Here is a 57,671-nt window from a genome sequence, read left to right as displayed (position 1 = left end):
GCCTATAGAATAACACGTTATAATTTAGGATATTCTAAAATCTATTGGGTATTGTTTATGCTCCTTATTGAAGTGATTACTGGCTTAGCCATGTATTTTTTAGACTTTCCTTTTTCCACACAAGCTTTACACCTAGTAGTAGCCTCCCTCCTTTTCGGATTTCAATCCTATTTAGCTTTGGAGGTTATAAATGCTTTTAAAACGAGGAAAACTTCGTAACTTTGCCTCCACAAAATTAAGGACGAGATGATATATAAAATAAGGGTAATTTTAGATGCAGAGGAGGATATCTTTAGAGATATTGAAATAGAAGGAGCTACTACCTTAGAAGAGTTTCATAATGCCCTTACCCAAGCCTTTGGTTTCTTGGGTAATGAAATGGCATCATTCTACACTTGTAATGATGAATGGCAACAAGATGAGGAGATTGCCTTGTTTGATATGAGCGAAAGTGGTACTGATGTACGATTAATGAGTGAGGTACTTTTGAGTGATGTAGTAACGGAAGCTTCCCCGAAACTTATCTATGTCTACGATTTCTTAAGTATGTGGACCTTTTTTGTGGAATTAGCCGATATTACGGAAAGAACAGACGGACAAATTTATCCAAATATTCTATTTAGTTTTGGTGAAATTCCAGACTCTCCACCAGAAAAGAAATTTGAAGCCGACGAAAGTGAATTCGATTTTGACAATACTTTGGACAACTACGAAGACCTAGATTTTGATGAAAATTGGAATTAATTTTCCGGTTAATCCTTTTAATTAAACATGCTATTTGCCCTAGAAATGGATACGGGATTTAATTCCGGTCATTACTAGAGTACGCTAATACTTAACCCTCAACAATAGTTATATGATCAATTTATATACTACCCAGATTGAAACCATTTCCATACACCGTGTGGGAAACAAGAATAAAAGTGAAGGCATTTTTTTATCCGAAGAGCCCTTCGCCCTTAACGATGAAACTACCGGGCTTTTAAAAGAATACTTCTTTAAACCATTCAGGGAAAAAGAAGAAAACTACTTTCATTTTTACAACGAGGTAGATTTTGAATTCAACGAAATCTACAAGATTGTAGACAATATTTTTAAGGATCCAAATTCCCTACACGAAAATTCTAAGAAGGTAGCAACCCACTTGTTCGATCAATCAAATCACCCACACATAAAAAGCGGTGAGCTATATGTTACTTACCTTACCGATGTAATGTTAGACAACCAGAAGGTAAATGCTGTTGGGATATTTAAAAGTGAGTTAAAGCACGATTTCCTTCAATTCCAAGAAAATGGCGCTAACTTAGATATTTTGGTTCAACAAGGGATTAACATCAATAAATTAGATAAAGGATGCTTGGTTTTTAACACTGAAAAAGAATCGGGTTACAAAGTACTATCTGTAGATAGCAACCGTTACGATGCCAAGTATTGGCTAGAGAACTTCTTGGATGTAGAGCCATTATCTGATGATAACTTTAAAACTAAAAACTATTTAAAACTTTGTCAGAGTTTTGCTAAAGACGTGGTTCTACCAGCAGAAGACAAGCAGCAAGAAGTCCTTTTTATGAATAGAGCTGTGAACCATTTTGCTAAAAATGATTCGTTTGAAGAGACCAATTTCTTGAACGAAGTGATGGAAAATCCAGAACTTATTCCAGAATTTAAGCACTATAAAGAAGAAAAAGGCCCTAAATATAGTATTGAGGATGTTGCTTCTTTTGATATTGCCAATAAAGCAGTGTCCGATGCACGTAAAAAGATAAAAAACGTAATAAACCTAGACACTAATATTCAAATAAAATTGGATTTCATTAATCCGGAATCTGCTGAAAAGTTTGTAGAAAAAGGTTGGGACGAAGAGCGACAGATGTATTACTATCTTGTTTATTTCAATAAGGAACAAAAGAGCTAATATTGGCAATAAAAAAGGGAGGTTTTAAAACTTCCCTTTTTTATTTAACCAGTCCAAAGAAATCTCCTGATAAGACTCTTAAATTTTTATCTTATTTTCTAAAATTTGTTTCATACTAACGTCCTCATAATTACGTTTCACAAAATCTAATGCTAAGGATAGCACCTCTCCCATTGATTTACAGTCCTTAAATGCAATATCTCCCGTTAGATCGTGTATATGCTGAGACAGCGCTTCTATGTTTTCAGGGATAGAAATCTTATCTGACTTACTAATTGAAATCAATCTTTTAATCCTATTCCCAGAACTCAATATCCGTTTTGCTACTATAGAACGTTCCTCAATCTTATATTGATCTACAGAATTGCGTTGTAGTTTTTCCTTTACCAACATCACCATTAAATAGTTCTCCTTAAAGAACTGCGGTCGGTAAACTTTAAGTTTCCCCTCATAGCATTGTTGATCAAAATCTATTGCCCGAATTCGATACACCACATGATCAAAATCGTGAGTAGGTACAATCACGTAATTATAGGAACGCATATCTCCCAAGAGTCGGATCATACAACGCTCGTTAAATTTTACAAATTCCTTTGCCAACTGTGATTTTTCTGATTCCGTACACTTTGGCAAAAACTCCTTAATAAAAACATCTCCTGGAATTCCGGAAATATGTTCTTCTATTAAGGTATCCTTATATACCAAAAAGTTTAGGTTATATGGAGACAACATATGTTCTAGCTCTAGCCCGTAAATTCTAGAGGCATCTGTCTTTTTTACATAAAAATAAGTGAAGTTGTCATTCAGGACATTTCTAACCCTAATCCTAAACGGTTTAGAGTTACCAAAGGTGCAAAAATCTACCGCATCCACATTTAAAAAGGGAAAAATACTATCACTCCCATCGGAATGTAAAATGGAGTATACTTTCTTTAGACTACTATCAATTTCCATCCTATCATACTCACTGTAATAGACCCTCACCCAAAGGGTATCATTATCATCAGCATCGTACACCGCTACAGAGCCAGAGAACCTAAGAAGGTCATCATAAAAAATCGGAATTTCTGTTTTCCGACTATAGTGGGCTAAGTAGGCGTCCAACCTTTTGCTGACTGGGAATGCCGGCTTTTTCTTGGACATTAGTTTTTCTGACATGGTGTTATTTTAATTTATCGTATTTTAAAGTTGCCGCTGTTGTGCATATTAGCATGATAACATCCAATATACATAACCTATCCTTCATTTAAAATTTAAAAATGATAAAAACGGGATATCCAACAGCGAATTTTATGATTTTTCCTGCATTATAAAATAGCATTTTTAACGCTAATCTCAAATCAACCCATGCATTGGTAGAGCCTGACCTCACTTAGGGCGCTAATTCAATCTCTACTAGGTACTGCAAAGAACCATAAACCTATATACTACATAAACCGTGCCCTTCACAACATTTCTTATTATACCACCTATTTTTAATCTTTATTTGATTAGGAATAACTGATGTCCAAAGGCTTTAAAAATTTGTAAAATGTTGTTTAAAAAACACTTTTTTCTGTTTCTTGACTTTTCCTTTAGCTATCCAATTTTTGACAAACCTTCATTATCTGTCATCTTTAAACTAAGTGGGAATGTTATGGCTATTTATTAAGCAATTGACTGGGCTGACAAGAACCACATGCGGATCATCCGCAACCATATTGAATTTCTGACTGAACATGAGGCTAAAAAATTCTACGCCAACTATAGGGAGAAACCTTAATTGGAAATCACATTATTTTCTTTACATTGTAACAAAACCAATAGTTGTTCGTCAAGTAACTACAAACCACAGAAAACCTACCTAATTTGGAATCGATATTAACTGTTACCAACCTCACTAAAAAATTTGGTTTCCTCACCGCTGTAAATGACCTCTCCTTTACAATAGAAAAAGGAAATGTGTACGGCATACTAGGCCCCAATGGTAGTGGGAAGTCTACCACCCTCGGCATTGTATTAAATGTAGTAAACCCTAGCAACGGAAGCTTCTCTTGGTTTAATGGAAACCTTACTACTCATCAGGCTTTAAAAAAGGTGGGAGCAATTATTGAGCGCCCCAACTTCTATCCCTATATGACTGCCGTTCAAAATTTAAAATTAGTTTGTAAAATCAAGGAGGTACCCCATGATAAGATAGAAGAGAAGTTGGAATTAGTAGGACTGTTAGATCGTAAAAACAGTAAGTTCAGCACTTATTCCCTAGGGATGAAACAACGATTAGCGATCGCCTCTGCCCTTCTTAACGATCCTGTAATCTTAATCCTAGACGAACCCACCAACGGGTTAGATCCTCAAGGCATTCATCAGATTAGGGAAATTATAAAAACAATCGCTTCACAAGGCACTACCATTTTACTTGCCTCCCATTTATTAGACGAAGTTGAAAAAGTATGCAGTCACGTAATTATTCTTAGGAAAGGGGAAAAATTATACTCAGGACGCGTAGACGATATGCTTGCTAGTTATGGGTTTTTCGAGTTAAAATCGGAGCAAACCGATGCCTTGATCGACTTTCTAGAAAAACACGCCAGTTTTGGCACAATAAAGCAAGAAAATGGAGTGATAAAGGTTATTCTAAAAGAAGAAATGGACGCAAAGACCTTAAATCAGCATTTGTTTGAAAAAGGGATCGTTCTTTCTCATCTGGTAAAACGTAAAGAAAGCTTGGAAGAACAATTCCTTACCCTTACTAGTAACACCCAAAAACATGCTTAAACCGACTAACCACTAGACTATGTTGCGATTATTACAAATAGAGTTTATAAAATTATGGAACAATAGGGCTAGTAAAATCCTAATTATCTCCTATTTCACCTTACTAGTCTGCATGGCGTTATTAGCAGCTATAAAGTTTGATATAGGCCCTGTTAAGTTTCATATTGCCGATCAGGGCGTGTTTAACTTTCCCTATATATGGCATCTGAACACTTGGATTGCTGGCGGATTAAAACTATTCTTTGCCATTGTAATCGTATCTATGATGGCCAACGAATATAGTAACAAGACTATAAAACAAAATTTAATCGATGGCTTAAGCAAGAAGGAGTTTATTGCCTCGAAATTCCTTACCGTTTTTACATTCTCTCTAATTTCTACCTTATTTGTATTTCTGGTCTCCTTAGTTTTAGGGCTGTTCTATTCTGATTATACGGAGCTTTCCATAATTTTTTCAGATTTAGAATACCTATTAGCCTATTTTGTAAAACTATTGGGATTCTTTTCCTTCTGTCTTTTCTTGGGCATTTTGGTAAAACGATCGGCCTTTGCTTTAGGGTTCTTAATTGTTTGGTATGCTATAGAGAATTTAGCCCTTCGATTTTTGGTATGGTGGTTTGCAGGAAGCGAGGCCTCCTCCACTTTTATGAAGTACCTTCCTCTAGAATCCATGTCTAACCTCATCAAAGAACCTGTATCCCGATTTAATGCGGTGCAAAGTGTGGTAGCACAAATGGGAGAAACATTTAACAAGGACTACAACATCCATTTTTATGAAATTCTAATCGTGCTATGCTGGACGGCAATTTTTATTTACCTGTCTTATGCGTTATTGAAGCGTCGGGATTTATAAGAGAAATCAACTTGTAATTAGACTCTTGATCCATCCTGTTAAAATTTGGGTCTATTAAAATCATTCTTTATACTTCGGCAAATAACGTCTTAATCAATACAGTCTTAAATTCTAGCTAAAGCGCAAAGGCTATTGGGTAGGTTTTAGTATTTTTAAAAAATGAAATTTAAAGTTGTTTCGGATTTTAAACCCACTGGCGATCAGCCATCGGCGATTAAACAATTACGGGAAGGCATAGCGTCCGATGTCCGCTACCAAACCCTATTGGGTGTTACCGGATCTGGGAAGACCTTTACCGTAGCCAATGTTGTAGAAGAGGTGCAACGCCCCACTTTAGTACTCGCTCATAATAAAACGCTAGCGGCCCAGCTATATTCGGAGTTTAAGCAGTTTTTTCCAGAGAATGCCGTGGAGTATTTTGTCTCCTACTACGATTATTATCAGCCAGAAGCTTATATCCCTACTAGCGGAACTTATATAGAAAAAGACCTCTCTATAAACGAGGATATTGAAAAGTTACGCCTGAGTACCACCTCCTCCCTACTCTCTGGAAGAAGAGATGTGTTAGTGGTAGCTTCCGTATCTTGTTTATATGGGATTGGGAATCCGGTGGAATTTAAAAAGAATGTAATCAGCATACATCAAGATCAGGTAATTTCTAGGACAAAACTCCTACATCAACTTGTGCAAAGTCTTTATTCTAGGACTACTGCCGAGTTTAAAAACGGTAATTTTAGGGTTAAGGGCGATGTTGTAGATGTATTCCCCAGTTATGCCGACCATGCTTTTAGAATTCATTTTTTTGGGGATGAGATTGAAGAAATAGAGGCGTTTGACCCGTTGAATAATAAGGTCCTTGAAAAGTATGATCAGCTTACACTGTATCCTGCTAATATGTTTGTGACCTCTCCAGATGTGCTACAAAACGCCATTCACCAGATTCAGGAAGATATGGTGAAGCAGGTAGCCTACTTCAAGGAAATAGGCAAGCATTTGGAAGCAAAGCGCTTGGAAGAGCGCACCAATTTTGACTTGGAAATGATTCGGGAATTAGGCTACTGTTCTGGGATAGAAAACTATTCTAGATACTTGGATGGTAGGTTACCTGGTACCCGTCCATTCTGTCTGTTAGATTATTTCCCTGATGATTATTTAATGGTGGTAGATGAGAGTCACGTTACCATTCCACAAGTCCATGCCATGTACGGTGGTGATAGGTCTAGAAAAGAAAATTTAGTGGATTATGGTTTTAGACTACCGGCAGCTATGGATAACCGACCCTTGAAATTTGAAGAGTTTGAATCCCTCCAAAATCAGGTAATCTATGTAAGTGCTACCCCAGCAGATTATGAATTAGAACTGAGTCAGGGAGTATATGTAGAGCAAGTAATACGCCCCACAGGATTGTTAGACCCTATAATTGAAGTCCGCCCTAGTCAAAATCAAATTGACGATCTTATTGAAGAGATTCAGGTGCGAGTAGAAAAGGACCAGCGGACCTTAGTCACCACTCTAACCAAGCGTATGGCAGAAGAACTGGCAAAATACCTCACTAGAATAAATGTTAGGTGTAGGTATATCCATAGTGATGTGGATACCTTGGAGCGAGTAGAAATAATGCAAGACCTTCGTAAAGGTATCTTTGATGTCCTTATTGGGGTAAACCTTTTAAGAGAAGGTTTGGATCTGCCGGAGGTATCTCTGGTAGCTATTTTGGATGCGGATAAGGAAGGCTTTTTAAGAAGCGCTAGATCGCTTACACAAACGGTAGGAAGGGCGGCAAGACACTTAGAGGGTAAAGCTATAATGTATGCAGATAAGATTACCAAAAGCATGCAACAGACTATAGACGAGACCAACTACCGCAGGGAAAAGCAGACCAATTACAATAAGAAGCATAACATTACTCCTACTGCTTTAAATAAAAGTTTAGATAGTGTACTTGCAAAAAATTCGGTTTCCACCTATCATTTTGAGAAGGCGGAAATAAGAGCCGCTGAACCCGATATGCTATATCTAACCCAAGAACAAAAGGAAAAGATAATCAAAGAAAAGCGGAAGGCTATGGAAAAAGCGGCTAAAGAGCTGGATTTTATGGAAGCAGCCAAATTACGGGACGAGATCAAAGCTTTACAAGAACAGGAGTAAACAGGCAGCTAGCGTAATCCGTTATTGTTTGCTGCAGGTAGTTTAAATATAAACCACCAAATAACAACCCAAGGCAGTTCTAGACCTAACTACAGGCGTTTAGCGCTGTTTGTATAATAGAATAGTTCTAAGAGAATAAACTGTTTAGACTGATTTTTATAAGGTTAAATGCTGCCTAACGACCTCAATCTTAAAAATAAAGCATATTATAAATTATCAAACCCCCAAACAGGAATGCAAAAAAGGAAATAACTTGGAGATAAATTGGCTTAAGAATATCTGCACTTTTCATTGCAAACTGATGATGGTTTTTTCTTGGAACTACATAAAGTATCAGTGAGGTAATAACCATAATCCAACCCAAAAGTTTAAATGCAATTGGATATTTAGAGAAGTCAGAGGTTACTGTAAGGGCTATTGCAGGAATCAGCCGAAGGGTAATTTCCGTATAGTTAATAAAATTGTTACTGCCGGCTTTTCTTAAAAACACTCTCGCTTTTCGTGGATTAAAGAGCATTATGAAACCAACTAATATTATAAAAGCCCCGAACAATACAACCACCCATTTTGCAATTTCCATAAGCATGATTGGGTCGGTTTTAATATTTGAGTTGTTAATGAATGCTATTTAGCGACTTGCATTTTTTGATTCTTTAAATATCGATCAAATTTCATTTCAGTAGTTTCTTCTCGACTCAAAAGATTAATTGCTGCCCATATTCTGTTCTTAGGAACATTGAAATCAAAACGCGAATGATTCCTGGCAAGCCAATTAGCATCGCAAGTTGAAAACCCTCCTGCATTTTCAAAATTCCTACGGATTCCATCGTAGTAAGGATCCACTTTTCCAATTTCACTAAGGTATACCATGTATTTACTAAATGGTTTGATGTACAATTGTGGGAAATTTTTAAGATTCCGGTGAACGGTGTCCTTAATTCTTATCATGACAATATCTTTTTCAAATCGCCATACAGTGGAGAATTGAAGGGAGTCTAGACTTTTTAAAAATTCATATTTTGCCTCTTCTCTAAATGGAATCTTATTTGGCGTTTGTTTAATTTCTTCAAAATAATAATGATAGGCTTTATTGATATCGGTTGAGTGTCCATAGTCCAAAACCATCTGATCCACATACTTAACCATCGCTTTTAGACCTTTTATTTCAATTTCTTTAAAAACTTTAGTAAACGCCTTATCGCTTCTTAAGTCAATTTTATTTTGACTAACCAACTGCTTATTACTCAACAAAAATAACATAAGCACAATTATACTCTTCATGGTTCTAAATTTTGGTTTGGTTGTAATCATAGGTCTTCTTACAAGTCCATTTTACTAGTAAGAAAATACCACAGTATTAAAAATAGTGATTTTATTCTTAAATAGTGATATTTACAACAATATTGCTTAACCAACGTTTATTATTGATAATATTTGACACAACCAATACAAGGTATATTGATTTTTTAATAAGAATTTATTGTCGTACACAGAGCTAATCATTTAAACATTAGCCATACCGTATAGTGCTGATTTTGTAATTTAGAGTAGGCTTTTATTATGTGCCAAATCAAAAGTCACGTTCACCCTCCTTATATACCATATGAGTATCAATATAAGCAAAGATGTACTTTACTTTCGTTATAGACTTACAAGAATGTAAATCCGCTTTATTTTTTCAATTTAAATCCGACTCTATCTGGCTTAGCTCAGCCAACAATTGTCTTCTAGTCTCTATATCACTAACGTTCTTTAGCTTTTTAGATGTCATGATAAAATTATGCTTCCTTCTAAGAAAGGGTTCTGAACTTTCGAATGTTTTAAGCCAATCAGTGAAATCTGAGAGTTCCTTTTGGTCTGAACTATAATTTAAATGCGCTGCAAATTCTGGAATAGCCCAATTAGAAAACTCCCATTTTTCAATGGGAACTATCTTTCTACCAAAATATTTATCAAACAAATAGGTATTGGAAAAATATACTTGATAAGCTTTCTCTTCTGCTTGTTTTAAGTTATTTGTCTTAAAAAGAATTATAAGCCATTCAAATAAAAAATGAGGCATTCCTACATCGTCATTGAAATTCTTTTCAAACCATTTCAAATATGTCAACCCTCCTTTATAATCCTGAATTCTTATAAAGAGTTCAGGGGGCATATACCTTAAACCACGGCTATCGTCAAACCCACCATATTTTCTTTTCTCGGCAACTAGAGTAGCCCTAATACTTCTTATTTTAGATTTAATCCTTTCAATTTGTCTTGGTGTCATATTCTTTTATGTATATCAGATTTAGTTTTCTAGAGTCTCTATTTCCTACACCAAGATAAATCCTATGATTAAACCATCCTTTAAATTCTAGCAACCTCTTTTGAGTAGCATGATTGAGATATGTTTCACAGCATAATAAACGTTAAGCTTACAAGGTGGCGAAGGATACTTAGAAACTGTAATATGCTTGTCTAAATTACTGTAATGAAGAAACTTTACTACTGCTTATTGTGCTCCACCCATAGCAAGTCCGAAGTATTATATCCAATACCCTCAGCAATCTTTAGATAGTTATTTTTTACATCCTCTGGTAATTCGGTTTTCCGAGATAAAATCCATAGGTATTTAAGGCTTTTCCCAGCGACTAGTGCATATTTATACTCCTTATCAAGTGCAATTACATTGTATCCAGAATAAAATGGTCCAAAAAAGGATACTTTAAGTTTGGCAATAGTATCTTCTCCAATAAATTTGGCTTTCCCAATTGCTTGAGTCCATTCTTTCTTCTTGGTATTATACCCTTGGTTATCCACCTTAATGGTACCATCGTCATTTAAAGTATAGGTTGCGGTGGTATTGTTCAGATTCCTTTCATACTTAAAATCCAGCCTAGCAATCTCATACCATTGGCCTAAATATCTTTCTTTATCAAAAGGTTTCACCGCTACTGCCCCTTTGGGTATAGTAGCACAAGAGAAAAGTCCCATCATCATAATGCCTATTAGAGGTATGTAAATAAGTTTAGTAATTTTCATTGTTGTGAAGATAGCGATAAGTGCTCTTACACCGATTTAGAGTATGCTTCTTTAATCCAACTTTTTAGTTCTGCATCAACATCTTCCAAGCCAAATAGCTGCACTCTATGGGTGCACATAGTACCAAAAGGACCAGAATTCTCTAGCCTTTCCGTAGTAGGCTTATCTTTGAGCTTAAACCCTAGATCGATCCTCGTTTTCGTTGCTGGCTTAATCAACACAAATTGCCGCTTCCTTATAATGCTAACACTTCCCTTTTTGGGTGTAATCGTTACATCAGTGCCCAATGTTTTTATATAGGCTAGGAGCTTTTCATAAATGGGAAATAAGTGCTCCTTGCCTTTGTATTGACTTTCCACAAGGTCTTCCGAAGTACTATTTTCTTCTTTGGAAAGTGTTACAATTGTATTGGCAAAACCGTGGGTAACCTGATGCTCCGTTTTTAAATACTTAACCCCTTCTGAATGTTTTGTAAATGATTTTTCTTTTAAGATCTTTTTCCATTCCCCTAAAGATTTACCTGTTTTCTCAGGCATATTATCAATCATGGTTTGTAGCGCTTTATCCATAGTATTATATTTTAATTTTTAGAAGCGATATACTCAACCACAAAGTCTTCCAGCACATTTAGTGGGATAGCACCTTGGGAAAGTACTACTTCATGGAATTCTCTAATATCAAATTTATCCCCTAGAGCTTCTTTTGCTTTTTCGCGCAGCTCCACAATCTTTAGCATCCCAATCTTATATGCTGTTGCTTGTCCTGGCATTACTATATGCCTTTCTACCATTTTAATGGCATCTAACTCTGCATTTGGTGTGTTCTCCGTATAATATTTAATCCCTTCTTCCCGCGTCCATTTTTTACTGTGAATTCCTGTATCTACTACCAATCTACATGCTCTCCATAATTCCATAGCTAAACGCCCAAAATCTGAATAAGGATCGGCATAGAAGCCCATTTCTTTAGGGATTAATTCCGAATACAGTCCCCAGCCTTCCGTATATGCGATATAACCACCAAATTTCCTAAACATGGGTACCTCTTCTAATTCTTGCTGAATTGCCAATTGCATATGATGCCCTGGAATACCCTCATGGTAAGCCAAGGCCTCCATTTGATAAGACGGCATAGACTCCATATCATATAAGTTAGCATAATAAATTCCCGGTCTGGATCCATCTGCTGCAGGGCGACTATAGAATGCTTTACCAGCCGATTTTTCTCTAAATGGTTCTACTGCTTTAACCATAATATCTGCTTTTGGCTTGGTAATAAATATTTCATCTAATCGCGTTTTCATACTGTCTATTAATCGAACAGCTTCTTTTATATACGCTTCCTTCCCTGCCTTATCCTCACTATAATAGAACTGCTCATCTGTTCTCATAAACTGAAAAAAGTCTTGCAACGATCCTTCAAAACCAACCTTATTTTTTATAACCTCTATTTCTCCGTGAATTCTAGCCACCTCACTCAATCCTATTTCGTGAATTTCGTCCGCCGTTAAATCGGTCGTTGTAGTTCTTTTAAGTGCATTGTTATAAAATGCCTCTCCATCGGGAAATTTCCAAGCTCCATGATCGGAATTAGCTCTTTCCTTTTGTTCTTGCATAAAAGTAATCAAAGAAGTATAAGCTGGTTCTACCGAATTTAATAGGGTTTGTTTTGCTTCAGTTTCTAATTTGGATCTAGTCTCAGCATCTATATCTAATTGGTCTATTTTTTTTAAGAAATCTTTTAGCAAAGCACTTGGTTCAATTGCATCATCAAATGGCTGACCTACCAAAATATTTTCTGAATCCAGAATCACCTTATCGAACACAAATTTTGGCGGAACTACCCCAATGGCTTCACGTTCTTTTAAATTCGCTACCAATTGAAAGAAAAACTTTTTAAAACCATTTAACCTAGATATATAGGCTTCTGCATCTTTAACATCATCTATGCGATGCATATTTATCAAAAATGCCGGCTTATCTGCTTGCGCTCCAAACATCTGATTTACTGGGTAGTTATGCCATCTGTACTTATAATCCGCAATATGGTTTTCTACATTTTGCTTATAAAGATTATAACTTAACAATACGTCCTTTGAAAGTGCCTCTACATTAACCGAGTCTGTTAACCAATTTAGATGCTGCTTATTAATTTTTAGAATTTCTTCTTCTAAAGCAGGAGAATTATCATTCAATTTTCCGTAGTCCTTTTTAATGCCAAGTCTTGTTTGAAACTCTGGATACCTATCTACCCTATCATCAAAACTTTTCTGTAGGAAGTCGTTCACTTTCTTAGATTCTTCAGCAATTTCCTTTTCCGTAACTATTTTTGCTCTTTCCTCCTTACAAGAAATAAATAAAGCAATAGCACAAAAAGCGATTAGTGATTTAGAGATTTTTTGATTCATAAGTTATCTATATTAAGGTTCTGGCTTTTATAAATGGTTGAAAAGGATAGCTCTAAGAAAATACCATCTATACAACCGCCCACTAAGATAGGAAATTCTAAACATCACCTTTGATAGGCTTCTTTCCCCTAGTAGACAGGAGTTTAGTGATTTTTCTTGCTTAAGTAGGATTGCGCAATGGTCTACGGAGTAGTATCCCTTTTTATGAGCTTTCGTTTATAACTAGGTAATTATTTTTTCCGAAAGTAATAAAGTACAAAGGGTATAAAAATCCGATAGAAGTTAATATGAGAAGAAAGTTCAATTCCACATTAAAGGCATATTTAGAAATAAGATAGGCAAGTATAATGCCCAAAAGTACAGGCATAATAATAGCACCATACTTAAATCCAGAAAGCGCAATGACTTTCGATGTATTTTCGTTCAATTCAATCTCGAGGACATTACTTCTACACCAATCTATTTTCGCTATCAATTGGTGTCTTCCTGGCTCAACCTCAATTTCCAAAGTATTACCATCTCTAATTGACCCAACTTTTTCACCATCAAGATAAATTTCGAAGTCTCTTGCTTTATTATTCCATTCCGACTTACGCTCTATTATAATTTTGGCCATTTAATCTGTTTTTAAATTGACGTGTATGAATTTTGGTTGTGGAAGTTTCCATATTTAACTGTTGAAGGGAAATCCAGAGAACGCTAACAACGAATTCAGGCATCACTGTTTAAAGTAAAATTTCCGCTCGAAATAATCAATCCCCTATTATTCTATAAAATTTTTGATTTTATAAATTGTAGCGTTATACCCGCCAAGTAAGTCTTCTGGATGACCCATTGCATCATTAATCATGAGCGCCAGCATCACTAAATAAAAAAGATTAATTGTGTTGCCCAATTCTTTTTCTCTGTTTTAACACCCATAACTTCTATATTAATGATTTAAAAAATCGAAGAATATTTCCTCTGCTTTCCATTTATTACTAACTAAAATAGGTCTTTTTTTTAGGACAACTAGCATCAAAAAAAAGGAAGGCGCTTTAATTGCTTAAAGCGCCTTCCCCAACTAACCAACCAAACTATGAAAATCTTCCCTTAAAACAGGGAAATTCAATCTAAACTTATGCTACTGTAATTGCTCTTTTAGGTTTAGGCAAAGCCTCTTCCTTCTTAGGCATTACAAATTTTAAGATTCCATCTACATAAGAAGCATCGATTTTATCTAAATCTACTGTTTCGGGTAAAGTAAATACTCGTTTAAAGGAACTGAAAGAGAACTCTCTTCTTGTATAATTATCTTCATTCTTAGTATCCTCACTTTCTACTTCAGAAGAAACAGTAAGCACATCATTATCGATTTCTACTTTTAAATCTTCTTTTTTTCTTCCCGGAATAGCCATTTCTAGCTCAAACTCAGTTTCGTTTTCCTTTACGTTTACAGCAGGTATATTATGATTAAAGCTATCCATACCTCCAAACCAATCTGGCCTTAGAATTTCATTCATTAATGATGGAAAAACAACGTTATTTCTTTTTACTATACTCATGATCTTTATTTTTTAATTAAACCTATTATTTCGTTTGTTCATGAGGATAATTGCAAAACCTATACCAGTGCAAGAATCATGACTATATGTCGGCTTTAAAGTAAGGTTTCGCGACACAATGTCACCTTGAAGTGTAAGAATTGAAGTAGTAATAACTAAGCTTTAGTTGTAATGCGCTTTAAAAATATCTATCAATACATGGGGTGGGACCACCTTATTAGGATAATCGTGCATTACTTTTAGAACTTGATCAATAGCGGTTTGCGGCAATCCAAATCGGAGCCCTATATTGTGGAGTCTTTCAATTTCTGATACAGTTTGTTCTTGATCTATATTCATCAATAACACCAGGCGGTGAAACTGCAGTATACGCCCACTTTCCGAGCGAGGCACCACTTGTTCCACCTTTTTATGAAATAACGCATCAAAGGTTTCTTTATCTACCCCTAGGTGATTTGCTACCTGCACTAAAAACGAGTATTCAGAATCTTTAATAGCTCGATCTGCTTTGGCAAATGAAATCATTTCCGTTAAGAGGCTTAATTTCTCTTTATGCGTATTCATAGAGGAATGTTTTATTCTAAATTACATTAAATATTTTAGTATAAACGGCTAACACCGTTGTAAAATAAGAATCAGATGCCTGTTGAGTTTAATTTTTGTAATATCTTGCCAAAAAAATACAGTATGACCAATAACGATATTCTAAAAAAATTACGAGTAGCTCTAAAGCTTCGAAATGATGAGATAGTGGATATTTTAGCTCTAGTAGACTTTAAAATAACCAAGAGCGAATTAGGTGCCTTTTTTAGAAAGGAAGACCACCCCAACTACATGGAGTGTGGAGATCAGATTTTAAGGAATTTCCTAAATGGATTGGTCATTCACTACAGAGGCACCAAAGAAAATCCAAAGGATACAACGACTAGCCTACCAAAACCAGCAAAATCGGCAAAACCACAAGTAGATAAAGCTGCCACAAAACCTTCCTTTAAAAACAAACCAAAGAAAAAGCAAGATCAAGATATTACCCCAGTTAAATATAAGAACAAAAAAAAGTCCTGAATTACTTCAGGACTTTCTTTAACAACAGTCTTTGCTTAACTCTTAATCCTAACGGGAATCTTATAAGTAATTCCCACCTCGTAATCGGAGCAGTCTACCTTAATGTAATTAAGTTTACTCTTTACATAGGATTTTAAAACCTCTTCATTAGTCAGCACAGAAAGCACCACTATTTCCTTTTCAACATTTAGAGTAAAATACACTACGGCACTCATGTCTTCGCCTAATGGCACTTGCAGTGCATTATTAGATAACAGCTCGTTAATTTGCTGAGACAAGGTTTTAGCAGGATCATTATCTAAACCACTATTTGCAGAAAGACTACCGAAAGAAAGCAACATTACAGCTACTAGAATTACATTAAATTTTCTCATGATGATTGTTTTTAAATTGATGAATTATTCACTTAACGTATTGATTAGATACACATAAGAGACGATGACTCTAAAAAATTGTTACGCCCATTCTTTTCTTTAACATCAATTTAACATATCACAAGCGTGCACAAAAAAAGCAGCTCCCAAGGGAAGCTGCTTTAATATATGATGAATTAAAAATTCTTATGCTAAAACCTCCTTTACCTTATCAGCAGCTTCTTGGAAAAGAACAGCTGAATGAACAGCTAATCCAGAGTTATCCAAGATTTCCTTTGCTAACTCAGCATTAGTTCCTTGCAATCTAACAATGATAGGCACCTTAATAGCATCACCCATATTCTTATAGGCATCTACTACTCCTTGCGCTACTCTATCACAACGTACAATTCCACCAAAAATATTGATAAGGATACATTTTACATTAGAATCTTTTAAAATAATTCTAAAAGCTTCTTCTACTCTCTTGGCATCTGCAGTACCCCCTACATCTAAGAAGTTTGCAGGTTCTCCACCAGCCATTTTAATTAAATCCATGGTAGCCATTGCCAATCCGGCTCCGTTTACCATACATCCAACATTTCCATCTAAGTCTACATAGTTAAGACCTACAGCCCTTGCTTCTACTTCAATAGGATTCTCTTCTCTAAGATCTCTCATTTCCGCATATTGCTTTCTTCTGTATAAGGCATTATCATCAATAGATACTTTAGCATCTACTGCCATAATCTTATCATCTGAAGTCTTAAGCACAGGGTTTATTTCGAACATACTTGCATCACTTTCCATATACGCTTTGTATAGGCTAGACACAAACTTGGTCATTTCTTTAAATGCAGTACCAGAAAGCCCTAAGTTAAAGGCAATCTTTCTAGCTTGAAAAGGAAGAATTCCTGTTGCAGGATCTATTTCCTCTGTAAAAATAAGGTGTGGAGTATTTTCTGCCACTTCCTCTATATCCATTCCACCTTCTGTAGAATACATAATCATATTCCGTCCAGTAGCTCTATTTAATAATACGGACATGTAAAATTCACTAGTCTCGCTATCTCCAGGATAATAAACATCTTCTGCTATTAAAACCTTATGCACCTTTTTTCCTTCCGCTGAAGTTTGTGGGGTCACTAGGTTCATTCCAATAATGTTTCCTGCGATCTCCTCAACCTCCCGAAGGTTCTTGGCTAGTTTTACCCCGCCACCTTTACCACGCCCTCCAGCATGGACCTGAGCCTTTATTACATGCCAGCCGGTACCGGTCTCCTGCGTTAATTGTTTGGCAGCTTCTACAGCTTCCTTTGCATTATGTGCAACAACTCCGCGTTGAATACGCACTCCAAAACTTGCTAAAATCTCTTTTCCCTGATATTCGTGAAGGTTCATAAATTATAGGTATCTATTTGTTACTTTGCAAAAATAGCAAACACAACGGATTTACCCTAATTAAATAATTTAGAAAACAATAACGTTATAGTTTATTTAAAATAAGGTGCAGAAATACAATTAAACCAACTCATTTTAAGCAAGTTAACACCCTATATAATTACTCACTTATTTCATTAAAATTTAAAATTCTTAAAATCTAGCGGATCAAAACGCTTAAAATGACCATTCATTCCGATCATTTCCTTTGCACTATCAACTTGCATTAGGACCATGATCATATTCCGTAAATGCTTCCGAAGAAACCGAAGACGATCACTCTCATAGGTCATTTGTAACAAGCGGTATTCCTGATTTAAAGACAAGCCAATTTTGTGCACCCATATATGTAAATCGAGATTTTCAGTTTCATTTACCAAAACATCAGCCCCCATTAACTGATACAACCTACTCACTAATTGCACCACTTCTCTCCTATCTTCAGCGGAACCATCCTCATAAAAAGGCAAATGTGATACTTCTCCTCCAGCATACTTCTTAGATCCCCATTTATTTTGAAAAGAATTAATTATAAACACTCTTAAAGCGCTACAAATCACATCTAGCTTTCCGTCCTCATAGGTAGCAACTATGTCTTCTAACTTCATTTCAGTGCCAAGCGCAATGGCTCCTGATATATAAACAGGAATACCAAACACCCCATCCTCTTCCTTCACATCCCTGATCAATTCTTTATAACGATCTTCAAAAATATGTAAGTGAACTAGTTCACCAGGAAAAAAAATCGACTCTAAAGGAAACATAGGTAACCACATGATTAATCTATTTAATTACCTGGTTTAAACTATAGAGCTACAGAAACATATAATCAAAATTGTTTTAAATATAACATTTTGTTACATTGTTCTAAAATACTATAATAATTTTGTAATCTATCTTTAAGTAGTCTAGATTTGTTTAAAATTCAGATAAAATGGAACGAACTGACCTATTAAAGATAGCAAAAACTTACGGTGATCCGGTATATGTTTATAATTCGGAAAAAATTATTTCTCAATTCCACCGATTGACCAATGCATTTAAAGGTGTTAAAAAATTACAATTAAACTATGCTGCCAAAGCACTTTCTAATATTAGTGTTTTAAGGTTAATGAATAGCTTAGGAAGTGGCTTAGACACCGTTTCTATTCAGGAGGTCCGACTAGGATTATTGGCTGGGTTTAAACCTAACGATATCATTTATACACCTAATGGGGTATCTTTAGAAGAGATAGAAGAGGCCTCTGCATTAGGAGTTCGTATCAATATTGACAACCTATCCATTTTAGAACAGTTTGGAAGTAAGCACCCCAATGTTCCTGTTTGTATCAGGATTAATCCACATGTTATGGCAGGTGGCAACTCCAACATATCCGTGGGACATATAGATTCTAAATTTGGAATCAGCATCCATCAAATTCCACATTTGCTCCGTATTGTAAAGTTGACCAATATGAACGTTAACGGGATACATATGCATACTGGAAGTGATATTTTAGATATAGATGTATTCTTATACGCTTCAGAAATATTGTTTGAAACCGCTAAGAATTTTGAAGATTTAGAATTTATTGATTTTGGTAGTGGTTTTAAAGTGCCATATAAAGAGGGGGATATTGAAACCAATGTAGAAGAATTAGGCAGCAAATTAACTCAACGGTTCAATGATTTCTGTAAGGAATACGGAAGAGAACTTACTTTAGCTTTTGAACCAGGAAAGTTTTTGGTGAGTGAAGCCGGATTCTTCTTAGCCAAAGTAAATGTAGTTAAGCAAACTACTTCTACGGTGTTCGCAAGTGTAGATACTGGATTTAACCATTTAATCCGCCCCATGTTATATGGAGCTACACATTCTATAGAAAACATCTCCAATCCAAAAGGACGTGAACGTTATTACTCCGTAGTAGGTTATATATGTGAGACCGATACTTTTGCCAGCAATAAGAGAATTAAAGAGATTAAAGAAGGTGATATTCTTTGCTTTAGAAATGCTGGCGCCTATTGCTTTACCATGGCTAGTAATTACAACTCTAGGTATAGACCTGCAGAGGTGTTATGGCATAATGGTGAAGCCATATTGATAAGGGAACGTGAAACTTTTGAAGACCTAATAAAGAACCAGGTAGACGTTAAAGATCTGTTTGCCCCTGTAGGAGAAAAAGCAGTAACAGAAAAAGCAACTGCAAAATAATTCTCGGTTTTTCACGTTAGGAAGTCAGCACTAACGCGACGAAGCACATAAAATAAGTTTGACCATGATAAAAAAATCTGTTTACACCCTTATCACTTTATTCGCTCTTGCCTTAATCCCATTTAGCGGTACGGCACAAACTGTAGAATGGATGAGTTGGGAAGAGGCCGTGAAACGATCAGAGACTGATAAAAATCCTAAGAAAATTTTTGTGGACGTTTACACTGATTGGTGTGGATGGTGCAAAAAAATGGACAAGGACACTTTTCAGAATGCTGAAGTTGCAGCTTATATGTCCCAGAAATTCTATATGGTAAAACTAGATGGGGAACAAAAAGATCCCATAGAATATAAAGGTCAAACTTTTAAATTTGTCCCTTCCGGAAAGAATGGCTACCATGAGTTTGCTGCTGCGCTACTGCAAGGCAATCTAAGCTACCCCACTACGGTATTTTTAGATGAGAACATAAATATGCTGTCTCCCGTTCCTGGCTACCAAAAACCAGAACCGTTTTTAAAAATTGCCAAGTATTTTGGGGAGGATATCCATAAAGAAAAAGATTGGCAAGCGTATAGTAGCGAAAGCAAATAACCACGTTACTTACAAACACAAACTAAAAAAGACCCTAAAAATAGGGTCTTTTTTAATTATATACTTTATTCATTTACGCGATTACTTATCTACTGTAGTTTGGAGATTCCTTAGTAATGGTTACATCATGCGGGTGACTCTCATTAATACCACTAGAGGTAATCTTAACAAACCTTCCAGTCTCTTGTAAGGTAGCCACATCCTTTGCTCCACAATACCCCATTCCGGCACGCAAGCCTCCAATAAATTGATGGATACTTTCGTATAAATCACCTTTATAAGGAACACGTCCTACGATACCTTCTGGCACCAATTTCTTAATATCATCTTCTACATCTTGGAAATAACGATCTTTACTTCCTTTTTTCATCGCCTCAACTGAGCCCATTCCTCTATAGGTCTTATACTTACGACCCTCATAAATAACGGTTTCACCGGGAGATTCTTTTGTTCCTGCTAATAAGGATCCTAACATAACCGAATCAGCACCTGCTGCAATTGCTTTAGGGATATCTCCAGTATATCGAATTCCACCATCAGCTATAACAGGAACTCCACTACCTTTAATAGCAGCTGCAACTTCCATTACCGCAGAAAACTGTGGAAAACCAACACCTGCAACTACTCTAGTAGTACAAATAGATCCTGGACCTATACCTACTTTAACGGCATCTGCCCCAGCATCTACTAAATATTTAGCCGCTTCAGCAGTAGCAATATTCCCTACAATAACTTCTAGATCTGGAAACTTACTCTTAACCAAATTTAATACTTGCACCACCCCTTTAGTATGTCCGTGAGCAGTATCAATAATTACAGCATCTACCCCTGCATTTACTAAGGCTTCTGCTCTCTCTAGAGCATCAGAAGTAACTCCCAAGGCGGCAGCTACGCGTAATCTTCCGTACTGGTCTTTATTAGCAATGGGCTTTTGGGTTAATTTGGTAATATCTCTGAACGTAATAAGTCCTACCAACACATCGTCTTTATTGACAACGGGAAGCTTCTCAATCTTATGTCTCTGTAAAATATCCTCAGCCTGCTCTAAAGAAGTCCCTTCAGCAACAGTAACTAAGTTTTTATGCGTCATGACCTCCGAGATGGGACGACTATTATCTTTTTCGAAACGTAGATCCCTATTGGTAACAATTCCAATCAATTTTCCTTCTCCATCTACAATAGGTATACCCCCAATGCTATAGTCTTTCATATAGGCCTTGGCATCGCGTACCGTAGAACTTAAAGGAAGTGTTATAGGATCTAAGATCATACCGCTTTCTGCACGCTTAACACGACGCACCTTTTCAGCCTGATCTTTAATAGACATATTCTTATGCAACACTCCTATTCCGCCTTCACGCGCCATAGCAATTGCCATACGAGATTCCGTTACTGTATCCATAGCTGCGGATACAATTGGAACATTAATAGTAATGTTTTTTGTAAATTTTGTTTGAATGTTGACTTCTCGAGGAAGAACCTCTGAAAACGCTGGTACTAGTAGTACATCATCGTAAGTTAGACCTTCGCCAACAATTTTATCTAGGTGAGCTTTCATAGCAATTAGGGATTAATTGCGTGCAAATATACTACATTATGAAATAAAATTAATGACTTATTTCATTTAATGACAGTAGAAGGTTTTAAAAACAATTGATAAACCACTAAAATTGCCGATGCGCTATAGGTAAGAGTCATTAAAAAACCCGAAAACATGACCACATATTTCATCCATAACCATCCGGACCACATAAGATATATACCTCCAAAAGTTAGCAATACGGAAATTAAAGGTTCAATAGTAAGGAACATCTTTAATTTATAAGGCAGTTTAGCAATCCATACCAATCCGCCAAGAAGAAAAAATATAAACGACATGGATAGTACATGAGTATGAATGATTGTCAACATCTCCCTATCCCCTTTTTTAAATTTCATGATTTCTGCCTCCTCATTCTCCTCATTTCCTAAATAATTCTCAACTAATCCACTACTTGAAGTAGAGGTGGTATTGGAAACAAACAGCAATCCGGTATAAAAACCGATACTGAGTACTAGTACAAAAGAACCTACAAACCACTTTATGCCAGGTGGCAAATTTATTAGCAAGCCGTTATAATTCATTAAAGCAGTTTTTTATTTTGAAGGATTCCTATTGTTTGTAACAAACTATCAATAGCGTTTGTCATGGAGCGTACAGAAATAGTAGCTCCAGAAATACCATCTATATTAGTAGTATGATCTACCCTATCCTTCCCAGATTTCCCTACAAACTGCTTCAACCACCTTTTACTACCAATTTCCCCTCCATATTCTTCCCTATACACCAATACTTTAGAATGAACCACCTTTACATTAGCATCAAATACTACTAGATAATCAAAGATTGCTGTTTTACTAGGTGCATTTCCCACATAAAAATAACCGATAAGCCTTGAGCCTTTCTCTAGTTTAAAGAAATTGTCAGCCGTAATTTTTGTAGGTAGGGATGCATTGATTTCACTAGATACAGGATAAGACTTTATCTCTATGTTTTCAACTTCAAAAACTTTCTCTATCTCCTTCTCTACCCTTTTCTGTAACTGCTTGGGAAGACCACTTCCCATTAAGAGTATTCCCATAAGTAGGAATAGACCCGTTATTTTAATTCGGTTTATCATGAGGCAAAAGTACTAATTTAGAATCATTTTTAATAATAAACTGACCTCTGAGCATAAGAAAATATTCTATTCTAATTGAAATCGAATTACGACAAAGCTTATATAAGTTTATAATCGATATCTTTCTTTAATTACTCTCCAGCCTAATCTGAGGTAATTTACTAACACCCAGTGCTGACAATCACTTTCTTTTTAAACGAACATAAAAAATTCCGATAACAGCCTAAATAAAGAGACCCTATCGGAATTTTTATTCTATTGATGCAGATAGTAAACATCACTGCATACTTCTTGATTTAGAACCAAACTCCTATCCCAAAGTTTAATCTGTTTTTTACCTCATCCCCCGAAAGTGCATTATCTCTAATTTGATAGTCTCCTTTTAAAACTACCCCTGGTGCAATATGATAACTTAGTCCGGCAGTAACATCCGTTCTATCATAGGCTTTATTTTTAACTAATCCACCTGCAGTATCCGCATGGGTGTTATAATTTTCATATCTAGTGAAGACGTATAATTTCTGCTCCTTGTTAGCAGGTAATAAATTATAGGCTCCTTCTATATAATATCCTTGCAAGGCACTTCCTAAATCCCTATTTGTTAATGTATTGTACTTATCTGTATCGGAAAGAGAAGCATGGATAAACTGTCCCCTTGCCGTAAAACGATCATAAGTATAGCGAGCATCTAAGCCGTACATAGCTATCCCGATGTTAGCACCATCCAAATTTTCAACATTGTCTGCAGCTTGAGTCTTTCCGAAATAGGTAGAGAACCCAAGTTTTAACCCAAGTATGCCATAGTAATCTATCTTAGTAGAAAATGTAGGGCTATCCACAGTAGACTTTATTCCTTTTTGTCTTCCACCGCGCAAACCATTAGACCCTTTTAAAAACCCAGAAACACCACCTTCCCCATCTAAGGCAGTAGATTTAAATCCGTTAAAAACATAAGCTTGGTATCCTAATGATAGGTTATTTAGCTTACCACTAACACCTATACCGATTTCCCTCCAAGTAGTAGGAACAATAACATTATCTAGTGCAGGACGCTCTACCCCATTAAAAGTAGTAGGCTCATGGTACTCATTAATAATTCCCATAGGAACCAACATTAAACCTCCTCTTAAGTTAACATTACTCCCCACGTTATAGTTTACAAAAGCTTGCTCTACATACACTTCTTCCACATGCTCAAATTCAATTTCTGTAAAAAACTGGGTTTTATCATTAAAACGATACCCTAACATAAGGACCAATCGCTGAATATCTAATTCACCATTATCACCCTCTGGTTGGTTATATAAAATTTCACCATAACCTCCGATTGTTAATGGCGAGTCCCCTGTATTGGATTGTATACGAGGTTCTCCAGCTTTATTGTTAGTTGGAGTTTGAGCATTTGATTTACTCTCTGTTTGCCCCATCATAGTAAGGCTAAACATCAATGCTAGAAAATAAATGGACGATTTCATAAAAGCTTATGCTTATTTAGACTGATTATAATTAGTAAATTAAAAACAGGTGCAAAAATAATCTCAGATTAAATTCCCACAAGCATTATTTAAAATAAATCTAAATAAATTTTAAAAATTTAACATTTACAGCGTCTATGAAGGGGTACACTAATGATATTCACCGAAAAGATCGGATGCTTTATTAAAAGCTGCTTCAAAAGCCATCCAATTTACATTGGTGTCCATCTTAGCGCCGGTAAAATAGGAAAGTAGTTTTTCTGTTGGCATATTGCCGGTAAGCTCATCCTTGGCCATGGGGCAACCCCCAAATCCCTGCACAGCACCGTCAAACCTTCTGCAACCAGCCTTAAATGCGGCATCAACCTTTTCATGCCATTTAGTAGGAGTAGTATGCAAATGTGCCCCGAATTCAATTTCCGGGAATTGAGGAATTAGATGCGAAAACAGGTATTCAATAGCATCGGGAGTAGAATTACCTACGGTATCGGAAAGTGATAGTATCTTAACCCCCATTCCAGACAATTTCTCCGTCCACTCGCCAACAACCTCTACACTCCAAGGATCTCCATAAGGATTACCAAAACCCATAGAGATATAGGTAACCACCTCTTTTCCATTGCGATCCGCGATATTTAATATCTCTTGTAAAGTCACAACCGATTCGGCAATAGTCTTATGGGTATTCCGCATTTGAAAATTCTCAGAGATAGAAAATGGATACCCCAAATAGGTAATATTTTCATGTAAGGCAGCATCTTCTGCTCCTCTTACGTTTGCTACAATTGCCAAAAGCTTAGATTGGGTACGAGAGAGGTCTAATTGCTGCAACACCTCAGCGGTATCTTGCATTTGTGGAATAGCTTTAGGAGACACAAAACTTCCAAAATCGATGGTATCAAAACCGCAATTCAACAAGACTTGTATATACTTAACCTTTCTCTGTGTAGGTATAAATGGTTTGATGCCTTGCATGGCATCCCTTGGACATTCAATTATTTTAATGGCGGTGTTTGACATTCTAAATAAGATAGCTACTTCAAATTTACTATTAATTATCCGATATCAATAGATATATACCAATGCCTACAAAAACGATTATTTGTAGCCATTTTAAAATCTTACCTAAATTCTTATTTTGTGTAATATAATCTGAAATAGAGCCTGATAGTATGGCAATAGCACTAAATATTACAAAGGAAACCCCCATAAAGATAAATGCAAGTACATAAAACTGCACCACCGTATCTATGGTGTCACTAAATAAAAATCCAGGAAAAAAAGCCAAGAAAAATATACCAACTTTTGGATTCAGCACATTCATAATAAAGCCCTGCCTAAACAAAGCTCCCAGCGACTTCTTATTTTTTTCTGATTCCCCTGATACCACCAATTCATCCGGACCTCTAAAAACCATATATGCAAGATAAAACATATAGGAAGCCCCAAATAGTTTTATTGCAAAGAATAGATACTCGTGCTGTTTAATTATAGCAGAAACTCCAAAAGCCAATAAGGTAGCATGTACTAAACACCCTGTCATTAATCCAGCTACGGTAGCAATACCGTATTTCTTCCCATTGGTAAGGCTCTGCACCAATACAAAAATATTATCGGGACCTGGAGAAATTGCCAATGCCGCAGTAGAAAACATAAATGCTACTAGTATTTCGTAGTTCAAGTCACTTCCGGTTTAATCATTTTAAAACTGAATGGTTTTTGTATATTAGTAGGATAAAACTTCCTAAGTTTAACACTCCAAAAATAACACAGATCCTTTAAAACTGAAATTAAATGAAAACAATTATAACCCTTAGTAGTTTCCTAATCTCAATATTATTGATGAGTTTTTCCCATCCCACAACATCAAACAACGCAGAAGCAAAAGAAATAATGAGCATAGAAAAACAAGACAGCCTATTAAGACATGTAGTATTGTTTAAATTTAAGGAAGAAACTTCCCCAGAAGACATTGCAAAGGTAGAAGTCGCTTTTTCAGAATTACCTAATAAAATCCCTCAGATTAAGGGTTACGAATGGGGACTTAACAACAGTCCAGAAGGACTCAACAAAGGCCTTACGCATTGCTTCTTCCTTACTTTCAGCAGCGAGGAAGATCGGGACATATATTTACCACACCCAGACCATAAAGCCTTTGGCGCCATTATAACCCCTCACCTAGACGATGTGGTAGTAGTTGATTATTGGGCAAAATAATATGATATACTCATTAGAAAAAGGGAACCAGTTAAAGTTTTCCCTATTGATTGTACTTTTTAAGTATAGCCTTATTTATTCGTTTTATTAAACTAGGTCCTTCATAAACAAAACCTGTCCATAATTGAATTAGGTCTGCACCGGCTTCTAACTTTTCCAAGGCATCTTCCGGAGAATGAATTCCCCCAACCCCTATAATAGGGAATGCCTTGTTACTTTTTTCTGATAAAAACCGAATTACTTCCGTACTCCGCTTTGTTAAAGGTTTTCCACTAACCCCACCATTTTCTTTAACAACGCTTGGTGCCGATTTTAGATTATCCCTAGAAATAGTAGTATTTGTAGCTATTACCCCATCAATAGCAGTTACTTCAACTATATCAATAATGTCTAATAACTGAGCATCGGTTAAGTCTGGAGCAATTTTTAATAAGATAGGTCGCTCTTTGGTTTTCCTGTTCTTGGCTAACGTTTCATTCTCCGTTTTTAGTGCCTTTAGAAGGGCCGTTAAAGGCTCTTTATCCTGCAATTCCCGTAATCCAGGAGTATTTGGAGAACTTACATTCACCACAAAATAATCCACATCATTAAACAATGCCTCTAAACAGATTAGGTAATCCTTTACAGCCAGATTATTAGGAGTCAATTTATTTTTACCGATATTCCCACCAATCAAAACACGATGTGATTTTCGCAAATTCTTAACCGCTTCTTCTACCCCTAAATTATTAAACCCCATTCTATTGATGATCGCCTGATCATCTTTTAAACGGAATAGTCTTTTTTTAGGGTTGCCTTCCTGTGGTTTTGGAGTGAGGGTACCTATTTCTACAAACCCAAATCCAAAATCGGACAATTCGTTATATAGTTGGGCATTCTTATCAAAACCAGCAGCTAGACCAATTGGGTTTTTAAAGGTTAACCCAAATAAGTTACGCTCTAGCCTAGAATCGTTAATAGTATAGATACCTCTAAATAAACCGGAGAGACCAATTTTGGAACAAAAACGAACCATATTAAAGGTAAGATGGTGTACTTTTTCTGGATCTAATTGAAATAAAAGAGGCCTAATGATATTTTTATACATACAAACGAATTTGCGCAAAAATACAAACTACCTCAAGTAAAAACCCGTATTTACCCTTAAATTATTAACAGGCCCATTGGATAATTAATTTATAGGTTTCTCTATTGGCTGCCTAGCTACTTCTCTGCAAAGAGAAAGGTATCTTTCATATTGTTTTTCATTAAATAAAGCGAGTAACTTACGGTCGTATTTATTAAAAAGTGCTTTTATTTTCTCCTCTATAAGTTGGTGCTTAACCCCCAAGACCTTTAACTCTTCTGGTGTATTTTGTGGGTGACTTTCAAATAACTTCTCTCTTTCTTCATCCAAGAGTTTCATCTCTACATTCACTGCCGACTGAAATTCTTCCAATTTAGTCTTCTGCTCCGCATTTAACTGAAACACTTGAATTACGGTATCTGTATTGGTAATCCCAATACCCAAACTACAATTTTGTTGCGCATTTACAGAACACAAAAACCCAAGTCCTGCTAGGAACGAAAAAAATATATTTCTAAACATTATTAATAACTTTTAAGTACTGTGAATATACAACAGAAATTATGCCTTAAAATTATACCCTGGCTTGCATTTTTAAATTTTTAAACCAAAAGACCAATTTTCTTACCGCTCAATGAATAAAGTATAATCATTCTATATGAGCATACCATCCCAACGTATTGGCCCATTTAAACTATAACACCTAAAAAATGGTATTCCCATAAATCCAAATAAACCGTACTTTTGAAAAAAAATATCATTATGCAACATATTATTGACCGATTTATAAGCTATATCACTATCGATACTCAAAGTGACCCTAACTCCGATTCCACTCCAAGTACTGAGAAACAATGGGATTTAGCGCATAAGTTAGTAGAGGAATTGAAAGAAATTGGGATGAAAGATGTGGTCATAGATGAGAATGCCTACATCATGGCTACCCTTCCTAGTAATATGGACAAAGAAGTACCTACTATAGGGTTTATTGCCCATTTTGATACCTCTCCAGATTTTTCTGGTAACAATGTGAATCCCCAAATCATTAAAAATTATGATGGTGGCGATATTACTTTAAACAAAGAAGAAAACATAGTGCTTTCCCCAAGTTATTTTGAAGACTTATTACAGTACAAAGGCAACACTTTAATCACTACGGATGGCACCACCTTATTAGGAGCTGACGATAAGGCCGGAATAACGGAGATTGTAACCGCTATGGAGCATTTAATAAAGCATCCAGAGATTAAGCACGGAAAAATTAGAGTTGGTTTCACCCCTGATGAAGAAATAGGAAGAGGTGCTCATAAATTTGATGTTGCTGCTTTTGGAGCTGATTGGGCTTATACAATGGACGGGAGTCAAATTGGAGAACTAGAATATGAGAATTTCAATGCTGCTGGAGCCAAGATAAGTATTGGCGGAAAGAGCGTACACCCAGGATATGCTATTGGAAAAATGGTCAATGCAGTACTGATAGCTAACGACTTTATCAGTATGTTACCCCAAGATGAAGTGCCACAAAAAACCACAGGCAGGGAAGGATTTTTTCATGTACATCACCTGAGCGGAGAAATAGAACATGCAGAGATAGAATTGATCGTAAGAGACCACGACCTAGAAAAATTCAATCAGCGCAAGGCCTTATTACAGGAAATCACTGATAAATTAAATGAGACTTACGGACCTTACGTCACCCTGGAAATTAAAGACCAATACTTTAATATGAGGGAAAAAATAGAACCAGTAATGCATATTGTAGATATTGCTGAGAAAGCAATGAAGTCCTTAAACATCGCCCCAATTATTAAACCTATTAGGGGAGGCACAGATGGATCTCAATTGAGCTTTATGGGCTTACCATGTCCTAATATATTTGCAGGAGGGCATAATTTTCACGGTAAATATGAATATGTGCCTGTAGAAAGCATGCAGAAAGCGGTTGATGTGATTGTGAAAATTTGTGAACTTACTGGAAATCTTAACTTTGATGCCGAAAACAAAATTAGTTAAACGTATTTAATAGCCATAATCCCTTAAAATGAAAAACTCAGAAAAAATTGAAGCTTATTACGAAAAAGAGCAGCCTTTTAAACCTGGGGTTTCTATTTTAAGGGAACTAGCACTAAAAACCGAATTAATAGAGGATTTTAAATGGGGCTGTCCCGTTTATACTATAGATAACAAAAATGTAATTGGCATTTTAGCTTTTAAAAGCTATTTTGGAATATGGTTTTTTAACGGGGCGTTCCTATCCGATCCTAAAAAGGTTTTAGAAAATGTACAAGAAGGAAAGACCAAGGCCATGCGGCATTGGAAGTTTACTTCTGTTACGGATATAGATAAAGCCACAATACTTGCTTACTTAGAAGAAGCTGTTAGCAACCAGAAAAAAGGAAAGGTCCTCATCCCCGAAAAGAAGAAGACCTTTAAAATTCCTCATCAGTTACAAGTAGCATTTGATACCATCCCAAAGCTAAAGGATAGCTTCAAGAAGCTTGCCCCGTACAAACAAAGACAATATTGCGAGTACATAGCAGAGGCTAAACAAGAAAAAACCAAGCAAAGCCGTTTAGAAAAATGCATCCCTTTAATATTAAAAGAAATGGGCTTGCATGATAAGTATCGTTAGTATTATAAGTTATTGCCACAAACCCCTATCGATAAACACTTGTCTTAAAAATCTTGAATTAAAGAATTAGCAAAGCACACCTTTATCCTTACAGGTTCAAATTCTGGGCAATTCCCATCCATTATGATAGTGCGCTTTTATCAAGGAATTTGCATCATTATTAGAAAACAGGTTCGAATTCTGATCCCAATATATTCGGTTTCCAGTTTTAAAAGCTACATTTCCCATGTGGCAAACCATAGCTGCATCATAACCGATTTGTAAAGGGGCTTTTAATAGGGAAGCATCCCTTGATTTTACTGACTCAATAAAATTTAATGTATGATTATCTAAACCACTCCCCTGATTTTGCTGCAAGGGCACACTTTCCATTCTATCTTTTTCCGCAATTACCTCCCAACCATTTCTATCTAGTACTAGGGTTCCATTATTCCCTATAAAAGATATACCGTGATTACGACCATAATTACCGCCATCAATTCCTGTAGCATGTTCCCATAAAATAGAAAAATCATCGTATTCATATACAGTTTGGAGGGTGTCTGGTGTTTCAGCAGCATCGTTTGGATACGCAAATTTCCCTCCTAAAGCCATTACAGATTTGGGGGTATTGGCTTTCATTCCATATAAGGCATAATCCATTAGATGCACACCCCAATCTGTCATTAAGCCCCCAGCATAATCCCAATACCATCTAAAATTAAAATGAAACCGATTAGCATTAAAGGGTCTTTTTGGAGCCGGACCCAACCACATATCATAATCTACTCCGGCCGGCGCTTCCGTATCTGGCAAAACGGGAATTGATTTCATCCACCCTTGATACGCCCAGGCTTTTGCCAGCCGTATCTGACCTAATTTTCCAGAGTGCACAAAATTTATGGCATCTACAAAGTGTGGCTGACTCCTTTGCCATTGCCCTATTTGCACCATTCGATCACTAGTTTGAGAGGCTTGGAGCATTAAATTACATTCCTCCATAGAATTAGCTAAGGGTTTTTCACAGTAGACATCTTTACCTGCATTTAAAGAATCTGCCAGTTGCAAGCAATGCCAATGATCTGGAGTTCCAATAATGACTACATCAATATCTTTATTCTCTAATAGTTTCCTATAATCCTTATAAAGAATCGGCTTATTAAAACCAGCTTTTTGTAAATCAGCAGTTCTCTTTTGCAGCACTCCATCATCTACATCACAAAGACCTACTATCTGCACCTCGCTAATTTTCAGCATAGAAGACAGGTCACTAAAGCCCATCCCCTTACACCCTATTAAGCCTACCCCAATTTGATCATTAGGGCTAACTTTTTTCCTCATTGCCGCTAACAAATCCAAAGGAAAAAGGAAGGTAGCACCGGCTCCCATAGCCATCAGTGAACTATTTTTAATGAACTTTCTTCTATTATGTATCATAGTCTGTTGGTATTTAGTTACCATGAAGATACAAAATAGGCACAAAAAAAGCATCAACTGTTAGGCTGATGCTTTTGTAAGTATAGTTGCAGGAAAAATTATTTCTTCTCTGGCTCGTTCAATTTCTTACTCATTTCCATGGAAATAGCAGAACGATCAAATTTTATTTTTCCGGCCATGGTTTCAATTACACAGGAAAAATCCTTATCGTTTAGATCGGCAATTTTACCGTGCATACCACTTTTAGTAACTACTCTATCGCCTCTTTTTAATTCGGCAGCAAATTTCTTCTCTTGCTTATTTCTTTTTCTCTGTGGGGCGATCATAAAAAAATACACCACTACAAACATTAAGATAAGCGGAAGAAATGGATATTGTTCTAACATAATTTTAATTATACTTATTTAACCGGACCTACTGGGCCAGCTCCTTTTGGAGTTATAAATGCTTTAATTCTAAGAGTCTCATTCCCCTTACTAGTATTGGTAACCACGTTTATGGTTTTGGTAATCTGGTTTTGCCCTGCACCGTTAAATTTCACCAACATCTCTCCAGTTTCCCCAGGTAAAATTGGTGTGTTTTTAGGATATTCAGGTACAGTACATCCGCAGCTACTAGTTGCATCGGTAATGATTAATGGACCCTCTCCAGTATTTTTAAAGGTAAAAATAGTCTCTTGGGGGGCGTTTTGTTCAATAGTACCAAAATCGTGCTCTACCTTATCGAATTCCATTACTGGAACTTTTTTAGCAGCAGCATCTCTTTCCGCAGCTACTTCTACATTTGCAACGTTGATTTTGCTCGATGCAGCTTCCTTACAAGAAGTCAACGCAAGAACAGAAACAAAGCTAAGGGTAAAGAAAATTCTTTTCATGATCTAAATTTTTAATTTGGCCAAAATTAAGGAATATTTTTTTACAATAAGCCCCTACCCAATTTATTTAGCTTTCCGTCCTCTTTATATTCTCTTACCAATTTATCTAAAACCCCGTTTATAAAAATACTACTCTTAGGGGTAGAGTATTCTTTGGCAATCTCCAAAAACTCATTAATAGTAACCTTTTCGGGAATAGAAGGGAAGTTTAGCAGTTCACATATTGCCATTTTTAATAAGATTGCATCAATATCAGCAATACGGTCTTTATCCCAATTAGGCGTTTTTCCCTCAATCTCCTTTTCCCATTTGGCATTGTTTAAAAGAGTCTTGGTCAATAGACGCTTAGCATACTGCATATCCTCCTCATCTTTTAACAATTCTGGCAAGAAATAAGATGGAACACTGTCTGCCTTAACTTTTTTCATCAATTTTAAGAGAAAGGTATTTACAATAGGAATATCATCTACCCAAGTAAGTTTATCATCTTCAAAATAATCGTAAATCTTCTCGTTTGGTGCAATAATATCTCGGAATATCCCTATGATTAGTTTTTTATCCTCTTCATAAGAACTCTGTGGATTGGTCATATATTTAGCATAAAGATCACGTTCCATCATCTCTTTATAGATGATTTTTACGTACTCTTCATTTAAATACCAATTATTTAACTTTCGCCTATTTAACTCGTCCTGTAACGCAACGTTATTGGAGATTTGCAAAAGAACCTTATTATTTATAAATTTTTCCTTGTTAGGATAGTTGTCTGAAGCGTTTGCTAGATATCTTTTTGAAGATAGCTGCTCTTGTTCCTTGGCCCTTTCATGTAATTCTATAAACAAGCTTAACATTAAAAGGTAAAGCGTATACATATTATCTATGCTTGCTTTTAAAAATTTTTCTTGTTTATCAAGGGAATCATCCTTTGATTGGGTCAACGCATAGATACATTGCATAACTTTAACCCTAATGTGCCTTCTTGTGAGCATTTTTAAAGAACTTTAATGAAATAATTAAATTTTCGGATACAAAAGTAGTATTATATTTTTTAACCATAACAACGTTTTGAAGTATTATCTTATGCTTATTATAACTTTTGGTTTAGATACAAAAAACTATCTTTGACAAATTACTATTACTTAACAAGATATTCCCGTCTCGGCTCGGATGAAAGAACTAAAACATCTAAATAAATATTTTAAGAAATACGGATTAAAACTGCTCATTGGCATTTTCATCACCATTATAGCACGCGTATTCCAATTAGTAATGCCTTCCTATGTAAATAAATCCATAGAAGTGGCAGAAAACTATCTTAAAAATGAAATTATACTTACGGAAGCCAAAGAATTGCTTTTAGAATATATCCTTATTATAGTGGGTGCTGCACTCCTATCCGGATTTTTCACTTTTTTAATGCGGCAGACCATAATAAATATTTCTAGATATATTGAGTATGATTTAAAAAATGAGGTATTTGATCACTATCAATCACTAAGTCTCAATTTTTATAAAAAACATAGGACAGGGGATTTAATGAATAGGATAAGTGAAGATGTAAATCAAGTGCGACTTTATGGTGGTCCTGCAATTATGTATGGAATTCAGACCCTCACTTTATTTGCATGTCTGGTACCACTTATGTTTATAAAAGCACCTACTTTGGCCATGTACGCCCTTTTACCTTTACCTATTTTATCTGTTCTAATTTATCAGATCAGTAAAATCATCCATAGGCGCAGTACTATAGTGCAGGAATTTCTCTCTACTTTATCCACTTTTACCCAAGAATCCTTTTCTGGAGTATCTGTCATTAAGGCCTATGCTTTAGAGCCCAAGATAAACAATGAATTGGAGGCTCTGGCTCTAGAAGGAAAAGATAAAAGTATGGCATTGGCAAAAGTAAATGCCTGGTTTTTTCCCTTAATGATTCTTTTAATCGGTATCAGCAACATCTTTGTAATCTATATTGGAGGACAACAATATATCAAGGGAGAAATAGAGTCAATCGGAATAATTGCAGAATTTATCCTATATGTAAATATGCTAACGTGGCCCGTAGCTGTTGTAGGATGGGTAACTTCTATAGTACAAAGGGCAGAAGCCTCACAAAAAAGAATTAACCAGTTTTTACAAGAAAAACCTAGTATCGTCAATACCGTTAAAGAGAAAAGTGAAATCAACGGAAAGATAGAATTCAAAAATGTAACCTTCACTTATGAAGACACTAATATTGTAGCCTTAAAAAATATTTCTTTTACCATTAATAAAGGAGAAACAGTAGCCATCTTAGGAAAAACAGGTTCTGGTAAGTCCACCATCCTAGACCTAATCGCTAGGTTATATGATATTGATTCGGGTGAAATCCTAATAGACGACACACCTATTAAGGAGTTAAATTTAAATAGTTTGCGAAAAGCTATAGGAGCCGTACCTCAAGATGCTTTTCTGTTTTCAGATTCTATTAAGAACAATATAAAATTTGGAAAACAAGAGTCTACTGATGAGGAAATTATAGCGGTGGCTAAAAAGGCAGTGGTGCATGAAAATATAATGGGCTTTAATAAGCAATATGAAACCGTATTAGGCGAAAGGGGAATTACCTTAAGTGGGGGACAAAAACAAAGGGTCTCCATTGCAAGAGCCCTATTAAAAGATCCTAAAATTTATCTTTTTGACGATTGCCTGTCGGCCGTTGATACCGAAACCGAAGAGGAAATTCTAAATCAACTTAAAAAAGAATCCGAAAATAAAACCACCCTAATTGTAAGTCATAGAGTGTCCTCAGCGAAAAATGCGGACAGAATTTTAGTGCTAGAAAGTGGGAAATTACTACAAGAAGGAACCCATGAAGAATTGAATTCCAAGGAGGGGTACTACAAAGAACTCTATGCCAATCAACTTTCTGAGAAAGAAAAATAGAAAATTGTTGTCCAATTAGGTTTTTTTTCACACTTTTGACAGATATACTTATGTAAAACAACTATAGATTAGACGAAAATGAGCGAAAAAGATTTAATGGATCAAGAAGAGATTTACTCGAAAGTATTACGGGCGGGAAGAAGGACTTACTTTTTCGATGTTAGGAGTACCAAAGCAGGGGATTATTACTTAACCATTACTGAAAGTAAGAAGTTTACCCACGATGATGGTTCCTTCCATTATAAAAAACATAAAATTTACCTATACAAAGAAGATTTTGCTGCCTTTAAGGATAATTTAGACGAAATGATGACTTACATTATTGATGCTAAAGGAGAGGAAGTAATTTCTGAGCGTCACCAGAGAGACTATAAAAAGGAAGAATTTGACGACAACAATACCCCCTCTACTGATAGCTTTACTGACGTAAGTTTTGATGATATTTAATTTTTAATTTACAGAATAAGATATAACGGCTCCTACATATTGGGGCCGTTTTGCTTTTTAAAACATCGTAAAACCATATATCCCAACTATGAGAATCTTTCTATTTGCATTATTAGTGGTGTTCTCCCATAGCATACACAGTCAAGAAACTACATCCCTAGATTATTACCTACCACAAAACGTAAGTTATAACCCCAACATCCCTAAGCCTAAAGATATTATTGGTCACGAAGTTGGAGAATGGCACGTTACCCATGACAAGCTACTTTTTTATATGCAGACGTTAGCGGAAGCTAGTGATAGAATCTCTTTAGAGCAAAGAGGTACTACCTACGAAGGCAGGCCACTAATCTTATTAACTATAACTTCTGCAGTTAATCACAGTAACATAGATCAAATAAGAAAAGACCATATTCGGTTAACAGAAACGGGCTCAGATGCTCTTATTTTAGAAGACATGCCTATTGTAGTTTACCAAGGATTCTCCATCCATGGGAATGAACCTAGTGGCTCCAATGCTGCGTTAGCGTATGCTTACTATTTGGCTGCTGCCAATGGCCCCGAAATTGAGGAAACTCTAAACAATACAATTGTTTTATTGGATCCTTCTTATAATCCGGATGGTTTGCAGCGTTTTGCATATTGGGCTAACACCAACAAGGGAAAAAATTTGGTGTCTGATGTTAACGAAAGAGAGTTTCATGAGGTTTGGCCTGGCGGGCGTACCAATCATTATTGGTTTGACATGAATCGGGATTGGCTGCCTGTACAATTACCCGAAAGTAGGGCTAGAATTGCAAGTTTTCATAAGTGGATGCCCAACATTCTTACCGATCATCATGAAATGGGCACAAACTCCACTTTCTTTTTTCAACCTGGGGTACCAAGTAGAGTCCACCCCCTAACCCCAAAGACAAATCAGGAATTAACCACTGAAATAGCTACTTACCACGCCAAAGCGTTGGATAACATTGGTTCCTTTTACTATTCTGAAGAGCGTTTTGATGATTACTTCTACGGCAAGGGATCTACCTTCCCTGATATTAATGGAAGTATCGGTATTTTGTTTGAACAAGCCAGTTCACGTGGCCATGCACAAGACTCAGACAATGGATTGCTCACTTTTCCCTTTACCATTCGAAACCAGTTTACCACCGCACTATCTACCATAAAAGCGGCTAGGAATATGCGGACTAAAATTCTTGGCTATCAACGCCAGTTTTACCAAGAAGTTAAATCTGAAAATAGCAAGAATAAAGTAAAAGGTATTGTTTTTGGAGACAGTAAAGATGCTGCTAAAACATGGCATTTGGCAGAAATATTGAACTTACATCACATAAAGTTCCATGAGCTTTCCAAGGATATTTCCGTTAGTGGAAAATCCTTTAAAAAAGGCTACAGTTATTTTATCCCTACAGATCAAAAAAATGCAAGGCTTGTTAAAGCCATGTTTGAAAAGAGAACCACTTCTAACGATAGTATTTTCTATGACGTATCTGCATGGACATTCCCTTTAGCATTTAATTTAGATTATGCCGAAATAAACTCCACCTCAGCAGCGGGAGATTTAGTAACAGAACTCGCACCTATATCTGCAAAAGTAGATGAGCAAAGCTCCTATGCCTATTTATTTGATTGGAATGAATACTACACTCCTAAAGCTTTAAACAAAATTCTAAACAAAGGGCTTCGGGCTAAAGTAGGTAAAACGCCATTCACCGTAGAAGGGAAAAGTTTTGACTATGGTGCAATTATGATTCCTGTTCAAAACCAACAGCTAAATCCCGCTGATTTATTCAACTTCCTTAATTCTGTAGCTAAAGAGAGTAAGGTTCCCATGTTTGCCGTAGGCACAGGTCATGCTATTGGAATAGATTTGGGGAGCAGTGATTTTATTCCCTTAGAAAAGCAGCGCGTGGCACTTTTAGTAGGAAGTGGAGTTACTTCCTATGACGCAGGAGAATTTTGGCATTTGTTAGATCAACGGTACGATTTCAGCCTTACCAAAATAGACACCGATTATTTTAACAACGTAGACCTATCTGTTTACACATCCATAGTTATCCCCAACAAGAGTAGGGGTCGTTTCTTAGACGAAAAAGGAACAGAAAAATTAAAACAATGGGTAAATAATGGAGGGACCCTTATCGGTTATCGCAATATGGCCAATTGGTTTTCGAAGAATGGAATCATGAAATTAAATTTTAAAAAGGATACGTTAGTCGCTAAAAATATATCCTACGAACAAAAAAGTGACTTCCTAGGCGCGCAGGTCACGGGAGGAGCTATTTTTAAGGCAAAATTAGACCGTAGTCACCCAATAAATTTTGGACATAAAAACAACCATATTCCTTTATTTAGAAACACCAATATTTATATAGAACCAGACGAAAACAGTTATAATAACCCTATACAATATACACAAGACCCACTTTTAAGCGGTTATATTTCTGATAAAAACCTGAAAATAATAAAAAATAGCGTGCCCTTTCAAGTACAACGTTCAGGTAAGGGACGAGTTATTATTTTTACGGATAATACAAATTTTAGAGCCTTCTGGTTTGGAACTAATAAATTAGTAATGAATGCTATTTTTTTCAGTAAGATGATGTAACAAGCATCGTTAACCGAATAATTAGGGTCGCTTTTTTATTAAGAAATATAAAGAGCGACTCTTTTTATTTAGAAAATACTGGAGCCAATAGTTTCACCCAAATCAGATTAAGCATCATATGAACTACTAGCACGAAAAGAGCCCAGGTATAACTCAAAACATAGGTTAAGATTAAGGCTAGAAGAAGATAGAAAATGGGATAAAATAGGAGAAACACCATAAACCTCACCGTACTCAAAAATTCCAGCTCCCCCACCTTTGGCCTAATAACCTTGGTCCAAATTAAGAAAATTGGGAGGTTAATTATATTGAATAACACCTTTCCAACACCATAAACTTTAGACCACCTATTGCCCTCTAAGTCAACAGGCTTTGAGTTTAAATCATAACTGGACACCATCTTATTAGCAACTTCAGGGTCTAAAAAGTCTATTCCATTTACCTTTAAATAAGAGACTATATCATCATACTCCTTCTCATCATCTATATGCGTGGTAAGCGTAGTTAATTCTTGGTGAACCACTCTTTTTAAGCTATTTACAGAATCTATTATTGCATCTTTATCATAATAATTTAGCAGCTGTATATCTGTACCGTAGCAGACCGTCACCTTATCTGGAAAGGCAGCCGCCTTCTTATAATTTATCCCTATTGGGACCAAACGAACATCCAATTGGGGATTATCATCCAAAGCGGCAAACAAAAATCGGGTAAACCCTTTACTCAAGGGGCGTACTTTCCGTTTTAAGGAATGGTTGCCTTCCGGAAATATTAGTATAGCCTCTCCCCTCTGCAATAACTTGCTGCAACGTTGAAAAATCGCTTCATTATATTTTAAAGCTTCCTTACCGTCTCGTATCCTATAAATAGGAATCATCTGCAGATAATTAAAAAACATTTTAAGAATAGGATTTCTAAAAACATCAGACCTAGTAAGAAAATAAATCTTTTTTGGACTATGGGTGGCCACCAACAAGGCATCTAAAAGTGCATTCTGATGATTTGCTAAAAAAAGAAGTGGCTTATTTTTAGGAACTTGCCCAATCCCCCTAATCGATATCTTGGAAAAGTACATCCATAGTGACATTTTTATCCATGCCCATAAAAGAAGATACCCAAACTTTCTCATACCAATTCTTCTGTATCTACCTTCTTTAAAGGTTTAAAGCTCCAAAAACTAGCTACTACCAATCCGGATACTATATGCCATATTCCCCAAAAAGCGGCAAGAAGAGCCATCCCCCCCATTCCATCAAAAAAAGTAAAGATCAATAGCAGCCCTAGACCAGAGTTTTGTATTCCCGTTTCTATGGCTAGGGTTCTTTTATTAGTTTGAGAAAGCCCCATTACGTTAGCTAGTGAATAACCGGTAACAAAAGCCAAAAGATTATGGATAACTACAATCCAAAATACATAAACCACATAATCCATAAATATATCGCGGTTATTGTATAAGGCCACAAATATTAAGATTACAAAAAATAGTATAGAGACAATTTTTAGAATTTTGGCAAGTTTAGATGCTAATTGGGGTTTTAAATGGTTTAAGGACATTCCCAAAACCAAGGGTAAGCCAAGCAATAAGGCCACCAACTTCACCATTTCCCAAGGTGAAATGGCCACCTCTTTTAAAATTACTGAAGTTGGCTCATAAAATGAGCCCCAAACTTGAAGGTTAAGTGGTGTCATAACCACTGCCAATAGGGTTGCTACCGCTGTTAAACTTACAGACAAAGCCGAATTTCCTTTGGCGATATGAGTAATAAAGTTAGAAATATTGCCACCTGGGCATGCAGCAACCATAAACATTCCTAGGGCAATACTAGGAATAGGAGTAATTAACAACACTAAAAGAAAAGTAACAGCCGGCAATAATACAAACTGACTTAACATTCCAACAAGAAGAGGTTTTGGTTGGAGCCACAGGCGTTTAAAATCGTTTACAGAAATATCTAGGGCTATTCCGAACATTACCAATCCCAATGCAATATTCATTACCCAAAGCGATTGCTCGGTAAAGTCTATGTGTAAACTATCTATTGTGCTAACTGTCAAGTATTAGGAAATTTTAAGCCCGTTAATGACCTTGGATTCTGGTTGCAACAATACCACGTCGCTCCCATCAACAGCACCCAATATAAGACATTCACTCATAAAATTAGCAATTTGTTTCTTTGGAAAATTCACCACAGCAACAACTTGCTTCCCTACTAATTGCTCCGGGGTGTATCTTAAAGTAATTTGCGCTGATGTTTTCTTCACACCAAGCTCAGGACCAAAATCGACCCAAATTTTATATGATGGGTTCTTAGCTTCCGGAAAATCTGTAATCTCTGTAATAGTCCCCACCCTCATTTCTATTTTGGTGAAATCTGCCCAATTTATAGTTTCATTCATTTATTAATGTTTTGTAAATTCACAACCTTAGTTATAGTGTAACTTATACCTCTTTCATTTATTATACCCTTCCATTTTATTACCAAGAGAAGTTCCACTTTATAGGAATCATAAGTATACAAATTAAAATTATTTTCCACAGGCACATCTATCAACTTTTTATTGGCTTCTCTACAATCGAATTAGTTTTCACCTCTAGTAAAATAAGCCACTGTTTTAATAGTCTTGTTGACTACTTTACCTTTTAGTGTTATAAGCAGTCGTTTTTAAATGCGATTAAATTTGATTACTTTTATCGTATTACCTAATTTTTTAATAAAGTATACAATTCATGGCAAATACCCCTAGCAATATGCTGCCTTTAGGCACTGTTGCACCAGATTTTAAATTATTAGACCCCACCCTAAACAAAGATTGTTCCCTACAAGATTATAAGGGAGTAAAGGGAACAGTAATTATGTTTATTTGTAATCATTGTCCGTTTGTTAAGCATATTAACCCCGAACTTTCTAAAACGGCAATTGAATTTAAACCCTTAGGGATTTCTTTTATTGCAATTTCTAGTAACGATGTAGAAAAATATCCAAAAGATTCTCCAGAATTGATGAAGTTGGTAAGCAAGGAACAAAATTACACCTTTCCTTACCTTTACGACGAAACACAAGAGGTAGCTAAAGCTTATGATGCTGCCTGCACTCCTGATTTTTATTTATTTGATGCAGATTTAAAACTGGTATATCGGGGACAGTTTGATAATTCTAGACCTGGAAATGGATTAGCGGTTACTGGAGAAGACTTAAAGGATGCTATGAACAACCTACTCCAAGGAGCAAAAATTAATCCTATCCAAAAGCCTAGTTTAGGATGTAACATTAAATGGAAAGAGAATTAATAGAACATAATTCGGCATATCCCTTTTATTTAACCTATGTTTTTATGGTACAGGATCTATATTTTTATAGCAAGAAGGAGTATTTTGACCTGATATAAGTGTAAGTCTCGTCTACTTTTCAATCTTAATAAGAATTAGTTTCATACTTTATTTTATGAAGCATATGAAAAATCCCTTAACAAACCCCCTTAGCTATACTTTCAATTAATGTTATCCTAAATAGGAAAACATAAAATGCGAGAAATGGAATTTAAACATAGAAATATACAGTTTTTAAAAGGGATTAGAAATTCTAGGAAATATAGCTAAAAGCAAGCTTAAGTTACTCGTACTTTTCACAGAGCCTGATTAATTTTTAATACTTTTTTAACCTTTTTAAAAAGTGGATTCAATAATAATCTACTAATTTTATAGGATATTAATTTTAACCAAAAAAACCAGTAAAAATGGCTACAATAAGATTGGGTGATTTAGCCCCTGACTTTACAGCGGACAGTTCCGTTGGAATGATTAATTTATATGACTATTTAGGTGATTCATGGGGGATTCTTTTCTCTCATCCTGCCGATTTCACCCCTGTATGTACTACGGAATTGGGTGCAGCTGCAAATTTCAAGGATGAATTTGACAAGCGTAATGTAAAAATGATTGCACTTAGTGTAGACAGTGCAGCTTCACACGCAGAGTGGATTAAAGATATTAACGAGACTCAAAACACTACTGTTAATTTTCCAATTATTGCAGACGAGGATAAGAAAGTCTCTACTTTATATGATATGATTCACCCTAATGCCGATAGCAATTTAACTGTTCGTTCGGTATATATTATTGCACCAGACAAAACAGTAAAATTAACACTTACCTACCCTGCTTCTACAGGCCGTAATTTCCACGAACTGTTAAGAGTAATAGATTCACTTCAATTAACTGAGTACCATAAAGTGGCTACTCCAGCAGACTGGAAGCACGGTGAAAAAGTAGTAGTAAGTCCGGCAATTAACACTGAGGATGCTAAAAAAATGTTCCCAAAAGGAGTTGAGGAAATTAAGCCTTACTTAAGACTTACCCCACAACCAAATGTATAACATCGTTTATTAATCATTTAGATGTTTTACACATCAAATGATCTATAAATACTCAGACGTTTAGATCAATAATTATACGTCTTGGTTAGCACATATTAACAACAAAGCCTTTAGATTTCTGAAGGCTTTGTCTTTTTTAAAAAAAGAACTTCATTTACAAGTTGGCCATAATGATATTATATAAGCGACTCGTATAGCCGAAGTTGGACCTTTATTTTCATTATTATTTATAAGCTGTAAGTAATTTCTGAACTACATATTGTAGCCGTTTAAATTTACTTTAAAAACACCTATTTCACTATTGAATACTACCACAAACCTATCTAAATGGGCTTATAACAACGAAACTTCAGATTTAAAAAAATAGATTTTAATAGAGTAAAATCATAATTTTTAACAGAAATAAGGAGGAGAAATAAATATAACTATCAAAAAACCACTGTGTTAAAAAATTATATCCTATATTTGTCTCAATATAATTTTTTTAATTTTTTATAATGAATAAAGGAACAGTAAAATTCTTCAACGATTCCAAAGGTTATGGTTTTATCACTGAAGATGGATCAAGCGAAGATCACTTTGTACACATTTCTGGTTTAATCGATGAAATTCGTGAAGGTGATGTTGTAGAATTTGAACTACAACAAGGTAAAAAAGGATTGAACGCGGTTAACGTGAAAGTGATTTAATAATTACGATACAACTTTTTTTTAAAGATAGAACCCGTCCCCTAGGATGGGTTTTTTTATATCCATTCTCCAATAATAATTAAAATTAGTACACAAATTGTTTTTCTTCCCCTCTAAGAATGGCTGTTTTATAGGAAAATACACCTATTTACGTAATACTTCCTTTTTTAACGCAACCTATTAATCTTATTTGCATCTACCATAATATAGTAACAGCCCCCGCTTAAAACGTTTTTAATATGACTACTTTTATCACTATTTTATTATCGTTATTGGTAATCAATATAGCATTGCTATTATTGAGCCTAAATAAGCCTAAAGAGCAATAATTAGAAACAGAATGGTCCTATCCTTTATCTATTAAAATAGTTGGGTTAGCATTTCTACAAAGCTGCACTGACTTATAGTAAAATTAACGTCAGTTTAAAAAATAAAAAGGCCCTATCAACTAGGGCCTTTTATATTATACTCTTTTCGAGTGAGGATTTAGCAATTAAATCACTAATAAAACTAAATGAGTATTCTAGTAGCTTATTAGATTAACTAATCCCCATAAGTTCTACGTCGAAAACAAGGATTGCATTTGGTGGAATAACACCTCCAGCACCAGCACTTCCATAAGCTAGGTGAGATGGGATAACAAATCTTGCTTTATCACCAACCTGTAAAAGCTGAATACCTTCATCCCATCCTGGGATTACCTGTCCCACTCCTAATTGAAAGGTAATAGGTTCTTTTCTCTTATAGGAAGAATCAAAAACCTGTCCACTTAAAAGCGCACCCTCATAATGAACGGATACATTCTCACCAGTTTTTGGCTTTGCTCCGTTACCTTTTTGGATTATCTTATACCTAAGTCCACTTTCAGTTTCGTCAAAACCAGCCGCCACTTTATCCAATTCAGCAGCCATACGTTTTTTTTCTTCTGCCAATCTTTTTTCTCTAGAGCCTTCAAAGGTTCTAAAAGCTTCTACTGCATTCCAATTTTGAGCATCGGCTCCTACTCTTTCTATGGTTAAGGTTTCTATTTTGTCTCCTTGTGCAATACTATCAACTATATCCTGTCCTTCTACAACATGACCAAAAACGGTATGCTTGTTATCTAACCAAGGTGTAGCTACATGGGTAATAAAGAATTGTGTACCGTTAGTACCAGGTCCTGCATTGGCCATAGAAAGAACCCCTGGTCCATCATGGGTAAGCTCTGGATGAAACTCATCATCAAACTTATAACCACCGTCACCGGTTCCTGTTCCCAATGGACATCCACCTTGAATCATGAAATCTGGAATAACTCTATGGAATTTTAACCCATCATAATAAGGTTTTCCTTGTGGTCTAACACTATTTTCCAAGGTACCTTCTGCCAAAGCCACGAAGTTCCCTACAGTTCCTGGAGTTTTATCATGTGTTAGTTTAACTAGTATCTCTCCTTTCGAAGTATTGAATTTTGCATATATTCCGTCTTGCATATCACTGTTTTTTTATGAGGGACAAAGGTAGTATTTTGTTTTGTAGTATAAAACAGTTCCTGTTTTCAAAACTTCCTAATCTATCGCCAAAAAAAAAGGGAGCTTTAAAAGCTCCCTTAATCATTTTAATCTTCAGAATTATTACCAAATTCTAACCCTTTTTTCTGGTTCCAAATACATGGCGTCTCCCGGCTGAATATCAAAAGCTTCATAAAAAGCATCTATATTCAACAAAGGCTGAGTTGCTCTGTATCTCCCTGGGGAATGCGGATCTGTTCTCACCTGTGTACGAAGCGCCTCATCTCTAGAAAGGGTTCTCCATATGGTTGCCCAAGACATAAAAAAGCGCTGTTCTGGTGTAAATCCATCGATCTTCTCTGGCCTTCCATTTTCCTCAAAATACTGTTGTAACCCATCATAGGCTCCCAATACTCCTCCAAGGTCTCCTATATTCTCTCCTAGGGTGAATTTTCCATTTATAAAAACGCTATCCAACACCTCTATTTTATCGTACTGATCTGCAAGAGCTGTACTGCGTTCTGTAAATCTGGCTAAGTCCTCCTCGGTCCACCAGTTTACCAAATTCCCATTAGCGTCAAATCTAGAGCCGCTATCGTCAAAGGCGTGTGAAATTTCATGCCCTATTACAGCTCCTATTCCACCATAATTTACCGCTTCATCTGCCAGGTAGTCATAGAATGGAGGTTGTAAAATTGCCGCAGGAAAAACAATCTCATTATTCAAAGGATTAAAATAAGCATTAACCGTTTGTGGAGACATTCCCCATTCCGTCTTGTCTACAGGCTCTCCTATTTTAGAAATGTTTTTTGCAATTCCCCATTTTTGCACGGCAATTACATTTTCAAAATACCCTTTATCCGCAGTTACTTCCATATTAGAATAGTCTTCCCACTCGTCTGGATACCCAATCTTAACGGTAAACTTATCTAACTTTTCTATGGCCTTAACTTTGGTAGAGTCGCTCATCCAATCCAATTTTTTTATTCTCGCCTGAAAAGCAGAAATAATATTGGCAATCATAGATTCTGCTTTCTCCTTAGCTTCTGGAGGAAACATTTCATCTACATATAATTGCCCCAAAGCCTCGCCAATAGAACCATTTACCATAGCAAGCGCTCTTTCATCTGCAGGTCTTTGCTCCTTATCTCCCCTTAAGTACTGGCTATAAAAACCCCAGCTAGTATCTTCTATTGGCGTACTTAATTTTGATGCTGCACTATTAAATGTACTCCATCGCACCAATGTTTTAATATCTTCTAAGGAATTGTTTTTCAAAAACGAGTTCAACTCCTTAATGTATTTTGGTTGCGTTACAATAAGGGTATCCACTTGCTGTTTTATTCCCATATCTGACATCATTTTCTTGATATCAAAAGCCGGAATTAAAGCTTGGGCTTCCGCAATTGTTTTTGGGTTGTTAAAGTTTCTTGCATCCCTACTTTCTACCTTATCCAATCTTGGCTCCGCCAATGAAGTTTCCATTGCTAAAACCTTTCTTGCAGCTTCCCTAGCGGTAGTTTCATCATCACCTAAAAAGTGAAGCATTTTAACAATATAATTTACATATTCTTCTCTTATCTCTTTGGATTTGGAATCTTGCTCCAAATAAAAGTCACGATCTGGTAACCCTAATCTACTTGTTGAGATATAGGTAGCATTCATTGCACTATTATTAAGATCTGCAGAAGCATATAGGTTAATAAAAGGAGAGGTAGCTGCAGGATCCTTAGCCAATAGGGTCTGTAATTCCGTTAAACCATTAGCATTCGCTATAGCATCTAAGGTAGGTTGCAAAGGAGATATTCCCATTTTATTACGCTTAGTCGTATCCATCTTAGAATCGAACAAGAAAAGTGCCTTTGCCTGATCTGTATCTGCTGCATACTTTTTGCTTTCCTTTGCTCTAGCGATAATATTAAGGACATTTTTATCCGTAGACTTTCTAAGAACACTAAAGCCTCCCCAACTTGAACGATCATCGGGAATCTGGGTTTCCTTCATCCATGTTCCGTTTACATAATCGTAAAAATTAGTTTTAGGACTTACCGTAGTGTCCATATTAGCCAAGATTATTCCCCTTGGCTCATCTTTAGCTGTATTGCTTGGGCTCTCTTTACACGAGCTAATTACCGCCATACCCAATACTGCCATTACAAATTTGTTCTTCATTTAAATTGTTTTTATTCTAAATCCAAAATTACTTAAAAAGATGAAAACAGGCACAATGCCCCTAATTATTTGAAGTTATGATTCCATAGGTGTCAAAAAGATAAACTAGACTAGCCATAGCAGCGGCACCAAGTTCTAGCTCACGTTTGTTAATATGCTCAAAGGTATCGTTCTCCGAATGGTGGTGATCAAAATATCGTTGTGAATCTGGGCGCAACCCTGCTAAAACTATATTATCTTTTTTTAAGGGGTTAATATCAGCACCGCTAAAGCCTTTTTCAAAGAGATGTACCATATAAGGCTCAAACAATTTCTTCCAACCTAGGACTTGCTCCAAATTACTTTGATCGGTATCAAAACTAAATCCCCGTGGAGAAAATCCACCGGAATCACTCTCTAGGGCAAAAATATGATTCTCTCCTTTTTTAGCAACCTCAGACGCATAGGAAGTTGCTCCTCTAAGTCCGTTTTCCTCATTCATAAATAACACCACTCTAATAGTACGTTTTGGTTTATACCCCGTTTCATTCAACAAACGCAATACTTCCATACTTTGCACAACCCCTGCTCCATTGTCATGGGAGCCATCGCCCAAGTCCCAAGAATCCAAATTTGCACCTACAACGATAACCTCATCGGGATAGGTACTACCACGAATCTCACCAATTACGTTATAGGAATCTACATTTGGTAGGTTCTTACTATTTTGTCTAAAAAAGAATTTAATATTTGGGTTCAGTTTTAAGGAAGCACTTAGTAATTCTGCACCATTGGTACTAATGGCTGCAGCAGGAATTCTTTTTTCTAGCGGAACATTTCCATAGCTCATGGCTCCTGTATGGGGAAAATCGTCTAATCTTAAATTTAACGACCTTACAATAACTCCAACAGCTCCATATTTTGATGCCTCCGCTGCCCCAGAATACCTTTGATTAGCAACTTTTGCGTAAGCTTCAAATGTATTAATGATAGTAGGATCCATGGGCTTATTAAAGAAAACAATCTTCCCTTCAATTTTAGCCTTCCCCAAGGCTTCTAGCTCCTCAATACCCTGTACCTCTATTACATTAGCTTTAATACCACCCATTGGAGTAGCTACAGACCCTCCCAAGGCACGTATAGGCACATTATTGGTGAAACCAGCACCGCTTTCTAAATAAGCAAACTCGGGAATTCCCCTCACCCATTTTGGAACCTTTACAGCTTGCAACCAAACTTTATCTAACCCTAAAGAATCCATAATGGATTTAGTATAGCCTACTGCTTTTTCAGCTTGCAGAGAACCAGATAATCGTGCTCCAATTTGATTAGAAAGATAGTTTAACCATACATAGCTCTTTCCATTAGACAAGGCCTCTTTATAGATATCGCCTATCTGTTTCTCGTCATTTAGTTGTTGTGCGTTAATCGGGATGGTGATTAAAAGTACTGCTAACCAAAAATATTTCATTCGCTTTCCAATTGTTTTTTATAGCTTTCTAAGTTAGCCTTTATCTTTGGACTGAGTTCTGGTTCTTTTATATCTTTATATTTTTTCAGTTCCTCTAACAGTACGGACGCTACAATTAACCGAGCAGATTTCTTATTATCTGCAGGAATCACATACCAAGGCGCATGAGTTTTTGATGTTTCATTGATTGCCTCCTCATAACAAGCCTGATAATTATCCCAAAGTAGTCGTTCATCCAAATCCCCTGGAGAGAACTTCCAATTTTTCCTTTTTAGCCTCAATCGTCTTAATAATCGATGTCGCTGTTCTTCTTTGGATAAGTGAAGAAAAAACTTAAAAATAATGGTCCCATTTTCGGCTATATGGCGCTCAAAATTATTTATTTGCTCAAACCGTTTATCCCAAAGCTTTTGATCTACGTCTGCCACCTCATGTATCCCTGGAATATTTTCACGTAAAAGATATTCTGGATGAACTCTTGTTACCAATACATTCTCATAATGGGTACGGTTAAATACACCAAATTTCCCTTTAGCGGGTAAGGCAATATAATGACGCCACAAATAATCGTGTTTTAATTCCAAATCGGTTGGGACCTTAAAACTATGTACTACAACCCCACGTGCGTTAAAATCCTTAAAGACTTCACGAATTAAACTGTCCTTCCCAGCGGTATCCATTCCCTGTATACATATAAGCACACTGTATTTAGAATGGGCGTAAAGGGTATCTTGAAACTCGCCCAGTTCTTTTCTTACTTTTTTTAATCCCTTTTTTAATTTTTTATTAGAAACATCAAAATCTTCATGGGTAGCAATTGAATCTAGCTCGATTTTATCTGTTACTCGATAAGTAGTTGACGTTATATTTTCCATAAAGTATAGTTATTGCTCATAATCGGAGCGGTTAGAAATACAAGATATATGAATTATTTTAATATACTATTTTACTTCCTAATAAGAAGAAATAGAAGATTCCATAAAGTGATGATTAACAGATACATCTATCATTAAATCCTAGTGCACAGCACTCTGAATATTATTTAAGTTAAGTTAATCTCTAATACCGTGGGTAATCAACGGGTATCTATCCTCCTTAACTAACACTGCTTTAGCACCTTCAACAAGTTAATATTCTCTTATAACCGCTACCAATCTCCCTATTTTAAGCAACATAAACCATAAAAGTACGATTTGTCGAATAAATAAGGATGTCTTTTAAGGTTAAGGTATCTTTATAGTTATAATGTTATTTAACTAGAATCTAGTAAGTTTTATAAAGCCGTAACTTATGAAAACTATTTCTTCCCTTTTATGTGGATTGGTAATCTTACTATTTTCTTCTTATACCTCCGATAAACAATGTATTTACGCTCGGTCCAATATCGAGCATATACAGAATCAAACAGAAAAGGCAATTGCAGCCGAGGATCTAAACATGGCAAAATTCTACGCTTATAGGGCTCTTACTGCATTAGAAAAATCTAAGTCCAATTTAAAGGAATGCGGTTGTAACGAAGCTATAAATTTTATTACTGAAGGCACGGACCATTTAAAAAATGCTACAAAGACCACTACTCTAGATGGTGCTACAATCTTATTAGAAAAAGCCTTGACCTTTATAATTGAGGCGGCAGATACTATAGAGCAGCACGATTCCCACAATTCTAACTTTAGTAACGACGTATTGGCATTGAACACTACAGAATCCATAGAAAATATAAAGAGTTTAGGAAAAATTGATGATAAGGAATTAAAAAGAAAAATAGACTTATCTCTAGTAAAATTTAAAGAATCTTTAGATCTAGTAGTAAAATCCGTAGATTGTAAGGTAGCTCATAACTATGCTATGAACGTTTATAATTTATGCGACAAACAGCTTTTAAAACCAAATTTAAGCGAGGGGAAAAAATATTATAATCTAAGAACAAAGGAGATTACCTCCCTAGCATTAAAGGAAATTGGGGATTGCAAAGATTAACCTCATCATTAGTAACATCCTACTATAAATTAGACTTGATGGTGTTTTCCTCTATTCCTTTTGTGATGCATTAAAAAGGGCACATACTTTATACGTGTAATGCACCCTTAATCTAAATTATTTTCAATAATGGAAGTTGCTTATTTACTAGCGAACATTTTCACATTATCTTCCGTTACTTCACTTCCCCCTAGTATAATCAATCGCTCCACTACATTTCGTAATTCCCGGATATTTCCGGTCCAGTCATACCCCTGAAGTAGCGCAATGGCCTTTTTGGAGAATTTTTTTGCAGAACTTCCTTGTTCTTCAGCAATCTTTTTTGCGAAGTGATCTATAAGCAAAGGAATATCTTCCCGTCTGTCATTCAGGGATGGAACCTTAACTAAAATTACCGCCAACCTATGGTAAAGATCTTCCCTAAACCTTCCTTCGGAAATTTCCTTTTTAAGGTCTTTGTTAGTTGCGGCCACTACCCTAACATCTACTTTAATATCTTTATCGGAACCAACCCTAGAAATTTTATTTTCTTGTAATGCTCTAAGCACTTTTGCTTGAGCCGATAAACTCATATCTCCTATTTCATCTAAAAAGATAGTTCCTTTTTGGGCGGCTTCAAACTTACCAGCTCTATCTTTCACCGCAGAGGTGAAAGCTCCTTTAACATGACCAAACAATTCACTTTCAATAAGTTCAGATGGAATAGCGGCACAATTCACCTCTATCATAGGAAAACTACTTCGCTCACTTTTTTCATGAATCCAATGCGCAACCAATTCCTTTCCTGTTCCGTTAGAACCAGTGATAAGGACTCTGGCATCTGTAGGGGCAACCTTTTCTATGATATCCTTCACCATTTGGATCTCTTTACTCTCCCCAATCATTTCGTAATTTTTACTAACTTTCTTCTTCAGGATTTTATTTTCTACAACAAGCTCCTTTCGGTCTAGTGCATTACGTACGGTTGTTAAAAGTCGATTTAAATCTGGCGGTTTAGAGATATAATCAAATGCTCCTAATCGCATGGTGTTTACAGCAGTATCTAAATCACCATGACCAGAAATCATAATAAACGGAATTTCGGGCTTTGTTTTCCTAACTGTTTCCAAAACCTCAACTCCATCTACCTTAGGCATTTTTATATCGCAGAGCACTAGATCAAAATCGTCCTTTTTTATAGCGTCTAGCCCTTTTTGTCCGTCCTCAGCTTCCTCTACAATATAGCTGCTATTTTCCTCAGATAGAATTTTTACTAATACTCTTCTAATTGAAGGTTCATCTTCAATAACCAAAATTCTCGCCATTACTTTAATTTAAATTCCTATTCTAAAGCCTGTCCTGAAATAAAAACTAGGCTCATCATTCAACGTAAAAATATCATTTCTTTCCTTATCTCTTAGCACTCCATCCTGAAATAACGTATGTCCGGCATATCCATAAAAGAACATGTTTTTCGCTAATGTATACTGGTATCCCAAAGTTGCTAAAGCTACAGAAGTGGATATAGAGGAGGCTAAACCAGAATCTGAACTGATTACAGAGCTTTGTAAGTTTACATAATACCCGTCCAAGATAAATTCTGTCTGCAACATATGTTTATCATTAAAGTGATATTTCATTCCACTTTTAGGAGCTCCCACCACATAGGTCCAATTGGGATGGAACCGTTTTTCATAATACACTATAGGAAGCGGTATCCTTAAGGCTACTGTAGAGTTATAGGCTATTCCCAACACTAGTCGCGTAGGCTTATCGTCCGCCGGCCTATCCATTATAGCACCCACGGTGGCGTTAATAGAAACATCTCCCTTTTCTAAAGGCTGAGTTAAAGTAGAAGAAATACGTGGAGTAAGAACCCCTACAAAACGCCAATCAGGATTATGTTGGTAGATATATGCCATGTTTAAATCTGCAACGTGAAAAGTTTCATCTACCACATCATTAAAAGGTTCATCCCTTCTTAGGTTAAAGTCCATCCTATTATACTCTACCCCCAATATAATATTATCATTATCCCCAACTTTAATAGGAAGATTACCTACTAATTTTATTCTAGAAAGCTTGGCCTCGGCACTATTCCTTGGCATTAACATATATTCTAACCTAAATACATCCGGAGTTTGTGCGAATGCACAGTTACCAAACACGATAATTGCCATGAAGGTACACCATCTCAGCAATTTTAAATTTATTGTAGTTTTTGTTGACAAGAGATTGAAAACGTTATTAAATTGATAAATATTAATATTTCAGCCATTTAAACATATCCTTGTACGATGGCTTTTTACCGTACATAAGAATACCCACCCTATAAATTTTTGCTGCTAACCATACAATTCCAATAAAGGTGATAATTAATAGAGCAATAGAGACCAATAGTTCCCAAACAGGTACTCCCCCTTCCCCAATCCCTCCTGGAAGTCGCATGAGCATCACAATGGGAGAGGTTAATGGAAATAAAGAAAACCCTACCGCAATGGGTCCGTGTGGATTACTAAAAACAGAGAAGAACCCCACATATATAGCTAGCATTAAGGGTAAAATAATTGGAAATATAAACTGTTGCGTATCGGCTTCATTGTCTACTGCTGCCCCAATGGCTGCATAAATTGAGCTATATATTAAATAACCAAGTACAAAATAGATCATAAAAAATGTGATCAGCATTGCCCATGGAATTTTAAAAAGCTCATTGGCATACAACTGCATGGTAGTATCTGGGTAAGCAATAGATGTTGCTCCCCCAATTAGCCCAGGAGTGTTTTCTGTGTTTGCGTTGAGGGCAGATGGATCTATTCCAAAAATCAATACCAAAACACCAAGCAATAGACTTGCAGAAATTATCCATATTACAAACTGAGTGATACCGGCCAAGGAAGTCCCTATAATTTTTCCTAGCATCAATTGAAAAGGCTTCACAGAGGAAATTATAACCTCTACAATTCTACTTGTTTTTTCCTCAATAACGCTCCGCATTACAAACCCTCCGTATATAATGATAAACATCATAATTAGATACCCAAACCCTCCGCCAATAAAGGCTTTAATTTCATTAATCCCTTTTAGGTTCTGTTCTCCAGAAAAGGTAGAGGTGTTTATATCGAAAGGCAGATCTAATTTATTATAATCGGATGCCGAAACACCAAGGTGCTGTAACCTTTCCATTCGCAACCTATCTTCAAAAACCGACTCTAAACTAGCTACCACAGAAGTGCCTGGAGCATCTTTGGTATAGAAAACAGCCTTTTCAGCCACCCTTTCCAAATCTGGCTCATTCGGGATATACAATAAACCGTATAATCCCATTTGAAGAATAGAGTCCTTAGCCACTTCTAGGTCAATATCTCTAAATTTCACATAAGAGGTATTATCCGTCCCATGGAAATCGGTAGAAAAGTAATCACTCTGATTTAAGACACCAATAACCCGTGTTTCATTATCATTGATTTTAGCCAGATAAGCGATTAAAGCAATCATTCCTACCATAAGAATGGGACTCAGAAAGGTCATGACTACAAAGGATTTATTTCGCACTTTGGCTAAATACTCCCGTTTTATAATGAGTCCTAATTTACTCATACTAATTGCTTTTTTTGGACTGTTTTAATAAAAATATCATTTGCTGATGGAATGGTCTCTGTGAAGTGATTTACATTAGCTTTTTCAGATAAATGGGTTAATAAGGCTCCGGTATCACTAGATGGCAATTGCACGGTAAAATTCAATTGCTGACCGTCCTGAACGTATTCAGAGGAAAGAATTTGAAATCTTTCTTTTAGATCCTCTAGTATGCCGTTTTTACTTTGGAGACCTAATCCAACCTGGAATATATTGTTTTTATAAGTATTCTTAATGTCACTAAGCTTTCCATCTAGCAATTTTTCGGACTTATGAATTAGCGCTATATACTCACACAGCTCTTCCACAGATTCCATTCTGTGTGTAGAAAAGATAATAGATGTTCCATTTTCCTTGAGGCGTAGAATTTCGTCTTTAATTAGGTTGGCATTAATGGGGTCAAAGCCGCTAAAAGGCTCATCAAAAATTAAAAGTTTAGGTTCGTGTAAAACCGTAACTATAAACTGAATTTTTTGAGCCATCCCTTTGGAAAGTTCTTGGATTTTTCTGTTCCACCAATCTCCAATCTCCAATCGCTCAAACCAATATTTTAATTTGATTTTAGCCTCAGATTTAGACATCCCTTTTAGCTGAGCCAGATAGAGTGCCTGTTCGCCAACCTTCATACTTTTATAGAGGCCCCTCTCTTCTGGCAGGTATCCAATCATAGCAATATGCTTTGCCTCCAAGGGTTCTCCATTAAAAATTATGGAACCTTCATCGGGATAGGCAATTTGATTGATAATACGGATTAGCGTAGTTTTTCCTGCTCCATTGGGCCCTAATAAACCGTAGATACTATTCTCAGGGATCTCCAACGATATTTTGTTAAGGGCTATATGGTTACCATATCTTTTAGTAACCTCATTAGCTACCAATATATTATTCATTTCAACTATTTCCTCAAAGATATATAATTGCAACAGAAGTGGATGGTAGGAAAATTATAAAATGTGTATTGTTTTCTTTTTTTACCATTTTTAACATAAGTAAATAAAGAATTGAAATAGGCTGTATTAAAAACAAAACCCACCCTTAACGAATCAAGGATGGGAAAAAAAATTGCTATGAAAAAGAAGATATTGGTCTCCCAACATCCTTTCAAATATACATTTTAATTTTTAAACTACTTTTTATGAAAACATATCTTTCACCTTTTCAAAAAAGGATTTATCGGATCCTTCCGGTCTAGGCTCAAAGTTTTCGTTGTTTTGCATGCGCTCAAAGAATTCCCTTTGCTCCTTATTAAGCTCTTTAGGAGTCCATACATTTACATGCACTAACAAATCTCCACTTCCATATCCATTAAGGCTAGAGATACCTTTCCCTCTTAGTCTTAATATTTTTCCAGACTGAATCCCAGCTTCTAATTTTATTCTCACTTTACCACCTACGGTATCTATTTCCTTAGAAGTACCTAGTACCGCATCAGAATAACTAATATACAGGTCGTAATGCAGGTTATCTCCTTCTCTTTTTAGTGTTGGATGCTCTTCTGTCTCAATAGCTACCAAAAGGTCACCTGGCACACCATCTCCAGGTGCATCGTTCCCTTTATTAGGCACTTTTAATTGCATTCCCTCTTCTACACCGGCTGGTATATTAATGCTCACGGTTTCTTCAGAAACTTTTAACCCTTGGGCATCCGCATCATTTGGTTTAGAATCTATAGATTTTCCACTACCACCACAAGTACTACAAGTAGCTGCTGTTTGCATTCTACCTAAAATAGTGTTGGTAATTTTAGTTACTTGTCCTCTTCCACCACAGGTTTCACACGTCTTATAAGTAACTCCTTCTGCTTGGACTTTACGTTTTACTTTAACCGTCTTTTCAACACCATTAGCAATTTCCTCTAGGTTAAGCTTAACCCTTATTCTTAAGTTGCTTCCTTTTGCTCTTCTTTGGCCTCCTCCGCCAAATCCGGAGAAACCGCTAAAGCCACCGCCACCAAAAGCACCGCCAAAAATGTCTCCGAACTGACTAAAGATGTCGTCCATGTTCATTCCGCCGCCGCCAAATCCGCCACCGCCTTCGAATGCAGCATGACCATATTGGTCATATCGCGCCTTCTTATTTGGGTCACTCAGCACCTCATAAGCTTCAGCCGCTTTTTTAAACATTTCTTCGGCCTTAGTATCCCCGGGATTCTTATCTGGATGATACTGAATAGCTTTTTTACGATATGCCTTTTTTATTTCGGCTGCACTTGCATTTTTTCCAATGCCTAAAATATCATAATAATCCTCCTTCATACTCTGATTTTAATTTCCTACGACAACTTTAGGATGACGAATAATCTTATCGCCCAATTTATATCCCTTTTGAACTACGTCTATTATTTTTCCTTTTAATTTCTCATCAGGGGCTGGAATTTGGGTTACGGCGTCATGGATTTCTGCATCAAAATCATCACCTTCTTTCACCTCAACCTCTAAAAGACCTTTGCTTTTAAGTGTTTCTCTTAGCTTATTATTTATAAGCAACACTCCTTGATACATCCCGTCATCTTCAGATTTTGAAATTTCGGCCAATGCCCTATCAAAATCATCCATAACTGGCAATAATGACAAAATTACCTCCTGACCAGCTGTTTTAAACAAGTCCATCCTTTCCTTGGAGGTACGTTTTTTATAGTTTTCGAACTCTGCAAAAAGACGCAAAAACTTATCTTTTTCCTTGCCTAGATCTTCCTTAAGTTGCTCTTCTACACTCAACTCCTCCTCCTTCTCCATCTCTGATGTGGTCTCTTGATCTATTTCGTTCTGATCCTTATTCTTCAAGACCTCATCTTCCATCTCTTTAGTTTTATTTTCCTTGCTCATTTAATTTACATTTATAAACTTCCGAATTTGAATAGGCAAAAGTACTGCCAAATATTATAAAATGTCATATTGTCATAAAAGTTTACTAACTAAGTGACAATAAAATACCCTACCCTTGCGTAAAATTTTTTTGATTCTTTTTCCCTCTATATCTAAGAACTTCCCCTTTGATATTTTACTATAAAAAATATCCGCCATTGGCGGATATAAACTTATGACCTAATAACTCATTATACCTTTAGGTACTATACTCTTCCTGATATGATGATTTGGACCCACAATTTTCTTTTTCATTATATATTTCTCCTAGGGCTCTACATATGTTAGAGTACATGAAATTGAATCCGGTTGCCTCAATTTTTTTACTACTTACACGCTGACTAGCAAATAGTAGATAGGACATATCCCCTAACAACAATTGTAAGGCAACTCGTGGCACATTAGGTAAAAACAAGGGTTTC

At 36.0% G+C, this 57,671-nt stretch carries 58 protein-coding genes (2 of these 58 cut by a window edge); 19 read left to right on the top strand and 39 right to left on the bottom strand.

The features are described 5' to 3' along the window. The 3 genes from H344_RS0106185 to H344_RS0106175 all read left to right on the top strand — a co-directional run. Positions 1–219 carry the final stretch of a COX15/CtaA family protein gene (locus H344_RS0106185; RefSeq protein ID WP_026809522.1) on the top strand. The gene continues 816 nt to the left of window position 1, outside the view, so 219 of the gene's 1,035 nt are visible here — the last part of the coding sequence; its start codon lies off the left edge, out of view; the stop codon is at positions 217–219. Between the two features lie 27 nt (positions 220–246). Further along, complete coding sequence (locus H344_RS0106180) at positions 247–744, top strand: IS1096 element passenger TnpR family protein (protein WP_026809521.1); 498 nt, start codon at positions 247–249, stop codon at positions 742–744. 112 nt (positions 745–856) lie between these two features. Further along, on the top strand, positions 857–1,915 hold the full coding sequence (locus H344_RS0106175; RefSeq protein ID WP_026809520.1) for a nucleoid-associated protein: 1,059 nt from the start codon (positions 857–859) through the stop codon (positions 1,913–1,915). Between the two features lie 78 nt (positions 1,916–1,993). On the opposite strand, the gene H344_RS0106170 is transcribed toward H344_RS0106175, so the two are convergent. After that, on the bottom strand, positions 1,994–3,073 hold the full coding sequence (locus H344_RS0106170; RefSeq protein WP_026809519.1) for a hypothetical protein: 1,080 nt from the start codon (positions 3,071–3,073) through the stop codon (positions 1,994–1,996). A gap of 690 nt (positions 3,074–3,763) precedes the next feature. On the opposite strand from H344_RS0106170, the gene H344_RS0106165 reads away from it, so the two are divergent. The 3 genes from H344_RS0106165 to uvrB all read left to right on the top strand — a co-directional run bounded on the left by H344_RS0106165 (position 3,764) and on the right by uvrB (position 7,673). After that, entirely contained in the window at positions 3,764–4,672 is a 909-nt protein-coding gene (locus tag H344_RS0106165; RefSeq protein ID WP_026809518.1) for an ABC transporter ATP-binding protein, read from the top strand. 19 nt (positions 4,673–4,691) lie between these two features. Then, positions 4,692–5,525, top strand: coding sequence for an ABC transporter permease (locus H344_RS0106160; RefSeq protein ID WP_026809517.1), 834 nt, complete (start codon positions 4,692–4,694; stop codon positions 5,523–5,525). A gap of 159 nt (positions 5,526–5,684) precedes the next feature. Next, positions 5,685–7,673 (top strand): excinuclease ABC subunit UvrB, encoded by a 1,989-nt coding sequence (gene uvrB / locus H344_RS0106155; protein WP_026809516.1) that lies wholly within the window; start codon positions 5,685–5,687, stop codon positions 7,671–7,673. A gap of 190 nt (positions 7,674–7,863) precedes the next feature. Here the strand turns inward: uvrB and H344_RS0106150 are convergent, their stop codons facing one another. The 9 genes from H344_RS0106150 to H344_RS0106110 form a co-directional block, all read right to left on the bottom strand. Further along, on the bottom strand, positions 7,864–8,259 hold the full coding sequence (locus H344_RS0106150; protein WP_026809515.1) for a hypothetical protein: 396 nt from the start codon (positions 8,257–8,259) through the stop codon (positions 7,864–7,866). A 38-nt stretch (positions 8,260–8,297) separates the two neighbouring features. Then, entirely contained in the window at positions 8,298–8,954 is a 657-nt protein-coding gene (locus tag H344_RS0106145; protein WP_157378156.1) for a hypothetical protein, read from the bottom strand. 397 nt (positions 8,955–9,351) lie between these two features. After that, complete coding sequence (locus H344_RS0106140; RefSeq protein ID WP_026809513.1) at positions 9,352–9,942, bottom strand: hypothetical protein; 591 nt, start codon at positions 9,940–9,942, stop codon at positions 9,352–9,354. 218 nt (positions 9,943–10,160) lie between these two features. Then, on the bottom strand, positions 10,161–10,697 hold the full coding sequence (locus H344_RS0106135) for a lipocalin family protein (RefSeq protein WP_026809512.1): 537 nt from the start codon (positions 10,695–10,697) through the stop codon (positions 10,161–10,163). A gap of 26 nt (positions 10,698–10,723) precedes the next feature. After that, the gene (locus H344_RS0106130) at positions 10,724–11,266 is read right to left on the bottom strand and encodes a DUF4287 domain-containing protein (protein ID WP_026809511.1); all 543 of its coding nucleotides are present in this window, start codon (positions 11,264–11,266) and stop codon (positions 10,724–10,726) included. A gap of 11 nt (positions 11,267–11,277) precedes the next feature. After that, positions 11,278–13,104: a DUF885 domain-containing protein gene (locus H344_RS0106125; protein ID WP_026809510.1), complete on the bottom strand. Its 1,827-nt coding sequence runs from the start codon at positions 13,102–13,104 to the stop codon at positions 11,278–11,280. A 202-nt stretch (positions 13,105–13,306) separates the two neighbouring features. Then, the gene (locus tag H344_RS0106120; protein WP_026809509.1) at positions 13,307–13,720 is read right to left on the bottom strand and encodes a hypothetical protein; all 414 of its coding nucleotides are present in this window, start codon (positions 13,718–13,720) and stop codon (positions 13,307–13,309) included. A 502-nt stretch (positions 13,721–14,222) separates the two neighbouring features. Beyond that, positions 14,223–14,648: an Hsp20/alpha crystallin family protein gene (locus tag H344_RS0106115; RefSeq protein WP_026809508.1), complete on the bottom strand. Its 426-nt coding sequence runs from the start codon at positions 14,646–14,648 to the stop codon at positions 14,223–14,225. Between the two features lie 162 nt (positions 14,649–14,810). Continuing rightward, entirely contained in the window at positions 14,811–15,212 is a 402-nt protein-coding gene (locus H344_RS0106110; RefSeq protein WP_026809507.1) for a hypothetical protein, read from the bottom strand. 123 nt (positions 15,213–15,335) lie between these two features. Between H344_RS0106110 and H344_RS0106105 the strand changes: the two genes are divergently transcribed. Then, positions 15,336–15,713 (top strand): DUF1456 family protein, encoded by a 378-nt coding sequence (locus tag H344_RS0106105; protein WP_026809506.1) that lies wholly within the window; start codon positions 15,336–15,338, stop codon positions 15,711–15,713. Positions 15,714–15,748: 35 nt separating this feature from the next. Here the strand turns inward: H344_RS0106105 and H344_RS0106100 are convergent, their stop codons facing one another. From H344_RS0106100 to H344_RS0106090, 3 genes are all read right to left on the bottom strand, one after another. After that, positions 15,749–16,087 carry a hypothetical protein gene (locus H344_RS0106100; RefSeq protein ID WP_026809505.1) on the bottom strand — a complete coding sequence of 113 codons (339 nt, stop codon included), beginning with the start codon at positions 16,085–16,087 and terminating at the stop codon, positions 15,749–15,751. 186 nt (positions 16,088–16,273) lie between these two features. After that, entirely contained in the window at positions 16,274–17,467 is a 1,194-nt protein-coding gene (gene sucC / locus H344_RS0106095; protein WP_026809504.1) for an ADP-forming succinate--CoA ligase subunit beta, read from the bottom strand. Between the two features lie 176 nt (positions 17,468–17,643). Further along, on the bottom strand, positions 17,644–18,282 hold the full coding sequence (locus H344_RS0106090; protein WP_026809503.1) for an LON peptidase substrate-binding domain-containing protein: 639 nt from the start codon (positions 18,280–18,282) through the stop codon (positions 17,644–17,646). 158 nt (positions 18,283–18,440) lie between these two features. Between H344_RS0106090 and lysA the strand changes: the two genes are divergently transcribed. Further along, positions 18,441–19,697 carry a diaminopimelate decarboxylase gene (gene lysA / locus H344_RS0106085; protein WP_026809502.1) on the top strand — a complete coding sequence of 419 codons (1,257 nt, stop codon included), beginning with the start codon at positions 18,441–18,443 and terminating at the stop codon, positions 19,695–19,697. A gap of 64 nt (positions 19,698–19,761) precedes the next feature. Continuing rightward, complete coding sequence (locus tag H344_RS0106080) at positions 19,762–20,289, top strand: thioredoxin family protein (RefSeq protein WP_034256217.1); 528 nt, start codon at positions 19,762–19,764, stop codon at positions 20,287–20,289. 85 nt (positions 20,290–20,374) lie between these two features. Here the strand turns inward: H344_RS0106080 and guaB are convergent, their stop codons facing one another. The 6 genes from guaB to H344_RS0106050 form a co-directional block, all read right to left on the bottom strand. Next, positions 20,375–21,847 (bottom strand): IMP dehydrogenase, encoded by a 1,473-nt coding sequence (gene guaB / locus H344_RS0106075; protein ID WP_026809500.1) that lies wholly within the window; start codon positions 21,845–21,847, stop codon positions 20,375–20,377. A gap of 62 nt (positions 21,848–21,909) precedes the next feature. After that, positions 21,910–22,413, bottom strand: coding sequence for a hypothetical protein (locus tag H344_RS0106070; protein ID WP_026809499.1), 504 nt, complete (start codon positions 22,411–22,413; stop codon positions 21,910–21,912). Next, a complete protein-coding gene (locus tag H344_RS0106065; RefSeq protein WP_034256215.1) occupies positions 22,413–22,949 on the bottom strand; it encodes an FMN-binding protein in 537 nt (178 codons plus the stop codon). Before H344_RS0106065 ends, H344_RS0106070 begins: the two co-directional genes overlap by 1 nt. Before the next feature lie 296 nt (positions 22,950–23,245). Next, on the bottom strand, positions 23,246–24,424 hold the full coding sequence (locus H344_RS0106060) for a porin family protein (protein WP_026809497.1): 1,179 nt from the start codon (positions 24,422–24,424) through the stop codon (positions 23,246–23,248). Positions 24,425–24,574: 150 nt separating this feature from the next. Next, on the bottom strand, positions 24,575–25,444 hold the full coding sequence (locus tag H344_RS0106055; RefSeq protein ID WP_026809496.1) for a hydroxymethylglutaryl-CoA lyase: 870 nt from the start codon (positions 25,442–25,444) through the stop codon (positions 24,575–24,577). A gap of 31 nt (positions 25,445–25,475) precedes the next feature. Beyond that, the gene (locus H344_RS0106050) at positions 25,476–26,105 is read right to left on the bottom strand and encodes a LysE family translocator (protein WP_026809495.1); all 630 of its coding nucleotides are present in this window, start codon (positions 26,103–26,105) and stop codon (positions 25,476–25,478) included. A 113-nt stretch (positions 26,106–26,218) separates the two neighbouring features. Between H344_RS0106050 and H344_RS0106045 the strand changes: the two genes are divergently transcribed. Further along, the gene (locus tag H344_RS0106045) at positions 26,219–26,641 is read left to right on the top strand and encodes a Dabb family protein (protein ID WP_026809494.1); all 423 of its coding nucleotides are present in this window, start codon (positions 26,219–26,221) and stop codon (positions 26,639–26,641) included. 43 nt (positions 26,642–26,684) lie between these two features. Here H344_RS0106045 and H344_RS0106040 read toward each other — a convergent pair whose 3' ends face one another. Next, positions 26,685–27,728, bottom strand: a complete 1,044-nt coding sequence (locus H344_RS0106040) for a quinone-dependent dihydroorotate dehydrogenase (RefSeq protein ID WP_026809493.1) — start codon at positions 27,726–27,728, stop codon at positions 26,685–26,687. An 84-nt stretch (positions 27,729–27,812) separates the two neighbouring features. Beyond that, entirely contained in the window at positions 27,813–28,229 is a 417-nt protein-coding gene (locus H344_RS0106035; RefSeq protein WP_026809492.1) for a hypothetical protein, read from the bottom strand. Positions 28,230–28,469: 240 nt separating this feature from the next. On the opposite strand from H344_RS0106035, the gene pepT reads away from it, so the two are divergent. Both pepT and H344_RS0106025 read left to right on the top strand, forming a co-directional pair. Next, positions 28,470–29,720 (top strand): peptidase T, encoded by a 1,251-nt coding sequence (gene pepT / locus H344_RS0106030; protein ID WP_026809491.1) that lies wholly within the window; start codon positions 28,470–28,472, stop codon positions 29,718–29,720. A 28-nt stretch (positions 29,721–29,748) separates the two neighbouring features. Beyond that, positions 29,749–30,339 (top strand): YdeI/OmpD-associated family protein, encoded by a 591-nt coding sequence (locus tag H344_RS0106025; protein WP_026809490.1) that lies wholly within the window; start codon positions 29,749–29,751, stop codon positions 30,337–30,339. Positions 30,340–30,435: 96 nt separating this feature from the next. Here the strand turns inward: H344_RS0106025 and H344_RS0106020 are convergent, their stop codons facing one another. The 4 genes from H344_RS0106020 to nusB all read right to left on the bottom strand — a co-directional run bounded on the left by H344_RS0106020 (position 30,436) and on the right by nusB (position 33,618). Further along, a complete protein-coding gene (locus H344_RS0106020) occupies positions 30,436–31,755 on the bottom strand; it encodes a Gfo/Idh/MocA family protein (protein WP_026809489.1) in 1,320 nt (439 codons plus the stop codon). A 98-nt stretch (positions 31,756–31,853) separates the two neighbouring features. Beyond that, positions 31,854–32,141, bottom strand: a complete 288-nt coding sequence (gene yajC / locus H344_RS0106015) for a preprotein translocase subunit YajC (RefSeq protein ID WP_026809488.1) — start codon at positions 32,139–32,141, stop codon at positions 31,854–31,856. A 14-nt stretch (positions 32,142–32,155) separates the two neighbouring features. Then, the gene (locus tag H344_RS0106010) at positions 32,156–32,629 is read right to left on the bottom strand and encodes a DUF1573 domain-containing protein (RefSeq protein ID WP_026809487.1); all 474 of its coding nucleotides are present in this window, start codon (positions 32,627–32,629) and stop codon (positions 32,156–32,158) included. Between the two features lie 41 nt (positions 32,630–32,670). Then, a complete protein-coding gene (gene nusB / locus H344_RS0106005; RefSeq protein ID WP_026809486.1) occupies positions 32,671–33,618 on the bottom strand; it encodes a transcription antitermination factor NusB in 948 nt (315 codons plus the stop codon). Positions 33,619–33,796: 178 nt separating this feature from the next. On the opposite strand from nusB, the gene H344_RS0106000 reads away from it, so the two are divergent. The 3 genes from H344_RS0106000 to H344_RS0105990 all read left to right on the top strand — a co-directional run bounded on the left by H344_RS0106000 (position 33,797) and on the right by H344_RS0105990 (position 38,612). Then, on the top strand, positions 33,797–35,551 hold the full coding sequence (locus tag H344_RS0106000) for an ABC transporter ATP-binding protein (RefSeq protein ID WP_026809485.1): 1,755 nt from the start codon (positions 33,797–33,799) through the stop codon (positions 35,549–35,551). 78 nt (positions 35,552–35,629) lie between these two features. Further along, complete coding sequence (locus H344_RS0105995; protein ID WP_026809484.1) at positions 35,630–35,998, top strand: PUR family DNA/RNA-binding protein; 369 nt, start codon at positions 35,630–35,632, stop codon at positions 35,996–35,998. A gap of 88 nt (positions 35,999–36,086) precedes the next feature. Beyond that, positions 36,087–38,612, top strand: a complete 2,526-nt coding sequence (locus tag H344_RS0105990) for a M14 family zinc carboxypeptidase (protein WP_026809483.1) — start codon at positions 36,087–36,089, stop codon at positions 38,610–38,612. Positions 38,613–38,676: 64 nt separating this feature from the next. Here H344_RS0105990 and H344_RS0105985 read toward each other — a convergent pair whose 3' ends face one another. The 3 genes from H344_RS0105985 to H344_RS0105975 are packed head-to-tail and all read right to left on the bottom strand — an operon-like array spanning position 38,677 to position 41,009. Further along, a complete protein-coding gene (locus H344_RS0105985; protein WP_051254133.1) occupies positions 38,677–39,741 on the bottom strand; it encodes a lysophospholipid acyltransferase family protein in 1,065 nt (354 codons plus the stop codon). Further along, a complete protein-coding gene (locus tag H344_RS0105980) occupies positions 39,738–40,667 on the bottom strand; it encodes a bile acid:sodium symporter family protein (protein WP_026809481.1) in 930 nt (309 codons plus the stop codon). The genes H344_RS0105985 and H344_RS0105980 overlap by 4 nt, the downstream gene beginning before the upstream one ends. Positions 40,668–40,670: 3 nt before the next feature. Continuing rightward, positions 40,671–41,009, bottom strand: coding sequence for a tRNA-binding protein (locus tag H344_RS0105975; protein WP_026809480.1), 339 nt, complete (start codon positions 41,007–41,009; stop codon positions 40,671–40,673). A 331-nt stretch (positions 41,010–41,340) separates the two neighbouring features. Here H344_RS0105975 and H344_RS0105965 point away from each other — a divergent pair, with 331 nt between their 5' ends. From H344_RS0105965 to H344_RS0105950, 3 genes are all read left to right on the top strand, one after another. Further along, positions 41,341–41,901, top strand: coding sequence for a thioredoxin family protein (locus H344_RS0105965; protein WP_026809479.1), 561 nt, complete (start codon positions 41,341–41,343; stop codon positions 41,899–41,901). Between the two features lie 446 nt (positions 41,902–42,347). Then, positions 42,348–42,986 carry a peroxiredoxin gene (locus H344_RS0105955; RefSeq protein ID WP_026809478.1) on the top strand — a complete coding sequence of 213 codons (639 nt, stop codon included), beginning with the start codon at positions 42,348–42,350 and terminating at the stop codon, positions 42,984–42,986. A gap of 497 nt (positions 42,987–43,483) precedes the next feature. Next, positions 43,484–43,675, top strand: coding sequence for a cold-shock protein (locus H344_RS0105950; protein ID WP_026809477.1), 192 nt, complete (start codon positions 43,484–43,486; stop codon positions 43,673–43,675). Between the two features lie 539 nt (positions 43,676–44,214). Here H344_RS0105950 and H344_RS0105945 read toward each other — a convergent pair. The 4 genes from H344_RS0105945 to H344_RS0105925 all read right to left on the bottom strand — a co-directional run bounded on the left by H344_RS0105945 (position 44,215) and on the right by H344_RS0105925 (position 49,662). Beyond that, a complete protein-coding gene (locus H344_RS0105945; protein ID WP_026809476.1) occupies positions 44,215–45,147 on the bottom strand; it encodes a peptidylprolyl isomerase in 933 nt (310 codons plus the stop codon). Positions 45,148–45,288: 141 nt separating this feature from the next. Next, positions 45,289–47,337, bottom strand: a complete 2,049-nt coding sequence (locus tag H344_RS0105935) for a M13 family metallopeptidase (protein WP_026809475.1) — start codon at positions 47,335–47,337, stop codon at positions 45,289–45,291. Between the two features lie 61 nt (positions 47,338–47,398). Beyond that, positions 47,399–48,787 (bottom strand): M20/M25/M40 family metallo-hydrolase, encoded by a 1,389-nt coding sequence (locus tag H344_RS0105930; protein WP_026809474.1) that lies wholly within the window; start codon positions 48,785–48,787, stop codon positions 47,399–47,401. Further along, complete coding sequence (locus tag H344_RS0105925; protein ID WP_026809473.1) at positions 48,784–49,662, bottom strand: PPK2 family polyphosphate kinase; 879 nt, start codon at positions 49,660–49,662, stop codon at positions 48,784–48,786. The genes H344_RS0105930 and H344_RS0105925 overlap by 4 nt, the downstream gene beginning before the upstream one ends. A 415-nt stretch (positions 49,663–50,077) precedes the next feature. Between H344_RS0105925 and H344_RS0105920 the strand changes: the two genes are divergently transcribed. Next, positions 50,078–50,767: a hypothetical protein gene (locus H344_RS0105920; protein WP_026809472.1), complete on the top strand. Its 690-nt coding sequence runs from the start codon at positions 50,078–50,080 to the stop codon at positions 50,765–50,767. 140 nt (positions 50,768–50,907) lie between these two features. Here the strand turns inward: H344_RS0105920 and H344_RS0105915 are convergent, their stop codons facing one another. The 7 genes from H344_RS0105915 to H344_RS0105885 form a co-directional block, all read right to left on the bottom strand. Continuing rightward, positions 50,908–52,071: a sigma-54-dependent transcriptional regulator gene (locus H344_RS0105915; protein WP_026809471.1), complete on the bottom strand. Its 1,164-nt coding sequence runs from the start codon at positions 52,069–52,071 to the stop codon at positions 50,908–50,910. 9 nt (positions 52,072–52,080) lie between these two features. Then, a complete protein-coding gene (locus H344_RS0105910) occupies positions 52,081–52,854 on the bottom strand; it encodes a DUF6268 family outer membrane beta-barrel protein (protein WP_157378153.1) in 774 nt (257 codons plus the stop codon). A gap of 154 nt (positions 52,855–53,008) precedes the next feature. Continuing rightward, positions 53,009–54,346, bottom strand: a complete 1,338-nt coding sequence (locus H344_RS0105905) for an ABC transporter permease (protein WP_026809469.1) — start codon at positions 54,344–54,346, stop codon at positions 53,009–53,011. Further along, positions 54,343–55,275 carry an ABC transporter ATP-binding protein gene (locus H344_RS0105900; RefSeq protein WP_026809468.1) on the bottom strand — a complete coding sequence of 311 codons (933 nt, stop codon included), beginning with the start codon at positions 55,273–55,275 and terminating at the stop codon, positions 54,343–54,345. The genes H344_RS0105905 and H344_RS0105900 overlap by 4 nt, the downstream gene beginning before the upstream one ends. 243 nt (positions 55,276–55,518) lie before the next feature. Continuing rightward, a complete protein-coding gene (gene dnaJ / locus H344_RS0105895; protein WP_026809467.1) occupies positions 55,519–56,640 on the bottom strand; it encodes a molecular chaperone DnaJ in 1,122 nt (373 codons plus the stop codon). A gap of 9 nt (positions 56,641–56,649) precedes the next feature. Continuing rightward, the gene (locus H344_RS0105890) at positions 56,650–57,210 is read right to left on the bottom strand and encodes a nucleotide exchange factor GrpE (protein WP_026809466.1); all 561 of its coding nucleotides are present in this window, start codon (positions 57,208–57,210) and stop codon (positions 56,650–56,652) included. Positions 57,211–57,448: 238 nt separating this feature from the next. Continuing rightward, a protein-coding gene (locus H344_RS0105885) for a TIGR01777 family oxidoreductase (RefSeq protein WP_026809465.1) crosses the window boundary here: on the bottom strand, positions 57,449–57,671 show its end. The gene runs 737 nt beyond the window's last position; the window shows 223 of its 960 coding nt (coding positions 738–960); its start codon lies beyond the right edge, outside the window; its stop codon occupies positions 57,449–57,451.

Origin of the sequence: Arenibacter latericius DSM 15913 (genome assembly GCF_000424985.1) — a bacterium.
In the GTDB taxonomy this organism is placed as follows: domain Bacteria; phylum Bacteroidota; class Bacteroidia; order Flavobacteriales; family Flavobacteriaceae; genus Arenibacter; species Arenibacter latericius.
The sequence above is the reverse complement of the archived record's forward strand: the minus strand, read 5'-3'. Positions and strand labels throughout refer to the sequence as shown.

Bases quoted from the DNA above. Each gene is read 5' to 3' on its own strand.
- H344_RS0106180 (WP_026809521.1), top strand. From the start codon at position 247: ATGATATATAAAATAAGGGTAATTTTAGATGCAGAGGAGGATATCTTT.
- H344_RS0106175 (WP_026809520.1), top strand. From the start codon at position 857: ATGATCAATTTATATACTACCCAGATTGAAACCATTTCCATACACCGT.
- H344_RS0106170 (WP_026809519.1), bottom strand. From the start codon at position 3,073: ATGTCAGAAAAACTAATGTCCAAGAAAAAGCCGGCATTCCCAGTCAGC.
- H344_RS0106160 (WP_026809517.1), top strand. From the start codon at position 4,692: ATGTTGCGATTATTACAAATAGAGTTTATAAAATTATGGAACAATAGG.
- uvrB (WP_026809516.1), top strand. From the start codon at position 5,685: ATGAAATTTAAAGTTGTTTCGGATTTTAAACCCACTGGCGATCAGCCA.
- H344_RS0106150 (WP_026809515.1), bottom strand. From the start codon at position 8,259: ATGCTTATGGAAATTGCAAAATGGGTGGTTGTATTGTTCGGGGCTTTT.
- H344_RS0106145 (WP_157378156.1), bottom strand. From the start codon at position 8,954: ATGAAGAGTATAATTGTGCTTATGTTATTTTTGTTGAGTAATAAGCAG.
- H344_RS0106140 (WP_026809513.1), bottom strand. From the start codon at position 9,942: ATGACACCAAGACAAATTGAAAGGATTAAATCTAAAATAAGAAGTATT.
- H344_RS0106135 (WP_026809512.1), bottom strand. From the start codon at position 10,697: ATGAAAATTACTAAACTTATTTACATACCTCTAATAGGCATTATGATG.
- H344_RS0106130 (WP_026809511.1), bottom strand. From the start codon at position 11,266: ATGGATAAAGCGCTACAAACCATGATTGATAATATGCCTGAGAAAACA.
- H344_RS0106125 (WP_026809510.1), bottom strand. From the start codon at position 13,104: ATGAATCAAAAAATCTCTAAATCACTAATCGCTTTTTGTGCTATTGCT.
- H344_RS0106120 (WP_026809509.1), bottom strand. From the start codon at position 13,720: ATGGCCAAAATTATAATAGAGCGTAAGTCGGAATGGAATAATAAAGCA.
- H344_RS0106115 (WP_026809508.1), bottom strand. From the start codon at position 14,648: ATGAGTATAGTAAAAAGAAATAACGTTGTTTTTCCATCATTAATGAAT.
- H344_RS0106110 (WP_026809507.1), bottom strand. From the start codon at position 15,212: ATGAATACGCATAAAGAGAAATTAAGCCTCTTAACGGAAATGATTTCA.
- H344_RS0106105 (WP_026809506.1), top strand. From the start codon at position 15,336: ATGACCAATAACGATATTCTAAAAAAATTACGAGTAGCTCTAAAGCTT.
- H344_RS0106100 (WP_026809505.1), bottom strand. From the start codon at position 16,087: ATGAGAAAATTTAATGTAATTCTAGTAGCTGTAATGTTGCTTTCTTTC.
- sucC (WP_026809504.1), bottom strand. From the start codon at position 17,467: ATGAACCTTCACGAATATCAGGGAAAAGAGATTTTAGCAAGTTTTGGA.
- H344_RS0106090 (WP_026809503.1), bottom strand. From the start codon at position 18,282: ATGTGGTTACCTATGTTTCCTTTAGAGTCGATTTTTTTTCCTGGTGAA.
- lysA (WP_026809502.1), top strand. From the start codon at position 18,441: ATGGAACGAACTGACCTATTAAAGATAGCAAAAACTTACGGTGATCCG.
- H344_RS0106080 (WP_034256217.1), top strand. From the start codon at position 19,762: ATGATAAAAAAATCTGTTTACACCCTTATCACTTTATTCGCTCTTGCC.
- guaB (WP_026809500.1), bottom strand. From the start codon at position 21,847: ATGAAAGCTCACCTAGATAAAATTGTTGGCGAAGGTCTAACTTACGAT.
- H344_RS0106070 (WP_026809499.1), bottom strand. From the start codon at position 22,413: ATGAATTATAACGGCTTGCTAATAAATTTGCCACCTGGCATAAAGTGG.
- H344_RS0106065 (WP_034256215.1), bottom strand. From the start codon at position 22,949: ATGATAAACCGAATTAAAATAACGGGTCTATTCCTACTTATGGGAATA.
- H344_RS0106060 (WP_026809497.1), bottom strand. From the start codon at position 24,424: ATGAAATCGTCCATTTATTTTCTAGCATTGATGTTTAGCCTTACTATG.
- H344_RS0106055 (WP_026809496.1), bottom strand. From the start codon at position 25,444: ATGTCAAACACCGCCATTAAAATAATTGAATGTCCAAGGGATGCCATG.
- H344_RS0106045 (WP_026809494.1), top strand. From the start codon at position 26,219: ATGAAAACAATTATAACCCTTAGTAGTTTCCTAATCTCAATATTATTG.
- H344_RS0106040 (WP_026809493.1), bottom strand. From the start codon at position 27,728: ATGTATAAAAATATCATTAGGCCTCTTTTATTTCAATTAGATCCAGAA.
- H344_RS0106035 (WP_026809492.1), bottom strand. From the start codon at position 28,229: ATGTTTAGAAATATATTTTTTTCGTTCCTAGCAGGACTTGGGTTTTTG.
- pepT (WP_026809491.1), top strand. From the start codon at position 28,470: ATGCAACATATTATTGACCGATTTATAAGCTATATCACTATCGATACT.
- H344_RS0106025 (WP_026809490.1), top strand. From the start codon at position 29,749: ATGAAAAACTCAGAAAAAATTGAAGCTTATTACGAAAAAGAGCAGCCT.
- H344_RS0106020 (WP_026809489.1), bottom strand. From the start codon at position 31,755: ATGATACATAATAGAAGAAAGTTCATTAAAAATAGTTCACTGATGGCT.
- yajC (WP_026809488.1), bottom strand. From the start codon at position 32,141: ATGTTAGAACAATATCCATTTCTTCCGCTTATCTTAATGTTTGTAGTG.
- H344_RS0106010 (WP_026809487.1), bottom strand. From the start codon at position 32,629: ATGAAAAGAATTTTCTTTACCCTTAGCTTTGTTTCTGTTCTTGCGTTG.
- nusB (WP_026809486.1), bottom strand. From the start codon at position 33,618: ATGCTCACAAGAAGGCACATTAGGGTTAAAGTTATGCAATGTATCTAT.
- H344_RS0106000 (WP_026809485.1), top strand. From the start codon at position 33,797: ATGAAAGAACTAAAACATCTAAATAAATATTTTAAGAAATACGGATTA.
- H344_RS0105995 (WP_026809484.1), top strand. From the start codon at position 35,630: ATGAGCGAAAAAGATTTAATGGATCAAGAAGAGATTTACTCGAAAGTA.
- H344_RS0105990 (WP_026809483.1), top strand. From the start codon at position 36,087: ATGAGAATCTTTCTATTTGCATTATTAGTGGTGTTCTCCCATAGCATA.
- H344_RS0105985 (WP_051254133.1), bottom strand. From the start codon at position 39,741: ATGAGAAAGTTTGGGTATCTTCTTTTATGGGCATGGATAAAAATGTCA.
- H344_RS0105975 (WP_026809480.1), bottom strand. From the start codon at position 41,009: ATGAATGAAACTATAAATTGGGCAGATTTCACCAAAATAGAAATGAGG.
- H344_RS0105965 (WP_026809479.1), top strand. From the start codon at position 41,341: ATGGCAAATACCCCTAGCAATATGCTGCCTTTAGGCACTGTTGCACCA.
- H344_RS0105955 (WP_026809478.1), top strand. From the start codon at position 42,348: ATGGCTACAATAAGATTGGGTGATTTAGCCCCTGACTTTACAGCGGAC.
- H344_RS0105950 (WP_026809477.1), top strand. From the start codon at position 43,484: ATGAATAAAGGAACAGTAAAATTCTTCAACGATTCCAAAGGTTATGGT.
- H344_RS0105945 (WP_026809476.1), bottom strand. From the start codon at position 45,147: ATGCAAGACGGAATATATGCAAAATTCAATACTTCGAAAGGAGAGATA.
- H344_RS0105935 (WP_026809475.1), bottom strand. From the start codon at position 47,337: ATGAAGAACAAATTTGTAATGGCAGTATTGGGTATGGCGGTAATTAGC.
- H344_RS0105930 (WP_026809474.1), bottom strand. From the start codon at position 48,787: ATGAAATATTTTTGGTTAGCAGTACTTTTAATCACCATCCCGATTAAC.
- H344_RS0105925 (WP_026809473.1), bottom strand. From the start codon at position 49,662: ATGGAAAATATAACGTCAACTACTTATCGAGTAACAGATAAAATCGAG.
- H344_RS0105920 (WP_026809472.1), top strand. From the start codon at position 50,078: ATGAAAACTATTTCTTCCCTTTTATGTGGATTGGTAATCTTACTATTT.
- H344_RS0105915 (WP_026809471.1), bottom strand. From the start codon at position 52,071: ATGGCGAGAATTTTGGTTATTGAAGATGAACCTTCAATTAGAAGAGTA.
- H344_RS0105910 (WP_157378153.1), bottom strand. From the start codon at position 52,854: ATGCCAAGGAATAGTGCCGAGGCCAAGCTTTCTAGAATAAAATTAGTA.
- H344_RS0105905 (WP_026809469.1), bottom strand. From the start codon at position 54,346: ATGAGTAAATTAGGACTCATTATAAAACGGGAGTATTTAGCCAAAGTG.
- H344_RS0105900 (WP_026809468.1), bottom strand. From the start codon at position 55,275: ATGAATAATATATTGGTAGCTAATGAGGTTACTAAAAGATATGGTAAC.
- dnaJ (WP_026809467.1), bottom strand. From the start codon at position 56,640: ATGAAGGAGGATTATTATGATATTTTAGGCATTGGAAAAAATGCAAGT.
- H344_RS0105890 (WP_026809466.1), bottom strand. From the start codon at position 57,210: ATGAGCAAGGAAAATAAAACTAAAGAGATGGAAGATGAGGTCTTGAAG.